The sequence below is a fragment of the Symbiobacterium terraclitae genome, assembly GCF_017874315.1.
GTDB classification, from domain to species: Bacteria; Bacillota; Sulfobacillia; order Symbiobacteriales; family Symbiobacteriaceae; genus Symbiobacterium; species Symbiobacterium terraclitae.
Genome location: NZ_JAGGLG010000021.1, coordinates 1 through 55,836, shown reverse-complemented (window position 1 = coordinate 55,836; position 55,836 = coordinate 1). Strand labels below are relative to the sequence as shown.

Below are 55,836 nucleotides of genomic sequence, written 5' to 3'. Positions count from 1 at the left end.
GACCAAGGCGGCGCTGATCCTGGACTCCACCTCCGCACGGGACCAGCTGAACCTGCTCTGGCACGAGGTGAGCGCCCGGCTGAGCCGGGGCTGGTGACGGCGAAGAAAGGGCGCGCATCGTGAAGATGAAATCGGGAGGGGCAGCCAGATCGGCCGCCCCTCTCCCATCGCTCCGTTGCCTGTGGCACCGCCCTCGCCGGCGTCCTCATTCTCCCCGGTCCTGCTCAGCCGGCCCCTGGTCCTCCCGGGCGCGCAACACCTCGCCTGCGGCCTCCTCCTGGTCCGGCGGCACGAGGATCGAGATGTACCCCCCGACCCTGGCGGGACCCAGGATGAAGGGAAGCGCCTGCGCACCGCGGGCCTCCGTGACCACAGGGATGCCGCTTGCCTCCAGGAGACCCCGTATCAGCTCGGCCTCAACGTGGTCCGGTGCCTTGTAGACCTCCACCCACTCGCGACTCATCGCTTTCCCTCCTGACTCGAGGCTTACCGCCAGGTCACCTGGGGCTGTGCAGGCGCATGCCGCCCCTTGCGGCACACCACACCCTGCGGCCACGGGCGGCCCTCCCGCTCACAGCGCAACGACACCGGGTGCGTCGAGGGGCCACGCGGCCTCCAGCGCTTCGGGCAGCCGCTGCACCCATTCGCCGGGGTCCATCGCCACCCCGCGGGGCACCCCGGCCCTGCGCAGCGCGTCTGCGTCCGCAGCCAGCACAACCGTGGGGATGCCGGCCAGCTCGATCAGCCGGGCCACGATGGCCGCGGCCGGCAGGCCGGAGCCGGCGGCCACCACCAGCACCACGTCTGCGCCCATCCGCCGGATGCGCCAGGCCACCGCAGGCCCGAAATCGGCCAGCAGCGGCAGCGGGTCGGAGACCGCCCCGGAGAAGCTGTAGGCGAAGGGAGCCACCGCGTCGATCGTCCCGGCGGCGGCCATGGCACGCAGCCGGTCCAGCGGGAAGACCCGGTTCACCTGTGCGCGCGCCTCCGCCTTGGCCTGCTCCTGGTCGTCGCTGCCCGACTCGCCGCTCACCTCGTCACCCACCGGGCCGTTCACCGCGTCACCGGCCGGGCCCTGCGCCGCGCCGGCCAGCGCGACGTCCGCCAGGTCCACCACGGAGGGGAACTCCCGGAAGGTCGGGTCTCCCCCCTCCCGGTCCGGGTCGAAGGGCTCGTGGAGCCCGTGCTTCAAATATACGCCCGCCGTCGTCACCAGAGCCACCTTCGACGCCGCCACCTCCCGCACCCACTGGCTCCAGGGCGTGAACGTCAGCGTCAGTTCCCCCGGCTCTGCCTTCATGTCCGATCCTGCCTCCCCTGCTGCGACAAGTCTGTCCCTTCCCAGCATAGCACCTCACGGGCGGCCCTGCCAGCCACCGGCGGCCAGTTCGGCCAGGCGCCTGAGCAGCACGTCCCGCCGGTTCCGCTCGGGGCGCTCCAGGACCTCCTCCAGCAGCGCCTCCAGAACCTGGCCCACGTAGGGGCCGGGACCCCGGCCGAAGGCGGCCATCACGTCGTGGCCGTCCACCGCCAGGTCGGTCACCTTCAGGGCGGCGTCGGCCGCCAGCACCCGCCGGATCCCGTCCAGCAGGGCCATCGTCTCCGGGCCCAGGTCTCCCTCCCGTTTCCCCGAGGCCAGGCGGTCCGCCCGGCGCAGCTGCACGAGGTCGTCCAGGTGCTCCAGGCCGATCCGCCGCACCATGCGGCGCAGGGCGGCGTCGGTGGCCGGGCCGTCCAGGTGCAGGTCCATGTGGAAGCGCACGAGGTGGACGGCCCGGGACCTGGTCTCGTTGTCGAACCGCAGGCGCCGGAGCAGCTCGTCCGCCATCTCGGCCCCGACCAGCTCATGCCGGTAGAAGTGGCGGCCGCCGTCCTCGTCCACCGAGAGGCAGCGCGGCTTGGCGACGTCGTGGAGCAGCGCCGCCAGCCTGAGGTGGAGCACCGGCGGCACCAGGGCCAGGGCCATCAGCGAGTGCTCCCACACCGGGAAGGCGTGGTACTGGTTCTGCTCCACCCCCACCATCTCCAGCAGCTCCGGGGCGAACTGGGCGAGCAGGCCCAGCTCCCGCAGGCGCTGCATGCCCCACGCCGGCCGGTCGGTCACCAGCAGGCGGGCGAACTCGGCGCCAATGCGCTCGGGCGCCACCCCGGCGAGGAGGGGAGCCGCCCGGGCGATCGCCGCGGCGAGCCCGGGCTCGATCTCCAGGTCGAACTGCGCGGCCAGCCGCACCGCCCGAAGCGCCCGCAGCGGATCCTCCCGCAGCCGGTCCTCGGGCCGGCCGCAGGCCCGGAGGCGTCCCGCCGCCAGGTCCCGCCGGCCGCCCAGCGGGTCGATGAGGCGCCCTGCGGCGGTGAGCGCCATCGCGTCGATGGTGAAGTCCCTGCGGGCCAGGTCGGCCTCGAGATCCTCCCCCCGGTACGGTGTGATCTCGTAGACCACCCCGTCCCGGGCCACCAGCACCGTGCCGGTCGCGCGGGCCGCGCCGATCAGCCGCCCGTCGGGGAACAGCCGGAGGATCTCCCCGGGTGTGGCGCTGGTCACCAGGTCCCAGTCCTTGGGCGCCTGTGCCAGCAGCAGGTCCCGAACCGCGCCGCCCACCAGCGCCGCCTCGTGGCCGGCACCGGCCAGCGCGGCCAGCAGGGCGCGCCCCGCCGGCGGCATGGCGCGCCGAAGCCGGCCGGGCAGGGTCAGCTGCGCCCAGCCCAGCCGGATCCAGAAAAGCGCTCTCGTGCCGAACGGCCGCGTTGCCGCTGCCAGGCCGCTGCGGGCCCCGTCCGCCGGTTCGGGGCGCGTCATCTCCCTCACCCCCGGCTCCCCAGCGCCCGCGCCACGGCCTCGGCGGGCGATGCCACCCAGTCCGCCGCCGCCAGGGCTGCCGGCTGACTGCCGGGCACCGCCACCCCGATCCCGGCGAAGCGGAGCATGGTCACGTCCATGGCGGCGTCGCCCACGGCCAGCACCGCCTCCGGCGGGATGCCCCGCTCCCGGCAGTAGCGGGCCAGGGCGCGGCCCTTGTCGACCGCCTCGTGCCAGACGTGGAGCACGGTCTCGCCCTCGATGTGGTCGCTCAGATCGAACTGGGCACGGGGCAGGCCGTCAGGAAACGCGGCCAGCACCCGCGCGACGGACCGGTCGCCGTAGACGGCGGCCATGGTCGGCGGGGAGGCGCACCGGTCGAGCGCCGGGTCGATCTCCGTGTACGGGTTCCAGTCTTCCCAGCCGTTGAAGTCGTCCGCCCGCCCCGTGGCGTAGGCGACGTCGGCGGCGAGGCCCAGCTCCCGTCCCCGGTCCCCTCCCGCAGGGCCGTCGGCACCCCCGGGTACCGCGACCGCGGCCGTGACGGCCAGCCCCTCGGCCAGCGCCAGCCGGCGGAGGGGGTGCCACGCCGCCGGCTCCAGCGGGAGGTGCTCGAGCACGCGCCCCGTCCCGTCGGCCACCACCAGGGCGCCCAGGTAGCAGATAGCAGGGCCGGTCATCGCCAGGGCGCGGTAATAAGGCAGGGTGGACCGCCACGACCGTCCGGTGACGATCATGACCTCCGCCCCGGATGCGCGGGCCTGCTCGACGGCCCGCAGGTTCTCCGCTGAGATACGCCCGGCACGGTCCACGAGGGTGCCGTCCAAATCGAACGCGAAGAGCCTGATGTTCATGATGCCATAGTAGCACAGTCCGGAAGATAACAGAATCCAGGTCCGCCCCCAACGGCGAACCTGGACAACCCCTCACGATCCGCCCGGGGCCGGCGCGGACCCGCGCCAGCGGAAGCCTGCACCGCCCTCTGCGGGCCCGGACGCGCGATCTCAATCCCACGCCTGGACGACGAGCAGACAGCCCTCTTCCACCGACACGTGTGCCTCGCGGTCGACGATCCGGTTGGAGATGCCCAGCGTCTCCCCCCAGCGCAGGGTGGCCCCGTGCAGCGACCAGTGCACGCCCCTCACGGTCACCCCCGACGCGGTGGGCGTGAGCGGCACCAGCGAGAGGAACGCCCCGGTTTCATGCGGCACCGTCAGCGACTCGCCTCCCCGGAGGATGCGGGCGATGGACCTGCCGTCCGTCATGGTCACCGGCACCGGGCTCGCGGGCAGCAGGTGGACGTTGGCGAGGGTGTGGTCCAGGCGGGTGCCCGACGCGCCGACGAGGATGACCTCCCCGGCGCCCCTGCGCACGGCCTCCTCCAGGGCGATCTCGCTGTCGGTCTTGTCCTTCTCCACCGGCACCTGCAGGATGGGCACGCCCTCGGCCCGCGCTTCCTGGAGAAGCTCGGACGGCAGGGAGTCGAAATCACCCAGCAACAGGTCGGGCCTGAGCCCCAGCGCGCGGGCGTGGCGCAGCCCGGCATCCGCGCAGATCACCAAGTCCGGCCGGCCCACCAGCCGCCGGACGCGCGCCAAGCGATAGACCTGTCCCGCTGCGAAAACGGCTGCTCTGATCATGCTCCGTCCCCTTCACGACGCTCTCCACCCAGTATACCAGAGGCAAACTAGTGGCCGGCCACCTCACCGGCGATGCGCCGCGTGCGCAGGATGCGGGCCAGGCCCTTCAGCCCGTAGTTGAGCCGGCTCTTCACCGTGCCCATCGGGATCGCCAGCCGCTCGGCGATCTCCTTGTAGCTCATGTTCCGGAAGAACCGCATCTCGATCACCACCCGGGACTGGGGCGGCAGCTCCGCCAGGGCGTCGAGAATCGCCTCGGTCATCCAGGCGCGCTCCGCCTCCTCCTCGGGATGCGCGAGAGTCAGACCGGGCGCAGCGCCCGACAGCTCCTCCGCGGCGGTACGGCGCCGGCGGAGGCAGTCGATGGCGCGGTTGCGGGCCACCCGGAAGAGCCATGCCCTCAGGTGTCCGTCCTGCAGGAAGGCGTCACCCTGTTGCCAGGCCTTGAGCAGGGTGTCCTGGCAGATCTCCTCGGCAGCGTGCCTGTCGCCCACAAGGCGGTGCGCATACTGCAGCAGGGCGCCGCCGTAACGTTCCATGAGCATGCCGAGCGCATCCTCATCCCCCGCCGTCAGGCGGCGGGCAATGTGGCCCCCCTCCTCCTCCCCTGCAGGAAGGGACCTCGCACCCTGGCTGGCCTGCCACGTCATGGCTCCTATCTCCCCCCAACGCCCCCACTCGGCCTGCGATTCGTGCGAATATTCCGTATTTTTTAGGGGGTCTAAACTGTTCCTTGTGGGATTACTTTACTACAAACAGATGCACCGCGCTGCCCCATTTTGCGAACGTATCTTAATTATGTTGCGCTGCTGTGACGAGCGCCCTTCCTAGAAGAGCCGAAGTTGGTGCGGTCGTTGCTCCTTCGCGGGCGGAACAGGCACGCCGCGCTCGTCCCGCTCGGGCGTAGGCAGCCCGAGGAGCTCCATCAGGTCCAGCGCGTTGCGCACCGCGTAGTTGGCCCGGTTGTTGTTCATCAGCAGGTGAACCTCGTCCACGTTGGGCTCCAGCTCCTGCCTGACCGGGTCCAGCCACTCGGCCAGCTCCTGCCTGGAGTACAGGTAGTCGAACCGCTGGGCCGAGGTCGTCCCCTTGATGTACCACGTCCGCGCGTTCCGTCCGTGGAACCGCACGATCGCCAGGCGGGGGTCGGTGACGGCGACGACGCGCGGCACCGTGCCGGAGCCCACCTGGGGCGCGTCGCAGGCGACGTGCACGGCCCGGATGTCCCGCAGGAACGCCAGGGTCTCCTCCCGGTTCTGTCCGGCGAACCACGACGTGTGGCGGAACTCCACCGCCACCAGCTGGTCGGCGAAGAACTCCCGGCAGAACTGCACCCACTCCCGCGACGCCTTCGAGCACGTGAACCAGGGCGGGAACTGAAAGTGAAAGGCGCCGAGCTTGCCGGCCTCCCGCAGGGGCTCGACGGACTCGGCGAAGCGCTTGAAGACCTCGAGCAGGTTCTCCTCGCCGGGGCGCGGCTCCCGGTGGTGCCGGGTCATCGCCCCGTACGCCTTTACGTTGAAGCGGAAGTCGGGCGGCGTGCGGGCGGCCCATCCCGCGAACCACCTGGCCGGCTGCAGGCGGTAGAACGTGCTGTCCACCTCCACCAGCGAGAAGTGGCGCGCGTAGTAGGAGAGCCGCTCCTGCGGGGGCAGCCCCTTCGGGTAGTACTCCTCGTGGTCGGACCAGGCGCAGGTGCCCACGCGAATCCGGGCCACGCCGCTCCCTCCCTTCGCTTCCATATTAACACACGATTCCCGCCCCCAAGAGGCGGGAATCGTGCTCGTACGTCAGTGCTGCCGAAAATGGTCAGGATGCTCTGCGGAGGCCGGATGCGCCTTCGGGTCTGCCGTGTGATACCGGCGGAAGGACGGAGGCTCCGTCAGGCCCAACCGGTCGTGTTCCGCTCTATAGCGCTCCCTGACCTGTGCGATGCGCTCCGGCGGAGCCATCTCCGTCGGGTACCAGCCCCGGGTGTGCAGGAAGCTGAACAGGACCTCCTGGTTGTGGGTCTCCTCGCCGTGCATGGCCAGGAAGAACTCCCGCACCCCGTTGTTGGTGGACTCCAGTGCCGCCCCGGCGTAAAGCCGGGCCAGCTCCTTCGCGCTGCAGAGGCAGTCCCGCAGCCGGTCCGCGTCAGTCATGCGCACCGTGATACCCCCTTCCCCCAGACTGCAAGAGCAGCTTGGCGTGCTTGGTGATATCGCCGGGGGCATCCAGAAGGCCGAGCAGCAGGTCCACCCGCCGGTGGTGGATGTCGGCGTGCTCCAGCATCAGCTGCCGGGCGTTGTCGTCCTCCATCTCCGCCGCGTAGTGGTGGGCCTTCTTCAGGGCCGTCAGCTCCGCGTCGAGCGCATGCTGCACGAACATCAGTTCCTGGTCGGTCAGCCGGTGCTCGGAATCGTGTTCCATGCCGTCCCGCCTCCTTCGCGCTTAGTATGGCGCGGCGGAAGGGGCGGCATGCCCGCACCCGGCAGGCCGGGACCGGTGCTACTTCTTGGCTGCGGCGTACCGCTCGGCCACCTTGTCCCAGTTGATCACGTTGAAGAACGCCTGGATGTAGTCGGGCCGGCGGTTCTGGTACTTCAGGTAGTAGGCGTGCTCCCACACGTCCATGCCGAGGATCGGCGTGTCGCCCTGCATCAGCGGGCTGTCCTGGTTGGCCGTGGAGTAGACCGCCAGCGTGCCGTCCTTGGTGACGACCAGCCAGGCCCAGCCGGACCCGAAGCGGCCGGCCCCGGCCTTGGCGAACTCGCTCTTGAAGTTCTCGAAGGAGCCGAAGGCGGCGTTGATCGCCTGGGCCAGCTCACCCGTGGGCTCCTTGGCCCCGCCGGGGGTCATGATCTCCCAGTACAGGGTGTGGTTGGCGTGGCCGCCGCCGTTGTTGCGCACCGCGGTGCGGATGGCCTCGGGAACGCTGTCGATCCCCCTGAGGAGCTCCTCGATCGACTTGGACTGCAGATCGGCATGCCCCTCCAGCGCCGCGTTCAGGTTGTTGACGTACGCGGCGTGATGCTTCCCATGGTGGATCTCCATGGTCTGGGCATCGATGTGGGGCTCAAGCGCGTTGTGCGGGTACGGAAGGGCAGGAAGCTGGAATGCCATGTCGGAACCCTCCTGACTTACTTATTCTCAATGATGCTTTCGTATCGTATGACGTCAGAACCTGGCGTAGAGGAATGGTCTCCCTGTGCTAGACTACCGAAACTCGCCAAGTTTTTCAACTCCCGCATACCCAAAGTTACCTGTTCCGCTGGGTGCCGCGCAGGCCCAGCGTGCCCCGGAAACCGGCCGCGGCGGACTCTTGCGCAGGTCAGACCCCTGGGCGATAATCGTACGGGGACATCCGGTTCCGGTAGTTGCCCGAAGGGGGTACTCATCCATGCCAGTCCCGAGTGCGGTCATCGCCATTGCCGGGGGAACCGGCTCAGGCAAGACCTCGATCGCCAACCGCATCGCCGCCGAGTTCCCAGAGCACGTCACGCTCCTCGCCCATGACGCGTACTACAGGGACAACAGCCACCTGAGCTACGAAGAGCGGGCCAACCTCAACTACGACCACCCGAACGCCTTCGACAACGACCTCTTCATCGCCCACCTGAGGGAGCTGAGGGCCGGCCGCCCGATCGAAAGGCCGGTGTACAACTTCGCCACCCACCTGCGGGAGCCCGGGACCGTGCGGGTCGAGCCCGCCCACATCATCGTCGTCGAGGGCGTGATGGTCCTGGAGGACCCCAGGATGCGGGAGCTGTACGACCTCAAGGTCTTCGTCGACACCGACGCCGACGTCCGCATCCTGCGCCGGATCATCCGCGACATCAACGAGCGGGGGCGCACGCTCGAGTCGGTCATCAAACAGTATCTTTCCACCGTGAAGCCCATGCATGAGGCGTTCGTCGAACCGACCAAGCGCTACGCGAACGTGATCATCCCGGAGGGCGCGCACAACCACGCCGGGCTCGAGGTGCTGATGGCGCAGGTGCGCCACCTGATCGCCCAGCGGGAGGCTCGGGTGTGAGCGGCTTTTCAGCGCCGCACCTCTGTGGTAAACTGAGCATGGTGCATCAGGCATAAGCCGAGTCGCACCGATTCGGGGGTGAACGAGCATGACGGAGGAGACGTTGTTCGCACGTGTCGAGCGGGCGCTGGACCTGATTCGCCCCGCGATTCGGATGGACGGCGGTGAGGTCGAGCTGATTTCCGTCGAGGATGGCGTCGCACGGGTGCGGATGATGGGCGCGTGCGGCGGCTGCCCGATGTCGACCATGACCCTGAAGATGGGCATCGAGCGGGCGATTCGGCAGCAGGTGCCTGAGGTCCGGGCCGTCGAGGCCATCTAGGCCGGCAAGGGGAGGCTCGGATCGCATCCATGCGAGAGGAACAACTGAACGAGGCTGAGCGCGAGCTGAGAGCGCGGGTCCATAGACAGATGGGGATGACGGCAGCCGTGATGGGGGTCATCGCTGCCGGCGTCGGGTTCTGGTGGATCAACCGGTCCTTCGGGGTCTCCCCCTGGGAGGCTCTGGCGTCTGCCCTGCCTCTCTTCGGCATCGTCGTCGCACTGCTGGCCGTCGCCGCCCTGGTTAGCCTGGGAGCGGCCCGGCTGGCCTACCTCACAGAACGTCTGGCACGCCGTCCCCCACAATCCGGGCAGACCGACGAATAGGCGGTCTGCCTTTTGTCGTGCGTCGCTGGAGCCCCGATTCGTATTTCTATTCTGACATCAAACAGAGCGGAGGATATCTAACCGTACGGATCGAAATGTCCTTTGGTGTTTTCCACAGCTGAAGCGCCGAGTCTGAGCCTCAGTCCGGTGCGGCACTTGTGGAAACTTTCCTTGCTGACGGTGACCTGTCCGCGCCGAGATCTCATCGAGGAGGTGGCTGAGCGGAGACTCGCCAGGCAGGCAACCGCCAGACCCACGGTCCCGGTCCGCCTACACAGAGACACAGAAGTACTTGAGGGAGGTTTACACACTATGCGCCGTTACGTGGCAGGCTTGCTGGCCATCGTAATGCTGGCAGCCGTCGGTTGTTCCCGGTCCGGCTCCGGTTCCGGCGACGAGATGGTCATTCGCATGAACATCGGCACCAACCCGCAGTCCCTCGACCCGCGCGTGAGCACCGGCCTGCCCGAGGCCCACGTGGAGATCGCACTGTGGGAGGGCCTGATGCGGCTGGACGACGCCGGCAACGCCGTTCCGGGTGCTGCCGAGCGGTACGAAGCGAACGAGGACAACACCGTATTCACCTTCTACCTGCGTGACGGCCTGAAGTGGTCCAACGGCGACCCGATCACCGCTGAGGACTTCGTCTGGTCCTGGAAGTCCGTCCTCGATCCGCTGCTCGCCTCGGAGTACGCCTATCAGATGTACTACATCAAGGGCGCCGAGGAGATGAACACCTTCACGAGCGACCCCAAGTGGGAGAACGCCAGCGACGAGGAGATCGCGGCTGAGTTCGAGCGGCTCGCCCAGAACTTCGGCGCCCGGGCCATCGACGACAAGACCATCGAGGTCACCCTCGCTGCGCCTGCGCCGTACTTCCTCTCTCTGACCGCTTTCCACACCTACTATCCCGTCCACCGGCCGAGCGTGGAGGCCAACCCCGAGGGCTGGTTCCGCGATCCCAAGACCACCGTTGGCAACGGCCCGTTCAAGATGGTCAGCTGGACCGACAAGGACAAGGTCGTCGTCGAGAAGAACCCCAACTACTGGGATGCCAAGAACATCAAGCTCGACAAGATCGAGTTCTTCCTGCTCGAGGAAGAGTCCACCGTCACCACCATGTTTGAGAGCGGCGAGCTCGACATCGTCGAGTCCGGCGTGAACATCGCCGAGCTGGACCGCCTCAAGAAGGACCATCCCGACAAGCTGAAGATCCTGCCTGACCTGGGCGTTTACTACTACCTGTTCAACGTGGAGAGGGCGCCGCTCAACGACAAGCGGGTCCGCCAGGCGCTGGCTATGGCCATCGACCGGGAGTCCATCGTGACCCAGATCACCAAGGGCGGCCAGGTCCCGGCCTTCTCGCTGGTTCCCGAGGGCATTCCTGAGGGCGACGGCGACTTCCGCAAGAACGGCGGCGACTACTTCACCGAGGACGTCGCCAAGGCCAAGCAGCTCCTCGCCGAGGCCGGCTATCCCGACGGCAAGGGCTTCCCGAAGCTGACCATTCTGTACAATACCTCTGAGGCTCACCAGAAGATCGCCGAGGCCATCCAGGCCCAGTGGAAGACCAACCTGGGCATCGACGTCGAGCTGACCAACCAGGAGTGGGGCGTCTACCTCGACAGCCGCTCCAACGGCGACTATGACATCGCCCGGGCCGGCTGGATCGGCGACTACATCGACCCGATGACCTTCATCGACATGTTCGTCACCGGCGGCGGCAACAACGACACCAACTGGGGCAACGCCCAGTACGACTCGCTGGTCAGCACCGCCAAGAACAGCGCCGACCAGAGCGTCCGCATGAAGGCCATGCACGACGCCGAGGCGCTGCTGATGGACGAGATGCCGGTCATGCCGATCTACCACTATACCCGGGTCATCCTGGTCTCTCCGAAGGTGCAGGGCTGGTCGATGCCGCTGACCTCGCCGCTGAACCTCCGGAACGCCACGATCAGCAAGTAGTCCCGGACAATCAGGACGGTGCAGGAAGCGCCACCGTGGCTTTCCGCGGTGGCGCTTCCTAAGATTCGGCCCCACGGGGATGGAGGGATACGATGGCCCGCTACCTGATGCAACGCATATTCACCATGTTTGTGGTTGCCTTCGTTGTGGTGACGGCCACGTTCTTCCTGATGAGGGCGCTCCCCGGCGGCCCCTTCAGCTCGGAGCGGAACGTGCCAGAGGCAATCCTCAAGAACCTCGAACGGCGATACAACCTGAACAAGCCGCTGCACCAACAGTACCTCGATTACGTCAAGGGCGTCGTCGTGTGGGATCTCGGCCCGTCCTTCAAGTACAAGGGCCTGACGGTCAACCAGGTCATCAACCGCGGCTTCCCGGTCTCGGCGAAGCTCGGCGGCACCTCCCTGCTCCTCTCCATCATCATCGGCATCCCCCTGGGGATCGCGGGTGCGATGAAGCACAACACGATCGGCGACCGCACCATCTCAGGACTGGCCATCCTGACGGCCGCGGCCCCCAGTTTCGTCATCGCAGGCCTGCTGCAGTATGTCTTCGCCTACAAGCTTGGCTGGTTCCCCTCGGCCACCTGGGGAGGCGGCCAGTTACGTTACATGGTTCTGCCGGTCCTGGCGCTGGCCAGCTACAACCTCGCCTGGATCGTCAAGCTGACCCGGTCCAGCATGCTCGAGGTGATCAACCAGGATTACATCCGCACCGCGCGGGCCAAGGGACTCCGTGAGGTCGTCGTCATCTACCGGCACATGATCAAGAACGCCATGGTGCCCGTGGTGGCATCGCTGGCCCCGATGACGGCCTCCATCCTGACCGGCAGCTTCATCGTGGAGAGCATCTTCGGCATCCCGGGCATCGGCCGGGAGTTCGTGCAGTCCATCACCAACCGGGACTACACGGTGACGCTGGGCATGACGGTCTTCTTCTGCCTGCTGCTGGTGGGCTTCACCCTCGTGGCCGACATCGTTCTGGCGCTCATCGACCCGCGGGTCCGGCTGGAGAAGGAGGGGTAGTCGATGGCCGCATCTGTTGATCAGCGATTTGCGCCCCTCCCCAACCGCAAGGCTGCTGCCGAGCGGATCACCACGCCGCCCATCAGCTTCGCCGCCGACGCCTGGCGCCGGTTCAAGGCCAACCCCATGGCCCTGCTGGGGCTCATCGTCCTGGTGATCTTCCTGTTCGCCTGTTTCATCGGTCCCCTGCTCACCCCGCACGACCCGATCACCCAGAACCTGGCGGGACGGGACCAGCCGCCCTCGCTCCAGCACTGGTTCGGCACCGACGCACACGGGCGTGACCTCTTCGAGCGCACGCTCTACGGCGGCCGTATCTCCCTGGCCGTGGCCTTCTTCGCCGGCCTGCTGCAGCTGGTGGTGGGCGTGACCTACGGCGCCACCGCCGGACTCCTGGGCGGCAAGTGGGACAACGTGATGATGCGCATCGTCGACATCATCGACACCATCCCGCTCACGATCTACGTCATCCTGCTGGCGGTCGTCATGGGGCAGGGCCTCACCTCGATCTTCATCGCCATCGGCATCGTCTACTGGACGAGCATGGCGCGGCTGGTCCGGGCGCAGGTGCTCTCCCTCAAGGAGCAGGAGTTCATGCTGGCGGCCAGGGCCCTGGGCGCAAGCCGCAAGCGGCTCGTGTTCCGCCACCTGATCCCCAACGCCATGGCGCCGATCGTCGTCGAGCTCACCTTCTCGATCCCCCGGGCCATGTTCACCGAGGCCTTCCTCTCGTTCATCGGCCTCGGCGTCAGCGCCCCGATGGCCTCGTGGGGCGTGCTGGCCTCCAACGGCTTCGAGGGCCTCCGCTCCTACCCGTGGGAGCTCGCCTTCCCGGCCGTGGCCATCATCATCGTCTCACTGGCGTTCAACTTCATCGGCGACGGCCTGCGCGACGCGCTGGATCCGAAGCTCCGCAGATAGGGGGGACGGCCGTGAACACGCTTCTCAGCATCGAAGGGCTTCAGACCAAGTTCAAGACCTACGCCGGTGAGGTTCACGCCGTCCGCGACGTCAACCTGACCGTCCGCGAGGGCGAGTGCCTGGCCATCGTCGGCGAGTCCGGCTCCGGCAAGAGCGTCACCATGCTCTCGGTGATGCGCCTGCTGGCCAAGAACGCCCGCATCGAGGGCAAGGCGATCTTCGGCGGCGTCGACCTGCTCAGCCTGCCTGAGCGCGAGATGCGCAAGATCCGCGGCCGCGACATCGCCATGGTCTTCCAGGACCCCATGACCGGGCTCAACCCGACCCTGACCGTCGGCCTGCAGCTGCGCGAGGGCATGATGCAGCACCTGGGCCTCACCCGGGCCGAGGCCGACAAGCGGGCCATCGAACTGCTCAACCTGGTGGGCGTGCCCGCGCCGGAGCGGCGGCTGCGGCAGTACCCGCATGAGTTTTCCGGCGGCATGCGGCAGCGCGTGATGATCGCCATCGCCCTGGCGTGCAACCCGCGGCTGATCATCGCCGACGAGCCCACCACCGCCCTGGACGTGACGATCCAGGCGCAGATCCTCGACCTGCTCAAGCGGCTCAAGAAGGAGTTCAACGCCTCTATCATCATGATCACCCACAACCTCGGCGTGGTCGCCGGCATGGCGGACCGCGTGGCCGTCATGTACGGCGGGCGGGTCGCCGAGGTCGGCACGGTGAACGAGATCTTCGAGCAGCCCAAGCACCCGTACACCTGGGCACTGCTGCGGGCGGTCCCGCGGCTCGACCGGTCGCGCACCAGGCTGGAGGCCATCGCCGGCTCACCGCCCAACATGCTCCAGCCGCCCCCGGGCTGCCCGTTCCACCCGCGCTGTGCGTACGCCATGAACGTCTGCGCCGCGGAGGCGCCCCAGATGACCGACCTCTCCAGGGAACACCGGGCGGCGTGCTGGCTGTTGCACCCGGACGCACCGCCTGTCAGCTTTGATCAGGAGGTGAGGAAGGCGTGACCCAGCAAGCCATCCCGCTCGTAGAGGTCAGAGGCCTCAAGATGCACTTCCCGATCACCGCCGGCTTCCCCATCCCGCGCCAGATCGGGGCGGTGCAGGCCGTCGACAACGTCAGCTTCACGATCCAGCCCGGCGAGACGCTGGGCCTGGTGGGCGAGTCCGGCTGCGGCAAGACCACCGTCGGCCGCACCCTCCTCCGCCTCTACCAGCCCACGGCCGGCGAGGTGTTCTTCGAGGGCAAGGAGATCTCCCGCCTGCCGGAGCCGCAGTTCCACCCGTACCGCCGGAAGATGCAGATGATCTTCCAGGATCCCTACGCCTCCCTGGACCCGCGCATGACCGCCGCCGACATCATCGGCGAGGCCATCGACATCCACAACCTGGCCACGGGCCGGGAGCGCATGGACCGCATCTACCACCTGCTGGACCTGGTCGGCCTGCTGCCCGAGCACGCCAACCGGTTCCCCCACGAGTTCTCGGGCGGCCAGCGGCAGCGCATCGGCATCGCCCGGGCGCTGGCCGTGGAGCCTCAGTTCATCGTGTGCGATGAGCCGATCTCGGCTCTGGATGTCTCGATTCAGGCGCAGGTCGTCAACCTGCTGGAGGACCTGCAGGAGCAGCTGGGACTGGCCTACCTCTTCATCGCCCACGACCTCTCGATGGTGAAGCACATCTCCCGCCGCATCGCCGTCATGTACCTGGGCCGCATCGTGGAGCTGGCCGAAAGCGACACGCTGTACGAGCGGCCGATGCACCCCTACACGCTGGCGCTGCTCTCGGCTGCGCCGATCCCCGACCCGAAGGTCGAGACGACCCGCCAGCGGATCCTGCTGGAGGGCGACCCGCCCAGCCCGGTGAACCCGCCTCCCGGCTGCCGGTTCCAGAAGCGCTGCTCCTACGTTCAGGAGCGGTGCCGCACGGAGGACCCGCAGCTGGTCGAGGTGGAGAAGGGCCACCAGGTGGCCTGCCACTTCCCCGTGGGGAGCTGAGGCCTCCCGGGCTGCGGCCTGACGCTACAAACATTGAGACCAGGGTGGTCACCACCCTGGTCTTCTCGTCTTCTCTCCGGAATGCGGCCGTTCTCAGGCGACGAGGGCCGTCTGGAGGGCGAACTGGCCGATGAGCGCCGCAGCGCAGGCGGTGCACCACAGCGAGGGGCGGCCCTTCACCACCGGCCGGCGGCCCGCCACCAGCAGCACGAGGGGAACCAGCAGCGAGCAGGTGAGCCAGAGCGCCACCGGAACCGGACAGGGGGCACCGCCGAAGAGGACGGACCGGCAGACGTCGGAGGCTGCCAGCAGCGTGATGCCGAGACCGGTGGCCACCGCGCGCAGCGGGACGCCGTCGCTGCCCTCCTCCTCTGCCACCTGGTCGTGCCGCGGGCCGAGGGTGCCGCCGAGGGCGAGCAGCCCCAGGCCGCCCACCAGGGCCGCGGTGCCCAGCGACGCCGCCAGCGGGAGCGCGGGAAGCGCGTCGCCGCCCGTCTGGCCCAGGCTGGAGAAGAGCACGGCGACCACGCCGAGCATCGCCGCCTCACGCCCGCGCTGGCGCCGGATATCGGCCCGGACGCCGCGGTACCAGGCTGCGCTGGCGGCCGCGGCCATCGCCGCATACGGGGCGGCCAGCCCCAGCCAGACCCAGCGCGCCGCGCCGCCCACCAGCATGGCGACGAGGCTCAGCGCAGCCAGGGGGCCGGTCAGGATTCCCGCGACCCGCCAGGCCAGCGGCGGGTGGTCGCGCACGAAGCCGCTGCGGGTGTCGAGCAGCGCCAGCACGGCCGACAGTCCCAGCGAACAGGAGAGCAACTGGAGACCGGCCGCGTAAGCGATCTGTGACATTACGGGCACCCCCGTGAAAAGTGCTCTTGCCTACTTTTCAGGGTAGCGCCCGTTTCTAACGCGATCCTTTCGTGCTTCTATCAGGTTTCTATCTCAACCCTAACGTAGCCAAAGGTATTGCCAAGCTTTATCCGTCGAACTTATAGCCTATACCCCAAATGGTCTTGACAAGCTCGGGGTGCCCCGGATCCCGCTCGATCTTCTCCCGCAGGCGGCGCACGCAGACCGTCAGCGCGGCCTCGTCGCCGGAGTAGTCGGAGTGCCAGACCCGCTGCAGCAGCGCCTCCCGGCTGAAGACGTGGCCCGGGTGGCTGGCCAGCAGCCAGAGGAGGTCGAACTCCTTGGGCGTCAGGTCCACCTGCTGGCCCCGCACGATCACCGTGCGGGAGGAGCGGCTGATCTCGATGTCCTTGAACTGGAGCGGCCGGTCCTCGTCGACGGGCGCCGCCGGTCCGGAGGTGCGCCGCAGGATGGCGCGCACGCGCAGGAGCAGTTCGGACAGGCGGAAGGGCTTCACCAGGTAGTCGTCGGCGCCGACGTTGAAGCCGACCACCTTGTCCATCTCCTCGCCGCGGGCGGAGAGGATCAGCGTGGGGATGCCGCCGCTGGACTGCAGCTGCGCCAGCACCTCGAACCCGTCCATCTTGGGCAGCATGATGTCGAGGATCATGAGGTCGGGCTTGACCTCCTGGGCGACGCGCAGCGCCTCCAGGCCGTCCTCCGCCTTGTGGACCTCGTACCCCTCCTGCTGCAGCGCCTGCTCCAGCGCCTTCAAGATCTTCGGATCATCATCGACTACCAGTATTCGTTTCTTCGTGTTCGTCATTGCCACCGCTCCCTTGCTCCGACCAGATCGGTAAGGTAAAGGTGAAGGCCGCCCCGGCCCCGGGCTCCGAGTCGACCCAGATCCGGCCGCCGTGCGCCTGCACGAGCGAGGCGGAGAGGGCGAGACCCAGCCCCCATCCCTCCGGGCGCCGCACGCCACCCTGGCGGAAGGCCTGGAAGATGACCTCCTGCTCCTCGCGGGGAACGCCCGGGCCCGTGTCCCGCACGGTCACCTTTACCCAATCGCCGTCCACCCCGCAGTCGACATCGATCCTGCCGCCCTCGGGGGTGAACTTGACGGCGTTGCTCAGCAGATTCAGCAGCACCTGCGAGATCCGCAGCGGATCGGCGGAGACCAGCGGCAGGTCGGGCGCGCAGCGCACCGCCAGCGCGATGCCCTTCCGCTCGGCCAGCGGCTGCACCGTCCGGGCGACGTCGCGGACCGGGTCGCGCAGGTCGAGCATCTCCCGGAACAGCTTCACCTTGCCGGCCTCGATGCGGGAGAAATCCAGCAGGTTCGTGATCATGTTCAGCAGCTTCTGGCTCGACTCCAGCACCTCGCTGAGCGACTCCCGCTGCTCGGGCTCCAGCCGCCGGTCGGCCAGCAGCAGCTCGGTGAAGGCGATGATCGAGGTGAGCGGCGTGCGCAGCTCGTGGGAGATCATGGTGAGGAACTCGGACTTGTACCGGGAGATCCGCTCCAGCTCCCGGTTGGCCTCCTCCAGCTCCCGGGTCCGCTCGGCCACCTTGTGCTCCAGGCCGGTATACAGCTCCCGCAGCCGGTCGGACATCTGCTCGAAGGCGTCGGCCACCACCGCGGTCTCATGGTTGGCCTTGAGCGACCGCAGCCGCTCCTTGCTGATGAGGAAGTTGCCCATGCCCACCGTGGTCGCGACCTCAGCCAGCTCGGCCAGCGGCATGGAGACCTGCCGCCACAGGATCAGCCAGATCAGGCCGAAGCAGAGCAGCGCCAGGAAGACCACCAGGATGGCGAGCCGCACCGACTCGGCCCGCGCGTTGGCCAGCGTCTCCCGCATGGGCAGGATGACGCTGATGGCGCCGGCCACGTCGCCGAGCTTCAGGCCCTCCTTGGGGTAACCGGTCGGGTCCAGTTCGCCCTTGGGCTCGCCGTGGCACTTCAGGCAGGACTCCTCCGCCCGAAGGGCCATCATGTAGCGGAAGGCGGGCGTGCCGTCCTCCAGCGTCACCCGCTGCCAGACCTCGTTGTTCTCGGCGCTCGCCATGAAGTACTCCAGCGCGGCCCGCTCGAAGTCGTCCGGCGCGTTCTCCTCGATGCGCGGCACGAGGTTGGTCTGCTTCACCTGCGACTTGGAGAGGTCGGCGAACAGGTCGCTGACGCCCTCCCCCACCTCGGCCGGGTCCAGCGGGCGCGTCTCGCCGTGGACGAACTCGTCGTGGCTGGAGCGGGAGATGAACGAGCGCGTGGCCTGCTGCTGTTTCGCGACGAGGCTCGCCTTGGCCAGGAGATCGATGTCGGCCTGCCGCTGCTGGTAGGCGAAGTCCAGGGAGAGCGCGATGAAGAGCACGGCCAGCACAAGGCCAGTGATGCCCACCATGAACTTCGCCGTCAGGCTGCGCATGGGACCACTCCCCTTGGTTCCTATAATAACTGTCCCCCCCCCAACGCACCATCAGTCGTGGGGCCAAACACCCCATGGCGCCCAATCACTATGGAGTCCGACAAAGGGACTATTAGCCAGCAGGAGGGCGGCCCCGCACGGCCCCCTCCTGCTGTGCGCGTCAAGCCCAGCGCTCCGTTCCCGCATCCGTCACCAGCCCGTAGACCAGCGGCCGGGGCGCCGGCTGTCCGGGGCCGATGCGGTAGGCCCCGAGGAGGCGCTCCTGCGCCTCGGCGAGCCGCCGATCGTCGCTGACGTGCAGCTCCGCCAGTACGTCGCCCGGCGCGACGGGCTCGCCCACCTTCTTGCGCAGCACCACGCCCACGCTGAGGTCGATCGGCGACTCCTTGGTCTCCCGGCCTGCGCCCAGGAGCTGCGCCGCGACGCCCACCTCCAGCGCCGTGATCGACTGCACATAGCCGCCCTCCGGCGCCGTGACGGGAACCACCCGCTGCGCCCGGGGCAGCTTCACCGGCTGGCGGATGCAGCCGGCGTCGCCGCCCTGGGCCTCCACCATCTCGATCAGCTTGCTCAGCCCGCGGCCCGAGCGCAGGGCCCGCAGCAGCATCTTCCGCGCCTCCGCCCCGTCGGCCGCAACGCCGGCCAGGCGGAGCATCTGCGCGCCCAGCTGCAGGCAGATCTCCTCCAGGTCCTTGGGGCCGAACCCCCGCAGCGTCTCGATCGCCTCGGCCACCTCCAGGGCGTTGCCCACGGCGTGGCCCAGCGGCTGGTCCATGTCCGAGACGAGCGCCGCCACCTCGCGGCCCACCTGGCGGCCGATGGCCACCATCGCCTCGGCGAGCCGGAACGCCTCGTCGAGGCTCTTCATGAAGGCCCCGGAGCCGGTCTTCACGTCGAGCACGACCGCGTCCGCCCCGCCGGCGATCTTCTTGGCCATGATGGAGGACGCGATCAGCGGGATGGAATCGACGGTGGCGGTCACGTCCCGCAGGGCGTAGAGCTTCTTGTCGGCGGGCACCAGGTCGCCGGTCTGGCCGGCGACGGCGCAGCCGATCCGGTTCACCTGCGCGACGAACTCCTCGGGCGACAGCTCCACCCGGAAGCCCGGAATCGACTCGAGCTTGTCCAGCGTCCCCCCGGTGTGGCCGAGGCCCCTGCCGGACATCTTGGCCACCGGCGCCCCGCACGCCGCCACCAGCGGCACCAGCACCAGCGAGACCTTGTCGCCCACGCCGCCGGTCGAGTGCTTGTCGACCTTGCGGCCGGCGATCGCAGACAGGTCGATCTGGTCGCCTGACTCGGCCATCGCCATGGTGAGGTCGGCCGTCTCCCGCGGCGTCATGCCGCGGATGCAGACAGCCATGGCCCAGGCGGCCATCTGATAGTCGGGCACCTCGCCCGAGACGAACCCGGAGACCAGCGCCCGGATCTCCTCGGTCGTCAGCTCCTCGCCCATCCGCTTGCGGTAGATGATGTCATAAGCGCGCACGCCATGACTCCCCTTTCGGCATCAATGCCCATTACTGTTTTCGCTCGACTGGTAACACATTCCTTTCGATATGGCACTTTAGTGCCCGGAAAGGAACATTGAATAATCCGCAGACTCCGAGAAGAGGATTTTTGCTGTAGGTTGCGAATACTAAGACCCACTACGCTCTTGTTGGAGGTGAATGCCTGAAGATCTGTCGCATCGAGCGCCTGATTCCACGAGTACACATGAAATTATGTCTAAGGAGGTATCGGTTGAGTGAAGCGATTCCTGGTCCTTCTGCTGGCCGCCATCATGGTGGTGGCCTCGGCGTTGCCGGCCCTGGCTGCTCGCCCTGAGGTAAAGTACCCCGTGACCTTCAACGGCCACCCGGTTACGTTTGACGTCCAGCCGGTCAATGTGAACGGCCGCGTGTTCGTCCCCTTCCGGGCCATCTTCGAGAAGATGGGCGCCGAGGTCGAGTGGAACGCGTCCGCCCAGACCGTCACCGCCAAGCGCGGCAACACCACGGTCCAGCTGACCATCGGCAGCACCACGGCCCGGGTGAACGGGCAGGCCCGCACCCTGGACGCGGCGCCCTTCATCGAGGGCGGCCGGACTCTGGTCCCGCTCCGCTTCGTGAGCGAGGCCTTCGGCGCTGAGGTGAAGTACGACGACGCGACCACGGCGATCTCCATCGTCGACCCCAACTGGCCGCGCCGGGGCGGCCGGCTGAACCTGGCCATGTGGAACAAGCCGATCGGCCACTTCAACCCGATCACCGTGAACGACACGTACGGCTCCAACATCAGCGGCCTCATGTACGAGGGCCTCTGGAAGTACGACGAGCGCTACATCCCCGTGCCGGCGCTGGCGGAGCACTGGGAGTGGGATGAGACCAACACGAAGCTGACGTTCTACCTCCGCCGCGGCGTCACGTTCTTCGACGGCACGCCGCTCACGGCCAAGGACGTCGTCTTCACCTACAAGGCCATCTGGCATCCGCAGTACATCGGCCCGCGCGACGCCGGCTTTGAGGACGTGGTAGGGTACGAGGACTACGCCAACGGCATCAGCGGCGAGACGCCGGAGAACTTCGCCCGCGGCATCGTCACCACCGGCAACCTGCCCGGCCTCTACGCCGTGGATGACTACACGGTCGTCTTCCAGCTGAAGCAGCCCAACTCGCCGTTCCTGTACAACCTCGCCTACGGCATCATGGACAGCAGCAAGTACGGCAAGATCCCCGTTCAGGACTGGGGTACGGCCAATGACCCGTACAACATCTTCCCGAACGGCAACGGCCCCTTCAAGATGAAGGAGTACGTCGAGGGCCAGTACGCTCTGCTTGAGGCCAACCCGAACTACTGGGCCGGCCGGCCTTACATCGACGAGGTGCTCTGGCGCATCGTGGCCGCTGAGGTCGCCGTCGGCGAGATGCAGCGCGGCACGATCGACTACGTCGAGTTCAGCCCCAACGAGATGGACGCCTATGTGGCCATGCCGCACGTGAAGATCCATGAGTTCGCCAATACGGTCTTCCAGGAAATGGTCTACAACACCGGTCCGAACAAGAACGGCGAGATGGGCCCGACGACCGACAAGCGGGTGCGCCACGCCATCAACTACGCCATCGACCGGCAGGCGATCATCAACAACCTGATGGGCGGCCACGCCTCTACGATGTACGGCCCGATCCACCCGCTGACGTGGGCCTACACCGAGGACGTCGAGCAGTACCCGTTCAACCCCGAGAAGTCCCGGCAGCTCCTGGAGGAGGCCGGCTGGAAGCTCGGCCCCGACGGCTACCGTTATAAGGACGGCAAGAAGCTCACCCTGCGCCTCCTCTACCCGAACGTCGGCAACCCGGTCCGCCAGGCCACCGCGCCGGTCGTGCAGCAGTGGCTGAAGGACGTCGGCATCGAGGTCATCCTGGAGGGCTACGACTGGCCGACGCTCGATCAGAAGCGGGCTGAGCGCGACTTCGACATGTACTTCATCGGCTTCTCGCTCGGCAACTCCGATCCCGACCCGACGGGCCTGTGGGACAAGGCGGCCACGGAGCCCGGCGGCTTCAACGACAGCCAGTGGTGGACCGAGAAGTCCGAGCAGCTGATTGCCGCCGGCAAGGCCACCGGCGACATCGAGAAGCGCATCGAGATCTACCACGAGTGGGCGCGCCACTGGACCGAGGAGTCCCCGGCCTACATCTTCTACGCCGTGAACACGCTGGTTGCGGCCAACGAGCGGCTGCAGAACTTCAAGCCCGGGCCGCAGGGCGAGCTGTGGAACATCGAGGAGATCTGGCTCTCCAAGTAAGCGGCTGACCACCGTGCGGCAGGCGGCCCGGGGGGGGGGGAGGCCCCCGGGCCGCACGCCGCCGGGAAGAAAGGAGACTGACAGGTGGGCCGGTACCTAACGCGACGGCTGCTGCAGACGATTCCGATCCTCCTGGGCGTCAGCATCGTCGTCTTCATCATCATCCACACCGCGCCGGGCGATCCCTACGCGTACCTGTTCGGTCCGCGGACCGACCCGACGCTCCGTGCCCGGCTCAGGGAGGAGATGGGCTTCAACGACCCCATCCCGGTACAGTACGTCCGGTGGTTCAAGACCACGATCAGCGGCAACCTCGGGTACTCCATCCGCACGCAGGAGCCCGTGATCGACATGATGGCCAAGGCCTTGCCCAGGACCCTGCTGCTCACCGGTTCCTCCTTCCTCCTCGGTCTGGCCATCGCCATTCCCATTGGCGTGGTCTCCGCCACCCGGCAGTACTCGGCCCTGGACTACGCGGCGACGACCTTCGCCTTTATGGGCATCTCGCTGCCCTCGTTCTTCGCAGCGCTGCTGGCCATCTACTTCTTCGCGGTGAAGCTGCCGATCTTCCCCATGAACGGCATCCACACGCCCGGCGTCGGCGGATTCTGGGACGTGCTGCACCACCTGGTGCTGCCCGCCGTCACTCTTGGGCTGCGGGATGCGGCCTCCTATGCCCGCTTCACCCGCTCCTCCATGCTGGAGGTCCTGCGCCAGGACTACGTGCGCACGGCGCGGGCGAAGGGCCTGGCCGAGCGCATCGTCATCTACAAGCACGCCTTGCGCAACGGCCTGATTCCGGTGATCACCCTGCTCGGCTTCAGCCTGCCGGGCCTCTTCGGCGGGGCGGTCATCATCGAGCAGGTCTTCACGTTCCCCGGCATGGGCCTCCTCACCTTCGAGGCCGTCAACAACCGGGACTACTCGGTGCTGATGGCCACCAACATGTTCTTCGCCCTGCTGGTGATCATCGGCAACCTCGTTGCCGACATCCTCTACGCGGTCGCCGACCCCCGGATTCGGTACGCCTAAGGAGGTTCTCACGTGGCCGTCACCAACCCCATGCCGACACCCTCCCCGAAGACCTTTGACGGGCTGGCGCCGAAGGAGACCTCCTACGCCAGGATGGTCTTCCGCCGTTTCCTGCGCAACCGCATGGCGATCGCCGGGGCGACGATCCTCCTCATCCTGATCCTCATATCCCTCTTCGCGCCGCTCATCACGCAGGCCACGCTGGGCTGGGGGCGCGACGAGATCGACATCCGCTACATACGGGCCACGCCGAGCGCCCGCCACCCGCTGGGCACCGACAGCGCCGGCCGCGACAACCTGACCCGCCTCCTCTACGGCGGAAGGGTCTCGCTTTCGATCGCCCTGGGATCGGTGGCCATCTACATGGTGATGGGCATCGCGATCGGGTCCGTCGCGGGCTACTTCGGGGGCTGGGTCGACAACGTGCTGATGCGCCTGGTGGACATCATCCAGTCCTTCCCGTTCCTGATGTTCGCGTTGACGATCGTGGCCATACGGGGGCCGTCGGTCTCGAACCTGGTCTTCGCCATCGTTTTCCTCAGCTGGCCTGTGCCCGCCCGACTCGTGCGGGGCGAGTTCCTCTCGCTGCGGGAGCGGGACTTCATCGAGGCCGCCCGGGCGATGGGCGTGAGCGGCTTCCGGATGATCATGCGCCACCTGCTGCCCAACGCCATGGCCCCGCTGATCGTGAACGCCACGCTCGAGGTGGCGGGCATCATCCTCGCCGAGGCGGGCCTCAGCTACCTCGGCTTCGGCGTCAAGCAGCCGATCCCCACCTGGGGGAACATGCTCAGCGAGGCCAACAGCATGGCGGTGCTGCAGACCATGCCGTGGACATGGCTGCCGCCCGGCCTGATGATCTTCCTTACGGTACTCTCCATCAACTTTATCGGGGACGGGCTGCGCGATGCGCTCGACCCCCGGTTGAAGCAGTAGCAGGCAGAGGGGGATACCCATGTTGCGGAGAAGGATTCTGGTTGGGCTGCTGGCGGCGCTGCTGGCGCTGGCCGCGGCCGGCTGCGGGAAGTACGCCGACCAGTCCGGCCCGGGCGGCACCACCGCCTCGGGCTCGGGCGCCTCGGGTTCGACCTCGTCCGGTTCGGGCGCGTCCGGTTCGAGCTCCTCCGGCAGCGGCGCGTCCACCTCCGGCGGCGGATCCGGCGGCCAGGGCGCCTCGGGCGGCAGTGCCGCACCCGCGCCGGCGGAGAAGGCGCAGCTGGGCCCGCTGGCGGTGGGTGACACGGCGGAGGTCGGTCTGCTCACCGTCACCGTCCACCAGGTGGAGACCGTGGACGAGGCCCCGGCCCCGGGCTACACCTACGTCCTGATCGATGTGACGGTGCAGAACAACGGCGCGGCCGCGTACACCGTCAACCCGACGGAACAGCACAAGCTGACGACGCCCGAGGAGAAGAGCGCGCCGTACAACCTGCAGGCCACGTCATACCGCACGCCCAGGCTGAACGGCACCTTCCGGCAGGGCGAGAGCGGCCAGGGCTGGCTGGGCTTCCTGGCGAAGCGGATGGACGGGACCTACAGGTACACCTTCATCCACCCGGAATACGGCGAAGCCACCTGGGAGTTCACGATCCAGTAGGGCCGCTGCGGCGTCCCCGCACGGGGGCAGGAGGGGGTGAGATGACGTGAGGAAGCTGGTGGCTCTGGCATTCCTGGTGATGCTCCTGGTCACCGCCGTCGGAAACCTGGCGGTGGCCGGCGAGCACTCCATCGCAAACGACGGGTGCTCCCCGTACTACGAGTGCTTGGTGTGAAACATCGCTACATGTATGAAGCGGAGGGTGCTAAGGCCCTCCGCTCTTACGCGTTATCTGCCCTGCTGCAGCCGCTGCAGCACCTCCGCGTTGATCTCCTTCCCCTTGGCCAGCCGGGCCCGGATGATCGGGTCCAGGTACTGCTTCCGGAGCCGGATCGACTTGGGCGTGACCTCCACCAGCTCGTCGTCGGCGATCTGCTCCAGCGCCTCCTCCAGCGTGAGCAGCCGGGGCGGATCCAGGAGCAGCTTCTCGTCGGAGCCGGCCGCCCGGATGTTGGTCAGGTGCTTCGTCTTGCAGACGTTGACGTCCATGTCCTGCTCCCGGCTGTTCTCGCCGACCACCATGCCCACGTAGACCTCGGTGCCGGGCTCGATGAAGAGCGTTCCCCGGTCCTGGAGCTGGTAGAGGGCGTACTGCGTGGCCGTGCCGGCCTCGGAGGCCACCAGCGAGCCCCGGGTGCGGGTCGGGATGTCGCCGCGGTACGGGCCGTAGTCGTAGAAGAGGTGGTGCATGATCCCGTAGCCGCGGGTCAGCGTGAGGAACTCGGAGCGGAAGCCGACCAGCCCGCGGGCGGGGATGATGAACTCCAGGCGCAGGTTGCCGTTGCCGTGGTTGATCATGTTGGTCATCTCGGCCTTGCGGACGCCCAGCGCCTCCATCACCGTCCCCATGTACTCCTCGGGGATATCGATGATCAGCTGCTCCAGGGGCTCCAGCCGGTTGCCGTGCTCGTCCCTGCGGAAGATCACCTTGGGCTTGGAGACCGCCAGCTCGTAGCCCTCACGGCGCATGGTCTCGATGAGGATGGAGAGGTGGAGCTCGCCGCGACCGGAGACGATGAAGGCGTCGGGCGAGTCGGTCTCCTCCACCCGCAGGGCCACGTTCCGCTCCAACTCCTTGAAGAGGCGGGCCCGCAGGTGGCGGGAGGTGACGTACTTGCCCTCCCGGCCGGCGAAGGGCGAGTCGTTGGTGCGGAAGGTCATCTGCAGCGTCGGCTCGTCCACCTTGATCGGCGGCAGCGGCACGGGCTGCTCCGGGTCGGTGATGGTCTCGCCGATGTTCACGTCCTCCAGGCCGGTCATGGCGATGATGTCGCCCACCGTGGCCTCCTCCATCGGCACCCGCTTCAGCCCCTGGAAGCCGAAGAGCTGCGCCGCCCGGAACCGGACGACGGAGCCGTCCAGCTTGGCCACCGCCACCTGCTGGCCGGCCACCACCCTGCCCTGGCGCACCCGGGCGATGGCGACGCGCCCCACGTACTCGTCGTAGTCCAGCGAGGTCACCATGGCCTGCAGCGGCGCATCCGGGTCGCCCTCGGGGCAGGGGATGTGCTCCAGGATCGTGTCGAAGATCGGCTGGAGGTCCTTCCCCTCCTCCTCCAGGCGGTAGGTCGCCACGCCGGCGCGCGCCGAGGCGTAGATGACGGGGTACTCCAGCTGGTCGTCGTCCGCGCCCAGCTCGATGAAGAGGTCGAGGATCATGTCCTCCACCTCGGCGATGCGCCGGTCGGGCCGGTCGATCTTGTTGATCACCACCACCGGCTTCAGGCCGGCCTCCATGGCCTTGCGCAGCACGAACTTGGTCTGCGCCATCGGCCCCTCGGCCGCGTCGACGACCAGGAGGCAGCCGTCCACCATCGTCATGATCCGCTCCACCTCGCCGGAGAAGTCGGCGTGGCCGGGGGTGTCGACGATGTTGATCCGGACGCCCTTGTAGGTGATGCCGGTGTTCTTGGAGAGGATGGTGATGCCCCGCTCCCGCTCCAGGTCGTTGGAATCCATCACCCGCTCCGCCACCTGCTCGTTGGCGCGGAAGGTGCCGGACTGGCGGAGCAGGCCGTCTACGAGGGTGGTCTTGCCGTGATCGACGTGGGCGATGATCGCCACGTTGCGCAGGTCGGTCCGCTTCATTCCTCTCATCAGCGCTCCTCAGGCGAAGTCTGCCCACTGGAATAGGAGCCCACAACACGGGCCCCAACTCGCGTATTATACGGATGATGCCATAAAAAGTAAAGCGCGACCTTCACCGGTAGCAATCCCGCCGCCCGGACCGTAATGATGGGTGAGACCCCGGCGGAGGAGCGATCCCATGGGACGATCGGTGTGGCAGTCTCCCCCGTGGCACATCCGGCGGACCGGCTTCCCCGAGGCCTGGCGGCTGGTGCGCCTCAGACGCAAGCGCCGGACGCCGGTCGAGGTGGGGCTGCTGGACAGCGGCGTCGACCTGAAGCATCCGTATCTGAAGGATCTCCTCGGTCCCGGCATCAACCTCCTCTCCCCCGGCAGACCGCCCCACGACGAGCACGGCCACGGCACCCACATCGCGGGCATCCTGGCCGTCGCCGCGGGAGCGCTGCACCGGGAGCGGGCGATATGGCCGCCGCCGCTCCGCATCCGGCCCGTGAAGATCTTCGACCGCAGGGGCTACGGGCGCATCAGCGACATCGTGGCCGGCCTGCGGTGGTGTCTCGAGCAGGGCTGCGAGATCGTGAACCTGAGCTTCGGCACCGACCGCCGCTGCAGCGAGCAGCTGGCGGAGACGATCCGGCTTCTGGAACGCCACGGCACCCTGCTGGTGGGGGCGGCCGGCAACGACGGCCGGGGCGGCGGCGTCGACTACCCGGGAAGCTACCCCGAGGTGCTGGCGGTGGCCGCCTGCAACCGCCGGGACCGGCTGGCCCGCTTCTCCAGCCGGGGACCCGAGGTCGACCTGGTGGCGCCGGGGGCCGGGCTCTTTTCCCTCCTGCCGGGCGGGTCCTTCGGCTATATGAGCGGGACCTCGATGGCGGCGCCCCACGTCACCGCCGCCGCGGCGCTGCTGCTCCAGGTGCGCCCCGGCCTGCGGCCGGCAGCGATCCGGGAGCACCTGAAGGCGACCGCCGAGTGGCTGCCGGAGATTCCGATTTCGGCGCAGGGGGCCGGCCTGCTGCGGGTCGACCGACTCCTGCGCGCTGAGGTGTAAGCGGGGCCGCCTGCAGGAAGGCGGCCCCGCTGTGCATGGTGGTGTGCAGGGCCGCCTGAAGGAAGGTGGCCCCGCTGTGCATGGTGGTGTGCAGGGCCGCCTGAAGGACGGCGGCCCTCATGTGCTGAATATTGGTGGGTAAACTGGATAGGGGGGATGCGTCCCCGATGGTCCCCGTTTTGAAAGGCGCCCGGGTGGTACTGCGCCCTCCCCGGGAGCAGGACAAGCAGGACCGGCTCGCCTGCGGGCGCAGCGCCGAGTACATCCGGATGGTCGGGGGCGACCACCGACGCGTGGCGCCGCTCACCCCCGAGCAGGTGGACCGCTGGTACGAGCGTCTCCTGGCCGAGCCGATGGAGCGGGTCATCGATCTCGGTGGCCGGTGCATCGGCACGGCGCGGCTGAACTCCCTGAACGAGCACGAGCGGCGGGCCCGCTGCGCCATCGGCATCTTCGACCCGTCAGCGTGGGGAAAGGGGTACGGGACGGAGGCCACGAACCTCGTGCTCCAGTATGCCTTCGAGACGCTGCGCCTCCACCGGGTCGACCTGCGGGTGCTGGCCTGCAACCATCGGGCCATCGCCTGCTACGAGAAGTGCGGGTTCGTCCGGGAAGGGGTCGAGCGCGAGGGTGCGCTTATCGCCGGTCGTTGGGAGAGCGACGTGATCATGAGCATCCTGGAGCAGGAGTACCGGCAGCGCAGGCAGCGGGGCTAAGACTCGGGAGGTGAACCCGTGCAGGAGCGAACGGCTGGCATACAGGAAGGGACCACGGCCACGCAGGAAACGGAGGAACGTAGCGCCCACGTATGGGACATGACCCCGGCTGCGCCACGCTTGCAGGAGCGCACCGTCCCGGTCCGGGGCGGGACCCTCCACTACTTCACCAACGGCCGGCCCGGAAGGCCCCTCTTCTTCCTCCACGGCGCCGGGCTGGACCACCGCATGTTCGCCCCACAGTATCCGGCCTTCGACCCGGAGTACGCCCTGTTCGCCTGGGACGCCCGCGGCCACGGCCGCTCCGCCGGGGTGCAGGGCTTCTCGGTGGACCTGCTCGTGGCGGACCTGCTGGCGGTGATGGACCGCGAGGGGATCGCCCGGGCGACCCTCATCGGCCAGTCGATGGGCGGCAACCTGGCCCAGGAGGTGGCGATGCGCCATCCGGACCGGGTGGAGGCTCTGGTGGTCATCGACGCCACACGCAACAGCCAGCGGCTCCGGGCGTGGGAGGCGGCCAGCCTCCGCCTGGCCGCGCCGCTCCTCAGGCTCACGCCGTTCGACTGGCTGGTGGAAGGGTCGGCGTGGGCGTGCTCCCGCCGCCCCGAGGTGCAGCAGTACGTGCGGGAGTGCATGCGTCACGTCGGCAAGGCCCGCTTCTGCGAGGTGATGGTGCGGGTCTTCGACTTTGTGGCCTACCGGCCCGAGCTGCGCTGCCCCGAGCGCACCCTGCTGATCTGCGGCGCGGAGGACCGCACGGGCAACATCCGGAAGTCGATGACCGCCTGGGCCCGGGAGGAGGGCCTGGAGTTTCACATGCTGCCCGGCGCCCGGCACAACGCCAACCAGGATGCGCCGGAGGAGACCAACCGGATCATCCGGGAGTTCCTGCGCGGAAGGTCATAGGGCGGGGGGCGGTTCTGCCCTCCGCTCTGCCGTTCATGGGGCAACCAGCGACCAGGTCTCCGCGAACTCCAGCAGGGCCGGGGGGTGGATGAAGCGGACCGTGATCTCGTCGGCCGCCCGCATCGCCGGCGATGCCTCGTCGGCGAACTGGTAGCTGACCCCGTCCTTGCCCTCGCCGATGTGCCCGCCGCCGCGCTGCATGTCTGTCACCGTCTCGCCGTCCGGGCCGATGAACTCCGCCGCGGGGATGGCGTTGGCCGGGGTGACCCGGGGAAGCCGGTCCGGGCGCATGATCTCAAAGCTGACGCCCCGCGGGTCCACCCGGTGCAGGCGGTAGGCGCCGTCGTAAAACGGCATCACGAGGAGGTCCGCCGGCTTCACCACGGCCTCCTGTCCACCGAACTGCCCCCAGGGGATCACCGCCTCCAGCACCTCCTCGGTCTTGAACTGGATACCGTACAGTTTCAGGCTTACCGGGGCCGGCCACCCGTCCGGCGGCTCGAACGTAGCGACGAAGCTCCCGTTGGGCCCGCGCACATAGCCGACCATCTCGCGGACGGAGTCACCGAAGACCAGTTCGGCACCCAGGCCGGGCTCGTGTTCGCCGGGGAGCAGCGCGATGCTGCCGTGCAGCCGGGCCTGCCCGACGCTCACCTCCAGCCGGTCAACCCGGAGCGTGCGGCCCAGCCAGGTCCCTTCCCTGTCGAGTGCGAACTGCTCCGGTGCGGGGTCCAGGTACTCCTCCCGCACGGGCAGCTCGAACGCCACCGGGCCGACGTGGGTTCCGGGCTCAGCCAGGTCGCGCTTGTCGGGCGTCATCGCGTACCACTTCTCCACCTCCACGGCCAGGGTATCGGCGGAAAGCGGCCGCTCAACCGGGGGGAGGAGCATCACCTGGTGAAACCCCTCGCCGGAGAACGCCCCGTATCCGTGATGGTAGGGGTTCGGCCCCCAGTCTCCCATCCCGGTGCCCCACCCCGTCCGGATGAAGGTCGCCATGAAGGGGCGGTCTCCGGCGGTGGTGTAGAGCAGATAGGTGTGGAGCGGGCTGTACCAGACCGCCTCCAGTTTGATGCGGGCGCCGGTCCCGGGGATGTCGAAGGCGCCGTCCAGCGGCACGACCAGGCCCTCCTGCTCCGCCCGAACCCAGCCCGGAATGGCCGCCCGGGCGTACTCGACGGGCGAACCGACCCTGCGGGAGCCGTAGGAGCCTGGCTCGTAGCCCGAAGTGCAGCCCGCGAGCAGCAGGACCATCACCAACCAGAGCAGCTTGCGCCTCATCAGTTCTCCCTCCCATCTACAGACGCCCGTACCCGCAGTGTCGTTCTCCGTATACTCATCCAAATCTTCGTCTCATCCTGCTCCAGGGATGGCCCCCGGTGCGCCCGCCGGTCGCCGCAAGCCGGGAGCCCATGAGCCGAGAAGGCCGTGCCCGGACGGGCACGGCCTGTAATCCATATGTCACGGCGGCCTTCCGGCCCTCCCCCGCTACCCGGGCGTGTAGTAATCCTGCCCCCGCAGGACCTGGAACCCGACTGACGTGTACAGGTGCAGCGCCCGGTCGTTCTTCGCCTCCACCTCCAGGAACACATCGCAGCCCTGGGACGCGCAGTCGGCGACGACGGTTTCGAGCACGCGCCGCCCGATGCCGCGGCCCTGGAAGCGGGGAAGGATCGCGAAGCCGTAGATCCAGGCCTCGGATCCGCTCCGCTGAACCCGGAGTTTCCCAACGGTCGCTCCCTCGTGCATGACCATGTACGCAGTCGTGTCTGCATCCTGAAGCAACTCCGTGTTGGCGCTGCGGGCGTCGGCCTCGCTCATGCCGAACGCCTCCACGTCGAGGCGGACCTGCGTCTCCAGGTCTTCGGGCGCGGCCGGCCGGAGGAGGCCCGGAACTGGCGCCGGCACGGCCGCGCCCATCCACTTCATCTGATGCTCGGTGAACGCATACCTGGCGCCCTGCCGGCGCAGGAAGGCCTGTCCGGACCGGGAGGCCGAGGGGGTGTTCAGCAGGATCTCCGTGAAGCCGGCCTCACGGCAGTAGGCCATGGCCTGGTCGTAGAGCGCCTGGAAGTGGCCCTGGCGCCGCGCCTCCGGGTGAACCATGCCGCACACCTCAACCTCGGATCCGAAGGCGTAGACGCCGAGGAAGCCGACGAGGCGGCCGTCCTGGTATCGCAGGAAGTCCGGGTCGGTGCGGTCGGCCCGCCTCAGGATGTCCCAGTTGAGCTTCAGGGCGATGCCGTCGTGCGCCTCAACCGCCTGCTGCAGTGCCGCAACTTCTGCCTGCTGCGTTTCAGTGAGCATCCAAACACTCCCGTTTGAAGGCTGAATAGGTACGTTCGGGGCCGGATCGGGGCAGGCGCACGCCGGCGGCCCTCCCCTGCTAGATGGGCAGATACGCCTGCACCAGTTCCCCCCGCTTCACGAGGTTGTGCACCGAAAGCCCAAGCAGGCGGATCTTCCGCCCCTCCCACTCCACCCGGGTGAAGATCTCCCGGGCCGCACGGCCGATGGTGCGGGCGTCGTCGGTGGGCATGGGCAGCGTCTGGCTGCGGGTGATCTGCAGGAAGTCGCCGCCCCTGGCCCCGCCCTCGACGAACACGTTCCACTTGATCTTCACCGTCACCGTGCGGGCCGCCAGCCCCTGGCGCTGCAGCTCCCGGGCCAGGTCGTCGGCGTAGCGCTCCAGGAGCCCTGCCAGGTACTCCCGGTCGGTCTGGTCGACGGGGAAGGTGTTCTCCTCGCCGATGGACTTGGCCTCCCGGTGGGGCACCACCGGACGGGGGTCGATGCCCCGGGCCAGCTGCACCAGCTCGTCGGCCCGCTTGCCGAAGTGCTTGCGCAGCGTCTCCGGGTCGTAGGCCAGGAGGTCGCCGCAGGTGAAGATGCCCAGGGCGTTCAGCGCCTGCTCGCTGGCCGGGCCCACCCCCCAGAGCTTCCGCACGGGCAGGGTCGGCAGCAGCTCCTGCGCCCGCTCCCAGGTGATGACGGTGAGGCCGTCGGGCTTCTCCATGTCGGAGGCCAGCTTGGCCAGGAACTTGCAGTAGGAGACGCCGGCCGAGCCGGTGAGCTTCAGCTCCGACCGGATGGCCTCCTTGAGCTCCCGCGCCACCCGCACCGCGTCCTGCCCCGACACGTCCAGGAACGCCTCGTCGATGGAGAGCGGCTGGATCACGTCGGTGAACCGGCGCATAATGGCGCGAACCTGCCGGCCCACCTCGCTGTACTTGGCGTGGTTGGGCCGGATGAATACGGCGTGCGGGCAGAGCCGCAGAGCCTCCCGGGAGGGCATGGCCGAGCGCACCCCGAAGCGGCGCGCCTCGTAGGAGCACGTGGAGACGACGCCCCGGGAGTTCGGGGAGCCGCCCACGATGACGGGCTTGCCCCGGAGGCGCGGGTTGTCCCGCTGCTCCACCGCGGCGAAGAACGCGTCCATGTCCAGGTGGATCACCCAGAGGTCTTTCCTCACTGCAAGGCCTCCACCAGCGACTTGAAGTGGCGCCCGCGCTCCTCGAAGTTCCGGTAGGCGTCGAACGAGGCGCAGGCGGGCGATAGCACCACCGTGTCACCCGGGGCGGCGGCGGCCCGGGCCAGCGCCACCGCCTCGGCCATGTCGGCCGCGCGGTGGACCGGTCCGGCGTAGCCGCCCCTGCGCACCGCCTCCTCGATCTTGGGGGCGGTGGGTCCCGTGAGGATGAGGTACTTCACCTTCTCGGCCACCAGCGGCGCGATGGGGTCAAAGGGGATGCCCTTGTCCGAGCCCCCGGCGATGAGCACGATGGGCGCGGGCAGCGTGGAGAGCGCCGCCACCGCCTCCGCGGGCGAGGTGGCCTTGGAGTCGTTGTACCACTTGACCCCGTCCAGCACCCGCACCGGCTCGATGCGGTGCTCCACGCCGGTGAACTGGGTCATGACCTCGCGCACGGCCGAGAGCGGCGCACCGGCGAGGTAGCAGGCGGCCATGGCTGCCAGGATGTTCTCCTGGTTGTGCAGGCCGGGCAGCTTGATCTCCTCCAGGAGCAGCGTCGGCAGCTCCTGGCCGTCCCGGCGCCAGACCACCTGGCCGTCCCGGATGAAGGCCGCGTCCCGGCCGCCGGGGTCCGCCCGGCGGCTGAAGAGCACCACGCGGCTCCGGGCCTCTGCGGCGAACGACCGCACCAGGGGGTCGTCGGCGTTGAGCACCAGCCAGTCGCGCGGCGACTGGTGGCGGAAGATCGCCTTCTTGGCCGCGACGTACTCCTCCATGGTGGCGTGCACGTCCAGGTGGTTGGGGCTGATGTTGGTGATGACCGAGATGTGCGGCGAGCGCTGCACCAGCTGCAGCTGGAACGAGGAGAGCTCCAGCACCACGATGGCCTCGGGCGGGATGGCCTCCACCTTCTCGATCAGCACGGTGCCGATGTTCCCGCCCACGTAGGTCTGGCGTCCGGAGACCCGCATGATCTCGCCGATCAGCGTGGTGGTGGTCGTCTTGCCCGCGCTGCCCGTCACCCCGATCACCGGGGCGCGGCACAGGTCCAGCACAAGGCCGATTTCGCCGGCGATCACCGCCCCGCGCCGGCGGGCGGCCTCGATCTCGGGCAGGTGCTTGGGCATGCCGGGGGTGAGGAAAATCAGGTCGTGCTCCGCCAGGGGCGCCAGGTACGCCTCGCCGGTCACCAGGCGCACCCCGAGCCGGCTCAGCTCCCCGGCCCGGTCCCCGAGCCGCTCGGCGGGGTGCCGGTCGCAGGCCGTGACGCTGACCCCCTTGGACACGAGGTAGCGGATCAGCGCCATGTTGGAGACCCCGACACCCACGACTGCCACACGCCCCTGCAGATCCATCCCGGTCTACCTCCTGCCTGCCGGCCGCTCACCCCTCGGCGAGCAGCCTGGCGATGCGGTCAAGCCCCTCGTCAATCCGTTCCATTGAAGTGGCATAGGAGAAGCGAATGTAGTTGGGAGCGCCGAAGCCCGTACCCGGCACGACGGCCACGTGGGCCCGCTCCAGGATGACCTCGGCCAGGTCGTCGGACGACGTGATCCGCCGCCCGGCGATGGTCTGGCCGAAGAGGCCGGATACGTTGGGGAACAGGTAGAACGCGCCCTCGGGGGCCACCTTCACGGAGAAGCCCGGCAGGCTGTTCAGCCGCGTCATCATGTGCCTGCGGCGGCGGTCGAACTCCTGCCGCATCTGCTCGACGGGCTCCTGGGTGCCCCGCAGCGCCTCCACCGCCGCCGCCTGGGAGATCGAGGAGGGGCCGGAGGTCGACTGCGACTGCAGGTCGCCCATCGCCTTGGCGAAGATGCGCTCCGACGCGGTGTAGCCGATGCGCCAGCCCGTCATGGAGTATGCCTTCGAGAGGCCGTTGACGGTGATGGTCCGCTTCCTGACCTCCTCGCCGAAGGTGGCGATGGAGACGTGCTCAGCGCCGTCGTAGAGCAGCCTCTCGTAGATCTCGTCGGTCACGATGATCAGGTCCCGCTCCACCGCCAGCGCGGCGATCTCCGCGAGCTCCTTCCGGGAGAGCACGGCGCCGGTGGGGTTGCTGGGGCTGTTCAGGTTGATGACCCGGGTGCGGGTGGTCAGCTTCTCCCGGATCATGTCCGCCGTCATGCGGAAGCCGGTGGACTCGTCCGTCTCCACCACCACGGGAACGCCGCCGGCCAGGCGCACGATCTCCGGGTACGAGACCCAGTACGGCGCCTGGATGATGACCTCCTCGCCGGGATCGAGCAGCACCTGGTAGGCGTTGTAGAGCGACTGCTTGCCTCCGTTGGAGACCACGATCTGGTCGGGGGTGTACTGGAGGCCGTTCTCCCGCGCGAGCTTCTCACAGATGGCCTTGCGCAACTCAAGCGTTCCTGCGGCAGGGGTGTACTTGGTCTTACCCTGTTGGATGGCGGCGATACCTGCGGCCTTGATCGACTCCGGCGTGTCGAAGTCGGGTTCCCCTACCGAGAAGTTGACCACATCGACCCCGTCGGCAAGCATCTGCTTCGACTTGGCGTCGATCGCCATGGTCGGCGACGGCGTCAGGTTCCGGGCCCGGGCTGACAGACGCATGCTCGCTGCACTCCTCTCGCTTTACTCCTTCTCGGTTGGGACGCTGTATCTTAGTAGGAAAGTATACACCTTCAACCCCGTACTGCAAAGGCGATTCTGCCTTGGCGCGCAAGACGGCCCCCGGACGGGGCGAGGCTCCCCGGCGTGGGGTCTCGCCCCGTTCAGGGGCCGTACCGGTCGGTCAGCGGCGGAGCACGGGCGCCTGAACTGCAGCCGCCCTGCCCGGAGGATGGCGCCGGCGGACGCGGCCGGGCCTACCGCGCCGCGTAGAACTGCTCCAGCGCCCAGACGATCGCACGGGCCGCCGCCTCTTGGAAGGCGGGATCGACGGTGCGGGGTCCCTCGGCGGGGTTGTTGATGAACGCCAGCTCCACCAGCGCCGACGGGGCCAGGGTGTTGCGGGTGACGAAGAAGGTGTCGTCGAAGACGCCCCGGTTCCGGGTGCCCAGGGCGCCCACCAGCTCCTGCTGCAGCAGGTGGGCCAGTTCCCGGGAACGGCCGCCGTTGAGCGTCGCACTGGTGTAGTAGACCTCGGTGCCCTGCGAGAGCGTCTCGCCCGAGTTGTGGTGCAGCGAGAGGAACAGGTCGACGCCCAGGGCGTTGGCCAGCATCGTGCGGTACTGGAGGTCGAGCTGGTCACGCGGCTCCCCGTCGACGGCGTTCAGGAAGGTCTCAGGCGCCACCCGCTGGTCGGTGGCCCGGGTCATGTACACGATGGCGCCCCGCTCCGCCAGCAGCGCCCGCAGCCGCAGCGCCACCTGCAGGTTGACCGCCTTCTCCACCACGCCGACGCTCCGGCTGACCGCGCCGCCGTCGTCGCCGCCGTGGCCCGGGTCCAGCATGATCACCTTGCCGGCGAGCCCGGGCGGATAGGTGACCAGGTAGTAGCCGTCGCTCGACGCCTTGAGCGCATACGGCTGGTTGGAGGGGACCACCACCCGTACGCCGGTGGCGTGCTGCACCACGTGCAGGCCGGCCGGCACCGCGTCCGTGCCCAGCACCGCGCCGGGGATCTCCACGATGATCTGGCCGTCCTCCGCCCGGGCCTCGGGCCGGGTGGCGCCGCTCAGGCTGAAGCGGACGACGCCCTTGTCGGCCACGGTCTCCTGCCGGATCCCGGAGAGCACCGGGCGCAGCGAGATCAGGAGGCTGCCCTCGAGGTGCGACTCGACCGTCACCCGCGGCTCACCGACCAGGTCGATGCGCAGCCCCTCGGGGCCGATGGCAGCCGAGGCGACGCCCAGGTTGCCCACCGGTACCGACCGCTCGCCGGCCACGCCGGTCGCAAAGGGGATCAGCAGGCGGCCGTCCTGGAGGACGGGCTGGCCGAAGGTGGCGCCCGGCGCCGCCAGCTCCAGGCGGGAGACGCCCGGGGCGCTCTGGCTCATGGCGACCTTGAAGCCGCGGCTGGCCGGTGCGGCGTCGGGGGCCTGCTCCTCCTCCGCCACGACCGCCCGCAGGAAGGAGGCCCGGGTCCAACCCACCTGTCCGGACTCCATCCGGACCTTCACCCAGCCGGAGTCGTGCTCCAGCACCGTCAGCGGCTCGCCCGCCTCCAGCTCAGCCACCACGCGCGCGGACACAGCGGGAATCAGGTAGACGGTGGCGCCGCCCTCCCTCACCTCCGCGTCGCCGTCGGTCGGGGCTGGCGTGCCGGCCGGGCGCGGGGCCGGGCGCTCGATGCTCCAGCCCGACTCGCCCAGTGCAATGCGCAGCTCGCCGTCGGTGATCGCCACCTGGGAGCCGGGCACCCAGCCCCAGCGCCCCTGGGGCGATGCCACCCGCACCCAGCCGCCGCTGGCGTCCAGGAGCTGCAGCGGGTCGCCGGGCCGGACGGTGTCCATCCGGCGCGCCTCGCTGTTGGGGCCGGCGTAGATGCCCGTCTCCGCCGTCACGTGCGCCACCGTGCCCGGGCGAGCGGTGGGCGCCCGGGGCGGGGCGAAGGCGATGTCTGGCACGGTGCCGGGAGGTGCGGCGGGCGCCTCGGTGTAGACCGGGACGGACGGGCCCGGCGTGGTGCCGGGGTCGGGGGCGGTGCCCGGATCCGGCGCCGTGCCGGGCGCGGGCGGCGCCGTCGCCTGCCGGACGTACTGGGCGAAGACCCAGCCCTCAGTGCCGTCGGCGAGCTGGATGCGCCACCACTCCGGGATCATCTCCAGCAGCCGCACGTACTGGTCCTGGTAGATGCGGCTGATGACCGGGGCGTCCAGCGCCGGCTCGCGGCGCACGTTGAGGATGTCGGTGTCCACGATGGCGTAGCGCACCTCGTCCTCCAGGAGCACCCGGCTGAACCACCCGGCCACCCATCCCTCCTGGCCCGACGAGAGCATGATGCGGTACCAGTCGCCCTCGCGGCCCAGGATGACGGCCTCCTGGTCGTAGCCGAGGCCGCCCACGATGTCGTACTCGGTGCCGGGGCCCGAGCGCACGTTGAGGCCGTCCTGATCGATGGGGCGCAGGGTGGCGGCCTCCGCGGTGGCCGACATGCAGACAAGCAGTAACGCTGCGGCGACGGTACGCTTCACAGCACGACACTCCTCAATAGGCTTGTACATTAGGATAGACGATGTGCGTAGGGTACGGTTCCATCAATTACATGTTTCGATAACCACCTGCATTATCTTGTCTGCCCGGCCGCGAATGTGATCTGGAAAATTGCACCATGGAGGGGCCATCGCCCAAGAGACTATGGCAGCTTGCACATCCTGGCGCCTTCGGCTCATTCTGACATAGACTGTGAAAAACATCACAAGGCCGTGTGCTGCCAAGGGGCTATAACCAGAGGCAAAGCGTTGCGAAGGAGCTGAGGCACTTGTTCTGCAACCAATGTGAAATGACCGCACACGGCACCGGCTGCACCAAGGTGGGCATCTGCGGCAAGGACGCGAACATCCAGGCCCTGCAAGACAACCTCATCTACGCCCTGAAGGGCATCGCGGCCTACGCGTACCACGCCCGGGAGCTGGGCTACACCGACCCCGAGATCGACGCCTTCTTCTCCGAGGGCCTCTACGCCACCCTGACCAACGTCAGCTTCGACCTGAACCACTTCCTGGCCCTCAACATGAAGGCCGGCCAGATGACCCTGAAGGCCATGACCATGTTGAAGAAGGCCCACACCGACCACTTCGGCGAGATGGTGCCCACCCAGGTTCCCACCGGCACCTCCGCCGGCCCCGGCATCCTGATCACCGGCCACAACCTGAAGGCGCTCTACGAGCTGCTGAAGCAGACCGAGGGCAAGGGCATCAACATCTACACCCACTCCGAGCTGCTGCCGGCCCACGCCTACCCCGGCCTGAAGCGCTTCCCGCACCTGAAGGGCAACCTGGGCGCCGCCTGGTGCGACCAGAAGCAGCTCTTCGCCGAGTTCCCCGGCGCGATCGTCGGCACGTCCAACTGCGTGCAGATCCCGCTGGAGAGCTACAAGGACCGCATCTTCACCGTGGGCGCCGACCGGCTGCCTGACGTGCCCCACATCGAGAACTGGGACTTCGCGCCGGTCATCGCGAAGGCGCTCTCCCTGCCGCCCTGCGAGGAGAAGCCCGGCGCCGTCACCCTCACCACGGGCTTCGCGGACACCAACATCCTGCCGATGGCCGACAAGATCCTCGCCGCGGTGAAGGCGGGCAAGATCCGCCACTTCTTCGTGGTGGGCGGCTGCGACTCGCCCGGGTCGCTGGGCAACTACTACCGGGAGTTCGTCCGGCAGACCCCGCCCGACACGGTCGTCATCACCCTGGCCTGCGGCAAGTTCCGCTTCAACGACCTGGACCTCGGCACCATCGACGGCATCCCCCGGCTCCTGGACCTGGGCCAGTGCAACGACGCCATCTCCGCCATCCGGATCGCCGTCGCCCTGGCCGAGGCCCTCGGCTGCGGCGTCAACGACCTGCCGCTCTCCATCGTGCTCTCCTGGATGGAGCAGAAGGCCGTCGCCGTGCTGATGAGCCTGCTGTCCCTGGGGCTGAAGGGCATCTACCTGGGGCCGAAGCCGCCGGCCTGGATCACCCCCGACGTGCTGAAGGTGCTGCAGGAGCAGTTCGACCTGCACCTGACCACAACTCCCGAGGCCGACCTCAAGGCGCTGATCGGTTGACCCAAGCAATGGCGAGAGCGGGAAGGACCCCCCTTCCCGCTCTCGCTCCCTTACGAACCGCGCGCCTCAGTCGCGGTGGCCGTAGTGCTTCTGGATCTCCTCCACCGAGTCGCCGTCGATCACGTACTCGGCCGAGGGGCTCTTCAGGCGGATGACCCGGTTCTCGAAGTCGAACTGCGTGTCGCCCAGGTGGATCTCGTACTCCTTGCCGGCGGCCGTGGTGATCATGATCTCGCCCCACGCCTGCAGTTCCTTCTGCACGAACTCCATCTTCACTGAGCATCCACTCCTTCCAGCCTTCTGCCTTCGAGCACTCAGGCTACATTGATCCTAACACTCAATTACCTACAATTCAACATTCACACCTCCCCGGCCCGGGCCGCGGGGATGCCCGGCCGCAGGGTTACTCGGCGAGGCCGGCCAGGGGCGGCGGCTGAAACGGCGAGGGGTCCCGTGCGGGACCCCTCGCCGGCTAGTCGTCATCCAGATGGCCGTAGTGCTTCTGAATCATCTCCACCGAGTCCCCGTCGATGACGAACAGGGCGTTGGACGATTTCAGCCGGATCACCCGGTTCTCCGTGTCGAACTCGGTGTCGCCGATGTGCAGCTCCAGGTGCTGGCCGCCCGAGGTGGTGATGAGGATCTCGCCCCAGGCCTGCAGTTCTCGCTGGACGAACTCCATCTTCATGCGCGATCCCTCCGGCGGGTAGTCTCTCCAGCCGCCGAACGGATAACCCTCCTACAGTGCGCCCTCCATTTCCAGCAGGCGGCGCTTCACCTCGGGCCCGCCCATGTTGAACTGGCCGATCGTCCCGTCACTGCGCACCACCCGGTGGCACGGGATCAGGAGGGGCACGGGGTTCCGGCGCAGGGCGCCGCCCACCGCCCGCACGGCCTTGGGCCGGCCGATGGCAGCGGCCAGGTCGGCGTAGGTGCGCACCCGGCCCCGGGGAATCGCCCGGCAGGCAGCCAGCACATCCCTGGCGAACGGGCTGAGCGCGGCGAGGTCGATAGGCCCCTCGTAGGGCACGCCGTCCAGCCACCCCTGCAGCACCGCCTGCAGCTCCGCCTGCCGGCCGTCGTCGCGCACGGGCACCTGGCCGGTGTAGGCCCGGCACCGGGCGCGGAAGGCCTCGTCGGTCTGCTCCTCGCCCGAGACGCAGGCGATGCCCCGCTCCGTCCAGGCCACGTAGACGGGGCCGAAGCTGGTGCTACAACACGTGTACTGCATCCCTCGCACCCTCCTTGTGATGCCGGCGCCGGTACTCGCCCGGGGCCATGCCGTGGACGCGGCGGAACGCGGCGTAGAACGCGCTCAGGCTGCGGAAACCGCAGGCGTCGGCGGCCTCCAGGGGCGAGGCCCCGGCGTCGAGCAGCGCCGCCGCGCGCTCCGCCCGGAGCCGCAGCACGCACTGCCGCACGCTCCCGCCCAGGTGCCGGCGGAACAGCCGGTTCAGGTGGGGCAGGCTCACCGAGAGCTCCCGGGCCATCCCGGACGGGCCGTGGCGCAGCGCCAGCGCCAGGGCCCTCTGCACCAGCGCCGCCTCGTAGCCCCGCACGCCGCCTCCCAGGTCAGGCCGGCACCGCTTGCAGGGGCGGAAGCCCGCCGCAACCGCCGCCCCTGCGCTGGCGAAGAAGCGCACGTTCTCCCGACGGGGCTTCCGGCAGGAGCAGGAGGGGTAGCAGAAGACGCCGGTGGTCCGGACGGCGAAGAAGAACCGGCCGTCCGCCGACGCGTCGGCGCGGAGCACCGCCTGGTAGAGGCCCTCGTCCCACTGCAGTTCGCCCGGTGCCAGACCGGCCATGCCGTCACCCCCTCCAGCTGAGATGATAGCACGCGGCGCAGCCTGGCGCTTCCGAAAAGCGAACCAGTTATCCCTCCCGCGCCTGTCCGCTCACCCGCCGGATCTCCTCCACGGCCTCCGGGTTCTCCAGCGCCGAGAGGTCGCCCGGGTCGCCGCCCAGGTAGGCCGCCCGGATCACCCGGCGCATGATCTTGGCATTGCGGGTCTTGGGCAGCGCCGCCACGAACAGGATCGCCTCGGGCAGCAGCGGCCGGCCCATCTCCCGGGCCAGGAGCTCCCTGAGCTCGGCGGCCAGGGCGTCGCTGGGCGCCGCGCCCGGACGGAGGACCGCGAAGCAGACCGCAGACTCCCCCTTCACCGGGTGGGGAACGCCGACGGCGGCCGCCTCCTGCACCTGCGGATGGCTCACCAGCGCGGACTCGTACTCGGCGGGGCCCACGCGCTTGCCTGCCACCTTGATCGTGTCGTCCGACCGGCCGTGGATGTACCAGAAGCCGTCCTCGTCCCTCGAGGCGAAGTCGCCGTGCACCCACACGCCGGGGAACCGGTTCCAGTAGGTCTCCATGTAGCGCTGCGGGTCGCGCCAGAAGCCCCGGGTCATGCCGGCCCACGGCGCGGTCAGGGCGAGCTCGCCCACCTGCCCCGGGGCGACCGGCTGCCCGTGCTCGTCCAGCAGGGCCGCCGCCATTCCCGGGACCACGGTATTGAAGGAGCACGCCTTCAGGGGGCGGATGGGCACGCAGCCCAGGATGCCGCCGGAGATCTCGGTGCCGCCGGAGTAGTTGATCATCGGGCAGCGGCCGCCGCCCACGTGCTCGACGAACCAGCGGTAGGGCTCCGGGTTCCAGGGCTCGCCGGTGCCGCCCAGCACCCGCAGGCTCGAGAGGTCGTGGCGCGCCACCCACTCGGCGCCGTGGGGCGCCAGCGCGCGGATCACCGTCGGCGAGAGCCCCAGGTGGGTGATGCCGTGCCGGTCGATCATCTCCCACAGCCGGTCGGGGCCGGGGTGATCGGGGGCGCCGTCGTAGAGGTAGACCGTGGCCCCGAGGAAGAGGGCGCCGTAGATCAGCCACGGGCCCATCATCCAGCCCAGGTCGGTGAACCACATCACCAGGTCGCCCGGGCCCACGTCGAAGCAGTGGGCCATGTCCTGCGCAGCCTTCACCGGGAAGCCGCCGTGCACGTGCACGGCCCCCTTGGGCCGGCCGGTGGTGCCGGAGGTGTAGATGATCATGCACGGGTCCTCCGGGTCCAGCCGCTCCGTCTCGAAACGGGCCGGCTGGCCGGCCACCACGTCGTCGTACCAGACGTCGCGCCCGGCCGTCCAATCCACGGGGGCGCCGGCGCGCCGGACCACCACCACCTGCTGCACGGAGGGCGCCTGCGCGACCGCCTGGTCGGCCACGGCCTTCAGGTTGACCAGCCGCCCCCGGCGGTAGAAGCCGTCGGCGGTGATCAGCAGCCTGGCCTCGCAGTCGGCGAGCCGGCTGGCGGCGGCGCCCGGGGCGAAGCCCGAGAAGATCGGCGTGAAGATGGCCCCCAGGCGGGCCAGCGCCATCATGGCGGCCACCGCCTCGGGGATGAGCGGCACCATGATGCCCACCCGGTCGCCCCGGCCGATCCCCAGCGCCCGCAGGCCGCCCGCCAGCCGGTTCGACTCCGCCCAGAGCTGCCGGTAGCTCCAGGTGCGCACCGCGCCCTCCTCCCCCTCGTACACCACGGCCAGCTGGTGCGGCCGGGTGCGGAGGTGCTTGTCGACCGCCTCGTGGGCCAGGTTCATGCGCGCCCCGCGGAACCAGGTGGCCCAGGGCACGCCCGCCGTCACGTCCAGAATCTGCCGCGGCGGGTCGTACCATTCGATGCCGATGTCCTTCACCGCCTGCTCCCAGAACCAGGCCGGGTCAGAGGCCGCCCGCGCCTGCAGCTCCTCCAGGTCCGCGACGCCGCAGGCCGCGATGAAACGGGCGATCCGGGACTCCGTCAGCCACCGCGCGTCGGGCTCCCACACGTAGTCCGACATCCGCTCACCTACCCTCCAGAGTGCCATAAGCATCAATTCACCCGCTACGCGGCGAATTCCTACAAGGGACCGACCGCGAACGCTGTGCGCGTCGTCACGACCGTGCCGCCGCGCGGTCGGGTCGGGCGGCGTTTGTTGGCAACCGACCGCCCCGCGTTGAGACATTATGTAAACGTCATGTATAATCGATGTGTGCCCAATAACCTACATACGGGGTAGATCACATGTCGCTGCACGCCACCCACCCTGCCGCCGCGGCACCAGAACGCTCCACGCCCCTCCTGCGCAGGACCGGAGCCCCGCTTGCCGGCGCGCTCTCTGCGCTTCTCGCCGGGCTGCTCGTGCTCTGGTGGGCCGCCCCCCTGCTGCTGGCCCCCGTAGCTGACTTCGAGCAGGGCCCCGGCGGCACCGAGGCCTATGTGACCGTGGCGAGGCAGATCCGCGAGCAGTCGGCCGCCTTCTGGACCGGCGGCGACGTCCACCTGATCCTGAACGAGCGCGAGGTCAGCGGCATGCTCTCTTCGGCCCTGCTGAGCGGCGGCTCGCCGGACGGGCCCCTGGCGCGGGTGCGCAGCAGCGTCGACGACGGCGCCATCCAGGTGGATGCGGTGGTGCGGCTGCCGGAGGGCGTCGTGCCGAAACGGCTGTTGGGCCCCCTGGGCGTGCGGCTGCGCCTGGCGCCGGAGGTGACGGAGACCGGCGTGATCCAGTTCCGGATCCGCGGCGCCTACCTCGGCCGGGTGCCCGTCTCGCCGGCCCTGATCCGGTTGGCGGGCCGCTTCGTCGAAGTGAACCTGTCCGGGTACGACGCCCGGGATGCCGCCTTCGCCCTGCCGGTGAGCGACATGGTCTCGCAGGCCCTGGGCCGGCGCATCGAGATCCGCGCCTTCACCGCGGAGGCCGGCAGGCTCCAGATGACCATCGCCATGCCCGAATACTGAGAGCCCGAGGCCGCGGCCCCGGGCTCTTCCGCGCTCCCTACCCCAGCCCCGGCACCGCCTCCCTGAGGGCCAGGAGCGCCTTGTCCTTCATCTTGCACTCCAGCATCACATCGGCATCCAGATCGGGCACCCGCCCGGCGAACGCCCGGAAGTCGTCCGGGTCGATGTAGGCGGCGTGGTGGCGGGAGCGGGGGCCGTCCCGAGGCGACGAGAAGTGCAGCTTCGGCCGCAGGTCGCCCCAGGTGGGCAGGATCTGCTCCAGCCAGGGCAGCCAGTCGTCCTCCCGCAGCACCCGGTGGTGGTGCAGGTCAAAGACCATCGGGCGCCGAATTTCCCGGGCGATGGCCAGCACCTCCGCGGTGTCCCACGTCACGTCGTCGTCTTCCACCCAGAGGCGCTCGGCGATGCGCCGCTCCAGGCGTGCGAAGTTCTCCACAAAGCGCCGGGCGGCGGCGGCCCTGTCGCCGTAGCCGCCGCCGATGTGCAGCACCAGCCCCGATTCCGGGCCCAGCTCCAGGAGTTCCAGGATGCGGGCGTGGTAGCTGAGGTCCTGCATCGACTTGGCCACCAGCTCCTCGTCGGGCGCGTTGAGGACCACGAACTGGCCCGGGTGCAGCGTCAGGCGGATCCCGGTCTCCCTGGCCAGCCGGGCCACGGCCGCGAACTCCGCCGCCAGGTCGGCCTCCCAGTCCCACTCCGCCGCCACGGGGTGCGTGGCCAGCGGGACCAGGTCCGAGGTGATGCGGAAGAGGTGGATCCCCTGCTCCCGGTTCCAGCGGATCACCGCCTCCAGCGTCTTCAGGTTGCTGCGGGCCACCTGGTAGAGCAGGGGTCGCCGCTCCCGGGGCGACATCGGCTCCAGCCGCTTCGCCGTGATGGACCGCAGCCGCGGGCCGCCCTTCGCGCCCTGGAGCGTCAGGTTGATGCCGACGTAGCCCAGACGGAGGACCAAGGGGCAGACCTCCTAGTTCAGTACCCCCCGGCGCATCGCCTCGGCCACCGCCTGCGTCCGGTTCTGCACCCCCATCTTCTCGAAGAGGAGGTTCATGTGCCGGCGCACGGTGCGCTCGCTCAGATACAGCCGGAGGCCGATCTCCGCATAGGATGCCCCTTCGGCCAGCAGCCTGAGCATGGCGATCTCCTCCTCCCGCAGCTCCTCGTCGCCCCGGCCCGCAAGCTTCCCGGCCAGCGAGGGGTGGATCACCACGCCGCCCTGCGCCGCGGTGCGCACGGCTGAGGCGATCTCGGCGAACGAGGCCGTCTTGGGGATGTAGCCGCTGGCCCCAAGCGCCAGCGCCGACTTGACCAGCGCCGCGTCGCCGTAGGTGGAGAGCACGATAATGGCGGGGGGGTCGCTGCCCTTCAGGATTTGGCGGGCGGCGTCCAGCCCGCTGCCGTCCGGAAGCTTCAGGTCCAGCAGGATGACGTCCGGCCGCAGCCGGCCCGCCTGGGCCACCGCTTCGGCCACCGTGGCCGCCTCGCCCACCACCTTGAGCTCCGGGTCGCTCTCCATGAGCTGCCTGAGCCCCTCGCGCACCACGGTCTGATCCTCCACCAGCATGATCCGCAGCTCCACGCTGCACACCTCCTGCAGCCTGCCCATGCAGGCATGACCATCGGATTAGACTACCAACAGAATAACATTAAGGAGGTGCCCAGAGCCATGCGCTGGCCCGAGGTTCCCGTGGAGAACAAGACGCAGATCGCCTGGGGCGTCCTGGTCGTCATCTACCTCCTGGCGGCGCAGCGGCCGGAACTGCTGAGGCCGCCGGTGGTGGCCGTCTTCGCGCTCTCCGCGGCCGCGGCCTTCCTGGAGCTCTGGCTGCGCACCCGGGGCTGGCCCTACCTGCTGTGGTACGACTGCGTCGTCTGGTCGGTGCTCCTCACCGCCATGGTCGTGGTCACCGGCGGGCGGGGCTCGGAGGTCTGGCCCGCCTACATCCTCATGTCGCTCACGGCCCCCGTGGTGCTGCGGCGGGTCGCGCCGTACATCCTGCTGGGCGTGAACGTGACGGCCTACGGGCTGATCTACCTCTTCCTCAACCCCTTCGGCGCGCCGCTGGACTGGGGCCTCCTCTTCCTGCGCATCGGCACGATCTTCCTCGTGGCCTTCGTGGTGGACCGCTCCACGGCCCGGGAGCGGCAGTCCAACGAGCGCGCGGTGGCGCTCGCCCGCAGCCGGGTCAACGAGCTGGTGCAGGCGCGCGACGCCGAGCGGCGGCGGATCGCCAGCGACATCCACGACTGGCTGGGCACGGGCATCATCGCCCCGCTGCGGCGGCTGGAGATCGCCGCCCGCCAGCCCGACCTCGACAAGTGCCGGCAGCAGGTGGAGGACGCCTCGGAGATGCTGCGCCGGGCCCACGCCGAGCTGCGCCGGCTGATGGAGAACCTGCACCCGCACCTGCTGGAGCAGATGGGCCTGTCCGATGGGCTGCGGGCTTACCTCGCCGACTGGGGCGAGGAGCACGGGGTCGAGGTCGCCTTCGCCCTGGAGCCGGGGCCGGAGCCGCCGCCGGAGGTGGCGGTGGCGCTCTTCCGCATCCAGCAGGAGGCGCTCAACAACTGCGCGAAGCACGCCGACGCCAGCCGCGTCGAGGTGCGGCTGGCGCTGGGTCCCGACCGGGTCCGGCTCACGCTCGCGGACGACGGGCGCGGCTTCTCCGGCCGTCCCGGCCGGGGGCTGACGGGCATGCAGGAGCGGGCGGCGGCGTTCGGCGGCACGGTGTCGGTGCAGTCGGCGCCCGGCAGGGGGACGACCGTCGTGGCCGAGCTGCCCGTGCCTACCGGCGGAGCAGCGGCTCCAGGGTCTCCAGGACGTTGATGACGACGATCGCGTATCCTTCCGCGGTGGGGTGGATGCCGTCCCGCTGGTTCAGGTACGGCGAGCCCGCCACCCCCTCCAGGAAGAAGGGGATCAGCGGCAGGCCGTACGCCTCGGCCAGGTCGGGGTAGATCCGGGCGAAGGCGGCCTCGTACTCGCTGCCGTAGTTGGGCGGCGCCCGCATGCCGGCCAGCACCACCGTGGCCCCCGCAGCCTGCAGCTGCTCGACGATGGCGGCCAGGTTAGCCCGCACCTCGTCCGGCGGGACGGCCTGCATGCCGTCGTTGGCCCCCAGCTCGAGGATGACGATCTCCGGCCCGTGCTCCAGCACCGTCCCCACCCGGCTCAGGCCGCCGGCGGTCATCTCGCCGGAGACGCCGGCGTTCACCACCCTGTAGCGGTAGCCCAGCTCGTCCAGCAGCGCCTGCAGCTGGCTCGGGTAGTTGCGGTCGGGCTCAACGCCGTGGCCCGCCGTCAGGCTGTCGCCGAAGGCGACGATCACCGGCCAGCCGGTCCGGTCGACGCCGGGGTCGGGCGTGCGGACGGCCGAGGCCTGGCCTGCGGCCCGTTCGACGGCCAGATAGCTGGCGTGATCAGCAGCCTGTTCGGCACCCGGCCCCGTGAGGGCGGTGAGTTGCTGCAGCTCGGGTGCGGGTCGGCGGAGGGACGGCAGGGTCAGGGCCAGAACGAGGGCGGCGAGCAGGACGGCGGGCCAGCTGCGGCGCACGGGCTTCTCCTCCTTTGACACCGTATTAGTTTCGCCGCACGTCGGACGGGCACCCTGTCCGGGATGGAAGAAAAAAACTGGAAGGCGGTGGTTCCCGTGTTCTCCTTCACACCGCAGGCTGCGCAGAAGCTGAACGCGATCATGCAGGAGAAGGGCGGCAACCTGGCGCTCTGCATCGAGATCGACTCGGGCCCGGGTGGCGGCTCGTGGCGGCTGACGCTGGTGGAGCGGTCGCCGGCCGCACTGGTGGTGGACGGCGTGCCGGTGCAGGCCGACTCCGCGACGCTGAGGCGGCTGGACGGGCTGGTCATCGACTGGGTGCTCACGCCCGACGGCCCGGGGCTGGGCGTCTACGACCGCAACCTGCTGGACGGCGAGGCCCGGCAGGCTCGCCGGTTCTGACAACGGCCGCTGCGGTTGACATGCACAGCGATCGGTTCGTATAATGAATGGGTCATCGGCGCCCGTAGCTCAGCAGGATAGAGCAGCAGTTTCCTAAACTGTTGGTCGGGGGTTCGAGTCCCTCCGGGCGCGCCATGCCGAAATCAAGGGGCAGCAGGGTTGCGTGGTTCGTACCTCGCAATCCTGCTGCCGCGTTCGGCCCCCTGGTGTAGCCATCGTGCAGCCACGATGCTCAGCCGTCGGCGGAATCTTGCGCGGCCTTGTCGACGGCATCGTGTCTGGCCTTCAGGAGGCAAGACTCCGGGCGCGGTCAACCCGAGCCGCAATCATCACGGTGCTCAAGCCCGGTGAATGTAACGGAAGCCCCCATCTCTTCGCCTGAGATGGGGGCCGTTTCTAATAGAGTCAGGTCACCAGCCTCATATGACAAGGAACACCTCTACCTCCGCGTGCTCTGCACCACATTTTTGGCGCCGCTGTACCCGCCGATGGCGACCAGGGCGACGACGAGCCCGGTGCCGACGGCCAGCGGCCACTCAGCGGGGTCGAACCCCACGGACCACCATCCGAACACCTGCCCGATAACCAGCGCCAGGACCGGCCCGGCCACCTGCCGACGCGCATCGATCCAGGGGATGCGGCGGAGCAGCCCCACCAGCGAAGCCGTGACGGCCGCGAAGGTCAGGGCCTGGGTGAGCGCCGACTCGGGCAGCTGCGCGCCCAGGAACTCGGTCAGGCACTGCAGCTCGGTCACAGGATCGCCCCCCTCTGCGGCACGCCTGTGCTACAGCCGCCCCGGGTACCGCACAATAGCGGCCGGCTCCGACGCCTGCCAGTCCACGACCTGCCCCATCGCCTCGGCCAGTTCCCGCAGGTACGCCGCGGTCCGGTCGCCGTCCAGCCAGCCGGTGGTCAGCAGGCGGCCGCCGGCGTCCCGGATCGGCACCGGCGTGCGCGCGGCCGGCGCCCCCTGGAGGGTGTCGGCGTAGTGGGACCAGAGCTGCGCCATCCAGAGGCCGAGTTTGACGGCGTAGTTGGGATCCGTGGCCCAGCCGTACTGCCAGACCTGCAGGCCATACAGCAGCGGGTCGGCTGCGAACTGCAGCGCGCTCCGGTAGCGGTCGGCCGTGAGCAGGGAGGCGTAGGCGCGGAGCCAGTGCTCCCAGGAGGGGAACGCGGCGAAGGCGGCGCTCACGCGCTGGTCGCTTCCGTCGATGTGCTCCCAGGTGCCGTAGACCACCGGATAGGCGCCGAACTCCGCCTGCCACGGCGCCCACTTCATCCCCGCGTAGTTGTGGCACTTGGAAGCGAGTTCCGTGAGGCCTCCCGTCTGGGTGTTGTAGCTCTCGTGGCACATCTGCGCGGCCGCGAACAGGGCTGGGATGCCCCGCTCCCGCTGGAGCCGCACCAGGTCAGGCTTTACGCTGACGGCCCAGTCGATGGTGTTCACGGGCTCACCTCCCCATCAGCGAGTTGAGGATGGCCATGAGCATTCCGGTGGCCACCGTGGCGATGGTCGCCAGCATCCACTGCCTGAGCGAGTCGATGCCGCGCGCGGCGTGCTGCGCGGCCTCCTTCGCCTCGCGAATGTCCTGCTGCATCGCTTCGGCGGTAGCCTCGGCGGCCGCCTGTTTCCGCTCCAGGGCGCCGATTCGCTTGTCGTGCTGGATCGCCGTCCGCTCCAAGGCGGACAATCGTGACTCCTTCTCGTCCACCTTGTGCGCTGCCCCCTTTCAGAGCGGCGGCAGGCCAGGGTGTCCGATCACCCTGGCCTCTGCGGTATCCCGGGACCGGCGCGGCCGCCTCCGCCGCGAGGCGTCACGGCCGCGGGCTCATCATTACACGTTTCCACGGAAGGGCAGGTCCGGCGCGAGCATCGTCTGCTGGGCCTCGTTCATCACGGACAGTGTGACCGAAGGCTTCGGCGGCCCGGCGAAGATGCGCGTGATCGACTCCCGCACGGCCGGGGGAAACTGCTCCGCCGACATCGCCCCGGGCACCGGGAAGCCGCCGCCGGGATTGAGCATCAGTCGGCGCGGGGTGGGTGCCATGTGCATCCCTCCACTCGCCATCTTATGTCACCTGCATAGGATGGTGTGAGGAGGGTGACACCCATGGATGAAAGGGCCCTGCAAGTCGCGCGCGAAGTGGCCGCCCGCTACATCGAACAGGCGGGCGGCGACCTCATCGACGGCAACACGCTGGTGCGGGCCACTATGGCGGGCTACCTGGCGGCGTCAGGCGTGCCCACCGACGAGGCCGTCGCCCGCGTGGAGCGGATGGCGGTGAAGAACCTCGTCGGCCCGGTGCCGCCGAACCCCATGTTCCACGGCCTGCCCTGGATGGTCCCCGGCCCGGTCTCCGGCGCCCCGTACTACCGCTAGGGAGGGAGTCGCCATGCAGATTCCCTACAACTGGGGCCGGCCCACGGAGACGCCGGACGTCTACGCCATCGGCGGCAACGAGTGGGTCATCACCTGGAGCCCCGAGCAGATCCACCCGTACACGGCCCTGTGGCTGGACTGGTCGAGGCGCGTCGGCCCCGCAGGCCGCACCGCGCCGCCCATCGACCTCTGGATGTACACCCTGCAGGTGCGGGACCTGAACGATTAGGGCCGTTGCCCACGCTTCGGCACGGCCCACGAGGGGAGTGGCCCGCGGAGGGACCACTCCTCGAAGCCAAGATCCGGGCGACCGCGCACGGGCGCCCGGATCTTGCTGGGTTTTTGTCTGCCGGGGGACATAGGGGAATCGCCCCTGTAAGCATCACGAAATACAGGGAAACTCTCCCCATGTCAAACTTGGTGCTGGCGAACTCCTGGTCGTGATCCTTGCCGTTGCCGTGCGGGGCAGCGACCGGGACGGTCCCCACACCCGCCTGTCGAGGTGTTGCCACGGGCATCTGGGCGACCGGAAGCGAGCCGAAGCGGCCTGCTGCCGGGGCCGGCACGCCAGTTCAAGGTTAAACGGCAAGGAAATGCGCCACGGCACATACTGCCGATGGCTAAAATCCTTGCCGTTGCCGTGCGGGGCAACAACCGGGACGGTCCCCACCCCCGCCTTTCGAGGTATCGCCACGGGCATCTGGGCGACCGGAAGCGAGCCGAAGCGGCCTGCTGCCGGGGCCAGCACGCCAGTTCAAGGTTAAACGGCAAGGAAATGAGCCACGGCACACACTGCCGATGGCTAAAATCTTTGCCGTTGCCGTGCGGGGCAGCGACCGGGACGGTCCCCACCCCCGCCTTTCGGGGTATCGCCACGGGCATCTGGGCGACCGGAAGCGAGCCGAAGCGGCCTGCTGCCGGGGCCGGCACGCCAGTTCAAAATCCTTGCCGTTGCCGTACGGGGCAGCGACCGGGACGGTCCCCACCCCCGCCTTTCGAGGTATCGCCACGGGCATCTGGGCGACCGGAAGCGAGCCGAAGCGGCCTGCTGCCGGGGCCGGCACGCCAGTTCAAGGTTAAACGGCAAGGAAATGAGCCACGGCACATACTGCCGATGGCTAAAATCCTTGCCGTTGCCGTGCGGGGGAACGACCGGGACGGTCCCCACCCCCGCCTTTCGAGGTATCGCCACAGGCATCTGGGCGACCGGAAGCGAGCCCAAGCGGCCTGCTGCCGGGGCCGGCACGCCAGTTCAAGGTTGAACGGCAAGGAAATGCGCCACGGCACACACTGCCGATGGCTAAAATCCTTGCCGTTACGGGGGGCGGAGGCGGGCGGCGCCCTGAATGCTCGGACTTACATGAGACGATGGCGTCATCGGCGTCACCCGACTGGCGGCGGGTACGCAAGATCGCACGCATGCGAAAGGCCAGGCGGGTTACCCGCCCTGGCCTTTCTCCTCATGCGATCCCGCCCACGAGATCGGTTCCACCACCGGGGGTGCGGCGGCGGGTCGGGACCTTGCCCAGCACCCCATCGAAAGCTACACACTGATCGCGCCGGCCCGGAAGTCGCTGGCGCCCATCTTCACGTTGATCACCGTCACCCTCCCGCTGGCGAAGGCCCGCTCCAGTGCGGGACCCACGTCCTCGGGCCGCTCGATCCACTCGCCGCGGGCGCCCAGTGCGACGGCAACCTCGTCGTACCGGGCGTACGCCAGGGCGGTCGCCGGGGCGCGGTCGGCGCCGAACATCTCCACCTGTCCCCGCCGGATCTGGGTCCAGCCCGCGTCGTTGCCGATCACGACCACGAAGGGCAGGTTCTGCCGCACCGCCGCCTCCACCTCCATCAGGTTCAGCCCGGCCGTGCCGTCGCCCAGCAGCAGCAGGACCGGCGCGTCCGGGTGGGCAAGGCGGGCGGCCATGGCGAAGCCCATGCCAACGCCCAGGGTGCCCAGCGGCCCCGGGTCCATCCAGCCCGCCGGGTAGCGGCGCACGCGCAGCACGTTGGCGGCGGTGGCCACGAAGTCGCCGCCGTCGCCGATCACGAGCGCGCCGTCTGGCAGCGCCCGGTCGATCTCGGCGCAGAGCCTGAGCGGGTCCACGGGGCTGGCGGCGCTGGTGAGGCCCGGCTGCATGCGGGCCAGGCGCTTCTCCTCCTCCGCCTGCAGCCGCTCCAGCCACTGCCGGCGCTCCGGCCGGTCGGCCCCCAGGTCGCCCAGGGCCAGCAGCTGCGCCATGACGGCGGCGCTGTCGCCGGGGATCGCCACGTCGGCGTCCCGGTTGCGGCCCGGCTCGGACGGGTCCAGGTCCACCTGGATCAGCTTGCAGGCGTCGTTCCAGACCGGTGCGCCGCCGTAGTTCAGGCGGAAGTCCAGGGGCGTGCCGAAGACCAGCGCCACGTCGGCCTCGGCCAGCGCCGCCTTGCGGGAGCGCATCCAGCGGGGCTCCAGCAGCCCGCGGGCCATGCCGGAGACGTAGACCGGGGCGCCTACCCGCTCGGCAAAGGTGCGCGCCACCTCCCAGTTGGGCGACCAGCGCACCTGGCTCCCGATGAGCACCACCGGCCGGTCGGCCTGCCGGAGCAGCGCCGCGGCCGCCGCCACCCGCTCCTCGTCGCCGGGCATGGACGGCCGCCCGGGGTAAGGCGCGGGCAGGCGCACGTCCCCCTGCGCCCAGGGGGCGAAGAGCAGGTCCAGGGGCATCTCCAGGTAGACCGGCCCGGGCACGCCGGCCATCGCCTTGCGGAAGGCCATGGCGATCTGCTCCGGGATCCGCGCCGGGTCGGTGACCGACACCTGCCACTTGGTGATCGGCCGGATCACCGAGAGCAGGTCCATCTCCTGCAGCGCGCCCTTGCCCGCCAGGTTGTGAGGGCCCTGGCCGCCGATCACCACCAGGGGCGACTGCGCCCGGTGCGCGTTGGCGATGCCGGTCACCGCGTTGGTCACCCCGGGCCCCGCGGTGACGATCGCCACGCCGGGGCGTCCCGTCAGGCGGGCCCACGCGTCGGCGGCGAAGGCCGCCGTCTGCTCGTGCCGCACGTCCACGACGCGGATCCCCTCGTCCAGGCAGCCGTCGTAGATCGACATCACGTGGCCCCCGCACAGGGTGAAGACCACCTCTACCCCCTCGTTGCGCAGCGCACGCGCAACCAACTTGCCCGCATGATCGAAGCTCATGTCCGCCTCCCCTTCATGTCCGTCTCGCAGTTCTGACGGCGTGAATGCGTGACTATTCGATGTGTTCACCCTTCATTCCTGTCTGTTCCCTGGCATCCCTGCCATGATTCGGCCCGGTGACGGCCCGCATGGTGGTCACGCGGAGCACGCACACTGGTAACACCCCGTCACAGGAGGAGAATGGACATGCACTGGATCTGGAACCGGTTGGCGCCGCGCCGGGCAGGCACCGCGCTGTTGACCGCCGCCCTGCTGCTGCTCGCGGCGGCAGCTCCGGCGCAGGCCCGGGTGGTCGAGCGCAACGACGCCGCGCCGGTGAGCGCGTCGCTCCAGCCGAACCTGCGCCCCATCTACTCGGCGAAGACCGACGAGAAGGTCATCGCGCTCACCTTCGACATCTCCTGGGGCAACAAGATGGCCCCCAAGGTGCTGGAAGTGCTGCGCGCCGAGAAGGTGCCCGCCACCTTCTTCCTCTCCGGCCCCTGGGCGAAGAACCATGTGGAGCTCGTGAAGCAGATCCAGGCCGACGGGCACCAGATCGAGTCGCACGGGCAGGCGCACGTCGACCTGAACACGCTGGGCCGGGAGGGGGCGCGGCAGAACATCGCCGCCGCGCACGCCATCCTGAAGGAGATCACCGGGCGCGACCCCACGTACATCCGGCCGCCCAACGGCGCGTTCAACGAGGCCTCGGTGCAGGCCGCCAAGGACCTGGGCTACGCCACGGTCATCTGGTCGGTGGACTCCCTGGACTGGAAGAACCCGGGGGTCGACCGCATCATCAACCGCACGGTGAAGCTCACCCACCCCGGGGCGATCATCCTCATGCACGCCAGCGACTCCTGCAAGCAGACCGACCAGGCGCTGCCCGCGATCATCAAGTCGCTCCGGGAACAGGGCTACCGGTTCGTGCTGCTGGACGAGCTGATCCGCACCCACGGCGTGGATATGAACGGCCACATCCGGGTACTCCGCTGACGCGCGAGCACCCGCAGGAGGGCCGAAGCCACACAGCCAGTCCTGACGGCCGAGGTCAAACAGCATGGCCAACGCTTGGCAGCCCGCCCCCCGGAAGACGACAGAGCCCCGCACCGGCCCCCGACGCCAGCGGACCCGCGCCGGGACCGCAACTCCGGGAGCGGTACCGCCGTCAAACCGGTGTACAGGCCGCCCGTTCACCGCAGGGCGGTACCACCCGTTTGACGGAAGGGCCGTTCCCTGGTACCATATTCCCCGAATCTCGGGCCCAAGCCTGACCCGGGAGGGTTCCTGGTGTTCAACTGGATGGCTGCGCTCAAGGTGATCGCCATCTCGGCGATCCCGTTCCTGGAGCTCCGTGTGGGCATCCCCGTCGGCATCGTCAGCGGGCTCCCGCCCGGCGTCGCCATCGCCCTGGGCGTCGTCGGCAACGTCCTGCAGGTGCCCCTGATCATCTTCATCATGTACATGCTCCGCCGCATCGCCCAGGAGGTGCCCGCCGCGGCCCGCTGGCTGCAGCGGATCGACAGTGCCGCCGAGCGGCACCAGGCGAAGGTGCACCGTTACGGCTGGGTGGGGCTCGCGATCCTCGTCGGGATCCCGATCCCTGGCACCGGCATGTGGACGGGAGCGGCGGTGGCCAACCTCGTGCGGATGCCGCTGGTGCTTACGGTGCTGGCCCTGGCCAGTGGCGTGGCGATCTCCGGCCTGCTGGTGGGGGCCGTGGCCACCGGGGCGATCGCCGTGATCGAGCTCTTCTAGCCAAATAGAGTAGGGGCTGGCCTTTCGGCCAACGCCCCCTCGTCAAACCGGACGTGCAGTTTTCCCGCATCCGGCTTCCGCCGGTCGTAGCCCTGCAACAGGGAGTGAGTCGTCATCCCCCGTCACCGGGGTGCAGATTTCACACCTGCTGGGCTAGAGGGTAAGCAGGGATACCAACCCAAGAGCTTCC

The 55,836-nt window shown here is 69.0% G+C and carries 59 protein-coding genes and 1 tRNA gene (1 of these 60 only partly in view); 26 read left to right on the top strand and 34 right to left on the bottom strand.

Annotated elements, in window-relative coordinates; all coding sequences use genetic code 11:
- A protein-coding gene (locus J2Z79_RS12240; RefSeq protein WP_209467179.1) for a hypothetical protein crosses the window boundary here: on the top strand, positions 1–97 show its final stretch. It extends 722 nt beyond the left edge of the window; the window shows 97 of its 819 coding nt (coding positions 723–819); its start codon lies off the left edge, out of view; its stop codon occupies positions 95–97.
- A gap of 108 nt (positions 98–205) precedes the next feature.
- On the opposite strand, the gene J2Z79_RS12235 is transcribed toward J2Z79_RS12240, so the two are convergent.
- The 10 genes from J2Z79_RS12235 to J2Z79_RS12190 form a co-directional block, all read right to left on the bottom strand.
- A complete protein-coding gene (locus tag J2Z79_RS12235; protein ID WP_209467178.1) occupies positions 206–463 on the bottom strand; it encodes a putative signal transducing protein in 258 nt (85 codons plus the stop codon).
- A gap of 108 nt (positions 464–571) precedes the next feature.
- Entirely contained in the window at positions 572–1,300 is a 729-nt protein-coding gene (locus tag J2Z79_RS12230) for a hypothetical protein (protein ID WP_209467177.1), read from the bottom strand.
- Between the two features lie 54 nt (positions 1,301–1,354).
- Entirely contained in the window at positions 1,355–2,797 is a 1,443-nt protein-coding gene (locus J2Z79_RS12225; protein ID WP_209467176.1) for a CCA tRNA nucleotidyltransferase, read from the bottom strand.
- Between the two features lie 5 nt (positions 2,798–2,802).
- Entirely contained in the window at positions 2,803–3,651 is an 849-nt protein-coding gene (locus J2Z79_RS12220) for an HAD-IIB family hydrolase (RefSeq protein ID WP_245302684.1), read from the bottom strand.
- 150 nt (positions 3,652–3,801) lie between these two features.
- A complete protein-coding gene (locus J2Z79_RS12215; protein WP_209467174.1) occupies positions 3,802–4,437 on the bottom strand; it encodes a thiamine diphosphokinase in 636 nt (211 codons plus the stop codon).
- 47 nt (positions 4,438–4,484) lie between these two features.
- A complete protein-coding gene (locus tag J2Z79_RS12210; protein WP_280953708.1) occupies positions 4,485–5,087 on the bottom strand; it encodes an RNA polymerase sigma factor in 603 nt (200 codons plus the stop codon).
- Between the two features lie 177 nt (positions 5,088–5,264).
- Entirely contained in the window at positions 5,265–6,155 is an 891-nt protein-coding gene (locus J2Z79_RS12205) for a DUF72 domain-containing protein (RefSeq protein WP_209467172.1), read from the bottom strand.
- 72 nt (positions 6,156–6,227) lie between these two features.
- Positions 6,228–6,581 (bottom strand): spore coat protein, encoded by a 354-nt coding sequence (locus J2Z79_RS12200; RefSeq protein WP_245302698.1) that lies wholly within the window; start codon positions 6,579–6,581, stop codon positions 6,228–6,230.
- Positions 6,574–6,849 carry a hypothetical protein gene (locus J2Z79_RS12195; RefSeq protein WP_209467170.1) on the bottom strand — a complete coding sequence of 92 codons (276 nt, stop codon included), beginning with the start codon at positions 6,847–6,849 and terminating at the stop codon, positions 6,574–6,576. The genes J2Z79_RS12200 and J2Z79_RS12195 overlap by 8 nt, the downstream gene beginning before the upstream one ends.
- A gap of 78 nt (positions 6,850–6,927) precedes the next feature.
- Positions 6,928–7,542: a superoxide dismutase gene (locus J2Z79_RS12190; protein ID WP_209467169.1), complete on the bottom strand. Its 615-nt coding sequence runs from the start codon at positions 7,540–7,542 to the stop codon at positions 6,928–6,930.
- Positions 7,543–7,819: 277 nt separating this feature from the next.
- Here J2Z79_RS12190 and udk point away from each other — a divergent pair, with 277 nt between their 5' ends.
- The 8 genes from udk to J2Z79_RS12150 all read left to right on the top strand — a co-directional run bounded on the left by udk (position 7,820) and on the right by J2Z79_RS12150 (position 15,022).
- On the top strand, positions 7,820–8,455 hold the full coding sequence (udk, locus tag J2Z79_RS12185) for a uridine kinase (protein WP_209467168.1): 636 nt from the start codon (positions 7,820–7,822) through the stop codon (positions 8,453–8,455).
- An 88-nt stretch (positions 8,456–8,543) separates the two neighbouring features.
- Positions 8,544–8,777, top strand: a complete 234-nt coding sequence (locus J2Z79_RS12180) for a NifU family protein (RefSeq protein ID WP_209467167.1) — start codon at positions 8,544–8,546, stop codon at positions 8,775–8,777.
- A 29-nt stretch (positions 8,778–8,806) separates the two neighbouring features.
- The gene (locus J2Z79_RS12175; RefSeq protein ID WP_209467166.1) at positions 8,807–9,103 is read left to right on the top strand and encodes a hypothetical protein; all 297 of its coding nucleotides are present in this window, start codon (positions 8,807–8,809) and stop codon (positions 9,101–9,103) included.
- Positions 9,104–9,415: 312 nt separating this feature from the next.
- Complete coding sequence (locus J2Z79_RS12170; protein WP_209467165.1) at positions 9,416–11,071, top strand: peptide ABC transporter substrate-binding protein; 1,656 nt, start codon at positions 9,416–9,418, stop codon at positions 11,069–11,071.
- 92 nt (positions 11,072–11,163) lie between these two features.
- Positions 11,164–12,096: an ABC transporter permease gene (locus J2Z79_RS12165; RefSeq protein ID WP_209467164.1), complete on the top strand. Its 933-nt coding sequence runs from the start codon at positions 11,164–11,166 to the stop codon at positions 12,094–12,096.
- A gap of 3 nt (positions 12,097–12,099) precedes the next feature.
- The gene (locus J2Z79_RS12160) at positions 12,100–13,017 is read left to right on the top strand and encodes an ABC transporter permease (protein ID WP_209467163.1); all 918 of its coding nucleotides are present in this window, start codon (positions 12,100–12,102) and stop codon (positions 13,015–13,017) included.
- 11 nt (positions 13,018–13,028) lie between these two features.
- On the top strand, positions 13,029–14,033 hold the full coding sequence (locus tag J2Z79_RS12155; protein WP_209467162.1) for an ABC transporter ATP-binding protein: 1,005 nt from the start codon (positions 13,029–13,031) through the stop codon (positions 14,031–14,033).
- Positions 14,034–14,074: 41 nt separating this feature from the next.
- The gene (locus J2Z79_RS12150; RefSeq protein WP_209467192.1) at positions 14,075–15,022 is read left to right on the top strand and encodes an ABC transporter ATP-binding protein; all 948 of its coding nucleotides are present in this window, start codon (positions 14,075–14,077) and stop codon (positions 15,020–15,022) included.
- 93 nt (positions 15,023–15,115) lie between these two features.
- On the opposite strand, the gene J2Z79_RS12145 is transcribed toward J2Z79_RS12150, so the two are convergent.
- The 4 genes from J2Z79_RS12145 to J2Z79_RS12130 form a co-directional block, all read right to left on the bottom strand.
- On the bottom strand, positions 15,116–15,871 hold the full coding sequence (locus J2Z79_RS12145) for a hypothetical protein (RefSeq protein ID WP_209467161.1): 756 nt from the start codon (positions 15,869–15,871) through the stop codon (positions 15,116–15,118).
- A 127-nt stretch (positions 15,872–15,998) separates the two neighbouring features.
- Positions 15,999–16,697 carry a response regulator transcription factor gene (locus J2Z79_RS12140; protein WP_245302682.1) on the bottom strand — a complete coding sequence of 233 codons (699 nt, stop codon included), beginning with the start codon at positions 16,695–16,697 and terminating at the stop codon, positions 15,999–16,001.
- Complete coding sequence (locus J2Z79_RS12135; protein WP_209467159.1) at positions 16,660–18,297, bottom strand: ATP-binding protein; 1,638 nt, start codon at positions 18,295–18,297, stop codon at positions 16,660–16,662. Before J2Z79_RS12135 ends, J2Z79_RS12140 begins: the two co-directional genes overlap by 38 nt.
- Positions 18,298–18,457: 160 nt before the next feature.
- Positions 18,458–19,786 (bottom strand): pyrimidine-nucleoside phosphorylase, encoded by a 1,329-nt coding sequence (locus J2Z79_RS12130; protein WP_209467158.1) that lies wholly within the window; start codon positions 19,784–19,786, stop codon positions 18,458–18,460.
- A gap of 258 nt (positions 19,787–20,044) precedes the next feature.
- Between J2Z79_RS12130 and J2Z79_RS12125 the strand changes: the two genes are divergently transcribed.
- From J2Z79_RS12125 to J2Z79_RS18940, 5 genes are all read left to right on the top strand, one after another.
- Entirely contained in the window at positions 20,045–22,084 is a 2,040-nt protein-coding gene (locus J2Z79_RS12125; protein WP_209467157.1) for an ABC transporter substrate-binding protein, read from the top strand.
- Between the two features lie 84 nt (positions 22,085–22,168).
- Positions 22,169–23,116: an ABC transporter permease gene (locus tag J2Z79_RS12120; RefSeq protein WP_209467156.1), complete on the top strand. Its 948-nt coding sequence runs from the start codon at positions 22,169–22,171 to the stop codon at positions 23,114–23,116.
- A gap of 12 nt (positions 23,117–23,128) precedes the next feature.
- A complete protein-coding gene (gene opp4C, locus J2Z79_RS12115) occupies positions 23,129–24,052 on the top strand; it encodes an oligopeptide ABC transporter permease (RefSeq protein WP_342589479.1) in 924 nt (307 codons plus the stop codon).
- A gap of 22 nt (positions 24,053–24,074) precedes the next feature.
- Entirely contained in the window at positions 24,075–24,713 is a 639-nt protein-coding gene (locus J2Z79_RS12110) for a DUF4352 domain-containing protein (RefSeq protein WP_209467155.1), read from the top strand.
- A gap of 46 nt (positions 24,714–24,759) precedes the next feature.
- The gene (locus J2Z79_RS18940) at positions 24,760–24,888 is read left to right on the top strand and encodes a hypothetical protein (RefSeq protein WP_280953707.1); all 129 of its coding nucleotides are present in this window, start codon (positions 24,760–24,762) and stop codon (positions 24,886–24,888) included.
- 53 nt (positions 24,889–24,941) lie between these two features.
- Here J2Z79_RS18940 and typA read toward each other — a convergent pair whose 3' ends face one another.
- Positions 24,942–26,810 (bottom strand): translational GTPase TypA, encoded by a 1,869-nt coding sequence (gene typA / locus J2Z79_RS12105; RefSeq protein WP_425353538.1) that lies wholly within the window; start codon positions 26,808–26,810, stop codon positions 24,942–24,944.
- A 169-nt stretch (positions 26,811–26,979) separates the two neighbouring features.
- On the opposite strand from typA, the gene J2Z79_RS12100 reads away from it, so the two are divergent.
- The 3 genes from J2Z79_RS12100 (at position 26,980) to J2Z79_RS12090 (ending at position 29,474) form a co-directional block, all read left to right on the top strand.
- Entirely contained in the window at positions 26,980–27,852 is an 873-nt protein-coding gene (locus J2Z79_RS12100; protein ID WP_209467154.1) for a S8 family peptidase, read from the top strand.
- Positions 27,853–28,019: 167 nt separating this feature from the next.
- The gene (locus J2Z79_RS12095; protein ID WP_209467153.1) at positions 28,020–28,568 is read left to right on the top strand and encodes a GNAT family N-acetyltransferase; all 549 of its coding nucleotides are present in this window, start codon (positions 28,020–28,022) and stop codon (positions 28,566–28,568) included.
- An 18-nt stretch (positions 28,569–28,586) separates the two neighbouring features.
- A complete protein-coding gene (locus J2Z79_RS12090) occupies positions 28,587–29,474 on the top strand; it encodes an alpha/beta fold hydrolase (protein ID WP_209467152.1) in 888 nt (295 codons plus the stop codon).
- Between the two features lie 33 nt (positions 29,475–29,507).
- Here the strand turns inward: J2Z79_RS12090 and J2Z79_RS12085 are convergent, their stop codons facing one another.
- The 6 genes from J2Z79_RS12085 to J2Z79_RS18935 all read right to left on the bottom strand — a co-directional run bounded on the left by J2Z79_RS12085 (position 29,508) and on the right by J2Z79_RS18935 (position 38,048).
- Positions 29,508–30,755, bottom strand: coding sequence for a hypothetical protein (locus tag J2Z79_RS12085; RefSeq protein WP_209467151.1), 1,248 nt, complete (start codon positions 30,753–30,755; stop codon positions 29,508–29,510).
- Between the two features lie 207 nt (positions 30,756–30,962).
- Positions 30,963–31,781 (bottom strand): GNAT family N-acetyltransferase, encoded by an 819-nt coding sequence (locus J2Z79_RS12080; RefSeq protein ID WP_209467150.1) that lies wholly within the window; start codon positions 31,779–31,781, stop codon positions 30,963–30,965.
- Positions 31,782–31,860: 79 nt separating this feature from the next.
- Positions 31,861–32,946, bottom strand: a complete 1,086-nt coding sequence (gene dinB, locus J2Z79_RS12075; RefSeq protein WP_209467149.1) for a DNA polymerase IV — start codon at positions 32,944–32,946, stop codon at positions 31,861–31,863.
- Positions 32,943–34,301, bottom strand: coding sequence for a UDP-N-acetylmuramoyl-L-alanine--D-glutamate ligase (murD, locus tag J2Z79_RS12070; protein WP_209467148.1), 1,359 nt, complete (start codon positions 34,299–34,301; stop codon positions 32,943–32,945). Before murD ends, dinB begins: the two co-directional genes overlap by 4 nt.
- A 28-nt stretch (positions 34,302–34,329) precedes the next feature.
- Positions 34,330–35,523: a pyridoxal phosphate-dependent aminotransferase gene (locus J2Z79_RS12065; protein ID WP_209467147.1), complete on the bottom strand. Its 1,194-nt coding sequence runs from the start codon at positions 35,521–35,523 to the stop codon at positions 34,330–34,332.
- 254 nt (positions 35,524–35,777) lie between these two features.
- A complete protein-coding gene (locus tag J2Z79_RS18935) occupies positions 35,778–38,048 on the bottom strand; it encodes an N-acetylmuramoyl-L-alanine amidase family protein (RefSeq protein WP_209467146.1) in 2,271 nt (756 codons plus the stop codon).
- Between the two features lie 287 nt (positions 38,049–38,335).
- Between J2Z79_RS18935 and hcp the strand changes: the two genes are divergently transcribed.
- Positions 38,336–39,622, top strand: coding sequence for a hydroxylamine reductase (gene hcp / locus J2Z79_RS12055; protein WP_209467145.1), 1,287 nt, complete (start codon positions 38,336–38,338; stop codon positions 39,620–39,622).
- A gap of 66 nt (positions 39,623–39,688) precedes the next feature.
- Here hcp and J2Z79_RS12050 read toward each other — a convergent pair whose 3' ends face one another.
- The 5 genes from J2Z79_RS12050 to J2Z79_RS12030 form a co-directional block, all read right to left on the bottom strand.
- Positions 39,689–39,892, bottom strand: a complete 204-nt coding sequence (locus tag J2Z79_RS12050; protein WP_245302690.1) for a hypothetical protein — start codon at positions 39,890–39,892, stop codon at positions 39,689–39,691.
- A gap of 202 nt (positions 39,893–40,094) precedes the next feature.
- Positions 40,095–40,310: a hypothetical protein gene (locus J2Z79_RS12045; RefSeq protein ID WP_209467143.1), complete on the bottom strand. Its 216-nt coding sequence runs from the start codon at positions 40,308–40,310 to the stop codon at positions 40,095–40,097.
- 51 nt (positions 40,311–40,361) lie between these two features.
- Positions 40,362–40,853, bottom strand: a complete 492-nt coding sequence (locus J2Z79_RS12040; RefSeq protein WP_209467142.1) for a methylated-DNA--[protein]-cysteine S-methyltransferase — start codon at positions 40,851–40,853, stop codon at positions 40,362–40,364.
- On the bottom strand, positions 40,834–41,427 hold the full coding sequence (locus J2Z79_RS12035; RefSeq protein ID WP_209467141.1) for an Ada metal-binding domain-containing protein: 594 nt from the start codon (positions 41,425–41,427) through the stop codon (positions 40,834–40,836). Before J2Z79_RS12035 ends, J2Z79_RS12040 begins: the two co-directional genes overlap by 20 nt.
- A gap of 67 nt (positions 41,428–41,494) precedes the next feature.
- Positions 41,495–43,447, bottom strand: a complete 1,953-nt coding sequence (locus tag J2Z79_RS12030; protein ID WP_209467140.1) for an AMP-binding protein — start codon at positions 43,445–43,447, stop codon at positions 41,495–41,497.
- Positions 43,448–43,671: 224 nt separating this feature from the next.
- On the opposite strand from J2Z79_RS12030, the gene J2Z79_RS12025 reads away from it, so the two are divergent.
- A complete protein-coding gene (locus J2Z79_RS12025) occupies positions 43,672–44,388 on the top strand; it encodes a hypothetical protein (RefSeq protein ID WP_209467139.1) in 717 nt (238 codons plus the stop codon).
- A gap of 37 nt (positions 44,389–44,425) precedes the next feature.
- Here the strand turns inward: J2Z79_RS12025 and uvsE are convergent, their stop codons facing one another.
- Both uvsE and J2Z79_RS12015 read right to left on the bottom strand, forming a co-directional pair.
- Complete coding sequence (gene uvsE, locus J2Z79_RS12020; RefSeq protein ID WP_209467138.1) at positions 44,426–45,340, bottom strand: UV DNA damage repair endonuclease UvsE; 915 nt, start codon at positions 45,338–45,340, stop codon at positions 44,426–44,428.
- A 12-nt stretch (positions 45,341–45,352) separates the two neighbouring features.
- Positions 45,353–45,964 (bottom strand): response regulator transcription factor, encoded by a 612-nt coding sequence (locus J2Z79_RS12015; RefSeq protein WP_209467137.1) that lies wholly within the window; start codon positions 45,962–45,964, stop codon positions 45,353–45,355.
- A gap of 87 nt (positions 45,965–46,051) precedes the next feature.
- Here J2Z79_RS12015 and J2Z79_RS12010 point away from each other — a divergent pair, with 87 nt between their 5' ends.
- Entirely contained in the window at positions 46,052–47,212 is a 1,161-nt protein-coding gene (locus tag J2Z79_RS12010; RefSeq protein WP_209467136.1) for a sensor histidine kinase, read from the top strand.
- On the opposite strand, the gene J2Z79_RS12005 is transcribed toward J2Z79_RS12010, so the two are convergent.
- Positions 47,172–47,939, bottom strand: coding sequence for an arylesterase (locus J2Z79_RS12005; protein ID WP_342589478.1), 768 nt, complete (start codon positions 47,937–47,939; stop codon positions 47,172–47,174). The two genes, J2Z79_RS12010 and J2Z79_RS12005, sit on opposite strands and share 41 nt — an antisense overlap.
- Positions 47,940–48,035: 96 nt before the next feature.
- On the opposite strand from J2Z79_RS12005, the gene J2Z79_RS12000 reads away from it, so the two are divergent.
- Entirely contained in the window at positions 48,036–48,341 is a 306-nt protein-coding gene (locus J2Z79_RS12000; RefSeq protein WP_209467135.1) for a hypothetical protein, read from the top strand.
- 58 nt (positions 48,342–48,399) lie between these two features.
- A tRNA-Arg gene (locus tag J2Z79_RS11995) sits at positions 48,400–48,476 on the top strand.
- 304 nt (positions 48,477–48,780) lie between these two features.
- On the opposite strand, the gene J2Z79_RS11990 is transcribed toward J2Z79_RS11995, so the two are convergent.
- The 4 genes from J2Z79_RS11990 to J2Z79_RS11975 form a co-directional block, all read right to left on the bottom strand.
- The gene (locus J2Z79_RS11990) at positions 48,781–49,095 is read right to left on the bottom strand and encodes a hypothetical protein (RefSeq protein ID WP_209467134.1); all 315 of its coding nucleotides are present in this window, start codon (positions 49,093–49,095) and stop codon (positions 48,781–48,783) included.
- Positions 49,096–49,125: 30 nt separating this feature from the next.
- Entirely contained in the window at positions 49,126–49,791 is a 666-nt protein-coding gene (locus J2Z79_RS11985; RefSeq protein ID WP_209467133.1) for a glucosaminidase domain-containing protein, read from the bottom strand.
- A gap of 4 nt (positions 49,792–49,795) precedes the next feature.
- Positions 49,796–50,035, bottom strand: coding sequence for a hypothetical protein (locus tag J2Z79_RS11980; RefSeq protein WP_209467132.1), 240 nt, complete (start codon positions 50,033–50,035; stop codon positions 49,796–49,798).
- Between the two features lie 144 nt (positions 50,036–50,179).
- A complete protein-coding gene (locus tag J2Z79_RS11975; protein ID WP_209467131.1) occupies positions 50,180–50,392 on the bottom strand; it encodes a hypothetical protein in 213 nt (70 codons plus the stop codon).
- 63 nt (positions 50,393–50,455) lie between these two features.
- Between J2Z79_RS11975 and J2Z79_RS11970 the strand changes: the two genes are divergently transcribed.
- Positions 50,456–50,725, top strand: a complete 270-nt coding sequence (locus J2Z79_RS11970; RefSeq protein ID WP_209467130.1) for a hypothetical protein — start codon at positions 50,456–50,458, stop codon at positions 50,723–50,725.
- Positions 50,726–50,738: 13 nt separating this feature from the next.
- The gene (locus J2Z79_RS11965) at positions 50,739–50,954 is read left to right on the top strand and encodes a hypothetical protein (protein ID WP_209467129.1); all 216 of its coding nucleotides are present in this window, start codon (positions 50,739–50,741) and stop codon (positions 50,952–50,954) included.
- Positions 50,955–52,268: 1,314 nt separating this feature from the next.
- Here the strand turns inward: J2Z79_RS11965 and J2Z79_RS11960 are convergent.
- Entirely contained in the window at positions 52,269–53,906 is a 1,638-nt protein-coding gene (locus J2Z79_RS11960) for a thiamine pyrophosphate-binding protein (protein WP_209467128.1), read from the bottom strand.
- A 186-nt stretch (positions 53,907–54,092) separates the two neighbouring features.
- On the opposite strand from J2Z79_RS11960, the gene pdaB reads away from it, so the two are divergent.
- A complete protein-coding gene (pdaB, locus tag J2Z79_RS11955; protein ID WP_209467127.1) occupies positions 54,093–54,884 on the top strand; it encodes a polysaccharide deacetylase family sporulation protein PdaB in 792 nt (263 codons plus the stop codon).
- Positions 54,885–55,178: 294 nt separating this feature from the next.
- Complete coding sequence (locus J2Z79_RS11950) at positions 55,179–55,646, top strand: small multi-drug export protein (RefSeq protein ID WP_209467126.1); 468 nt, start codon at positions 55,179–55,181, stop codon at positions 55,644–55,646.
- Positions 55,647–55,836 lie beyond the last annotated feature (190 nt).

Coding starts and splice junctions, on each gene's coding strand:
- J2Z79_RS12235 (WP_209467178.1), bottom strand. CDS start 463: ATGAGTCGCGAGTGGGTGGAGGTCTACAAGGCACCGGACCACGTTGAG.
- J2Z79_RS12230 (WP_209467177.1), bottom strand. CDS start 1,300: ATGAAGGCAGAGCCGGGGGAACTGACGCTGACGTTCACGCCCTGGAGC.
- J2Z79_RS12225 (WP_209467176.1), bottom strand. CDS start 2,797: ATGACGCGCCCCGAACCGGCGGACGGGGCCCGCAGCGGCCTGGCAGCG.
- J2Z79_RS12220 (WP_245302684.1), bottom strand. CDS start 3,651: ATGAACATCAGGCTCTTCGCGTTCGATTTGGACGGCACCCTCGTGGAC.
- J2Z79_RS12215 (WP_209467174.1), bottom strand. CDS start 4,437: ATGATCAGAGCAGCCGTTTTCGCAGCGGGACAGGTCTATCGCTTGGCG.
- J2Z79_RS12210 (WP_280953708.1), bottom strand. CDS start 5,087: ATGACGTGGCAGGCCAGCCAGGGTGCGAGGTCCCTTCCTGCAGGGGAG.
- J2Z79_RS12200 (WP_245302698.1), bottom strand. CDS start 6,581: ATGACTGACGCGGACCGGCTGCGGGACTGCCTCTGCAGCGCGAAGGAG.
- J2Z79_RS12195 (WP_209467170.1), bottom strand. CDS start 6,849: ATGGAACACGATTCCGAGCACCGGCTGACCGACCAGGAACTGATGTTC.
- J2Z79_RS12190 (WP_209467169.1), bottom strand. CDS start 7,542: ATGGCATTCCAGCTTCCTGCCCTTCCGTACCCGCACAACGCGCTTGAG.
- udk (WP_209467168.1), top strand. CDS start 7,820: ATGCCAGTCCCGAGTGCGGTCATCGCCATTGCCGGGGGAACCGGCTCA.
- J2Z79_RS12180 (WP_209467167.1), top strand. CDS start 8,544: ATGACGGAGGAGACGTTGTTCGCACGTGTCGAGCGGGCGCTGGACCTG.
- J2Z79_RS12175 (WP_209467166.1), top strand. CDS start 8,807: ATGCGAGAGGAACAACTGAACGAGGCTGAGCGCGAGCTGAGAGCGCGG.
- J2Z79_RS12170 (WP_209467165.1), top strand. CDS start 9,416: ATGCGCCGTTACGTGGCAGGCTTGCTGGCCATCGTAATGCTGGCAGCC.
- J2Z79_RS12165 (WP_209467164.1), top strand. CDS start 11,164: ATGGCCCGCTACCTGATGCAACGCATATTCACCATGTTTGTGGTTGCC.
- J2Z79_RS12160 (WP_209467163.1), top strand. CDS start 12,100: ATGGCCGCATCTGTTGATCAGCGATTTGCGCCCCTCCCCAACCGCAAG.
- J2Z79_RS12150 (WP_209467192.1), top strand. CDS start 14,075: ATGCACTTCCCGATCACCGCCGGCTTCCCCATCCCGCGCCAGATCGGG.
- J2Z79_RS12145 (WP_209467161.1), bottom strand. CDS start 15,871: ATGTCACAGATCGCTTACGCGGCCGGTCTCCAGTTGCTCTCCTGTTCG.
- J2Z79_RS12140 (WP_245302682.1), bottom strand. CDS start 16,697: ATGACGAACACGAAGAAACGAATACTGGTAGTCGATGATGATCCGAAG.
- J2Z79_RS12135 (WP_209467159.1), bottom strand. CDS start 18,297: ATGCGCAGCCTGACGGCGAAGTTCATGGTGGGCATCACTGGCCTTGTG.
- typA (WP_425353538.1), bottom strand. CDS start 26,810: ATGAGAGGAATGAAGCGGACCGACCTGCGCAACGTGGCGATCATCGCC.
- J2Z79_RS12100 (WP_209467154.1), top strand. CDS start 26,980: ATGGGACGATCGGTGTGGCAGTCTCCCCCGTGGCACATCCGGCGGACC.
- J2Z79_RS12095 (WP_209467153.1), top strand. CDS start 28,020: ATGGTCCCCGTTTTGAAAGGCGCCCGGGTGGTACTGCGCCCTCCCCGG.
- J2Z79_RS12085 (WP_209467151.1), bottom strand. CDS start 30,755: ATGAGGCGCAAGCTGCTCTGGTTGGTGATGGTCCTGCTGCTCGCGGGC.
- J2Z79_RS12080 (WP_209467150.1), bottom strand. CDS start 31,781: ATGCTCACTGAAACGCAGCAGGCAGAAGTTGCGGCACTGCAGCAGGCG.
- murD (WP_209467148.1), bottom strand. CDS start 34,301: ATGGATCTGCAGGGGCGTGTGGCAGTCGTGGGTGTCGGGGTCTCCAAC.
- J2Z79_RS12065 (WP_209467147.1), bottom strand. CDS start 35,523: ATGCGTCTGTCAGCCCGGGCCCGGAACCTGACGCCGTCGCCGACCATG.
- J2Z79_RS12050 (WP_245302690.1), bottom strand. CDS start 39,892: ATGGAGTTCGTGCAGAAGGAACTGCAGGCGTGGGGCGAGATCATGATC.
- J2Z79_RS12045 (WP_209467143.1), bottom strand. CDS start 40,310: ATGAAGATGGAGTTCGTCCAGCGAGAACTGCAGGCCTGGGGCGAGATC.
- J2Z79_RS12040 (WP_209467142.1), bottom strand. CDS start 40,853: ATGCAGTACACGTGTTGTAGCACCAGCTTCGGCCCCGTCTACGTGGCC.
- J2Z79_RS12035 (WP_209467141.1), bottom strand. CDS start 41,427: ATGGCCGGTCTGGCACCGGGCGAACTGCAGTGGGACGAGGGCCTCTAC.
- J2Z79_RS12030 (WP_209467140.1), bottom strand. CDS start 43,447: ATGTCGGACTACGTGTGGGAGCCCGACGCGCGGTGGCTGACGGAGTCC.
- J2Z79_RS12025 (WP_209467139.1), top strand. CDS start 43,672: ATGTCGCTGCACGCCACCCACCCTGCCGCCGCGGCACCAGAACGCTCC.
- J2Z79_RS12010 (WP_209467136.1), top strand. CDS start 46,052: ATGCGCTGGCCCGAGGTTCCCGTGGAGAACAAGACGCAGATCGCCTGG.
- J2Z79_RS11975 (WP_209467131.1), bottom strand. CDS start 50,392: ATGGCACCCACCCCGCGCCGACTGATGCTCAATCCCGGCGGCGGCTTC.
- J2Z79_RS11970 (WP_209467130.1), top strand. CDS start 50,456: ATGGATGAAAGGGCCCTGCAAGTCGCGCGCGAAGTGGCCGCCCGCTAC.
- J2Z79_RS11965 (WP_209467129.1), top strand. CDS start 50,739: ATGCAGATTCCCTACAACTGGGGCCGGCCCACGGAGACGCCGGACGTC.
- J2Z79_RS11960 (WP_209467128.1), bottom strand. CDS start 53,906: ATGAGCTTCGATCATGCGGGCAAGTTGGTTGCGCGTGCGCTGCGCAAC.
- pdaB (WP_209467127.1), top strand. CDS start 54,093: ATGCACTGGATCTGGAACCGGTTGGCGCCGCGCCGGGCAGGCACCGCG.